Here is a 57671-nt window from a genome sequence, read left to right as displayed (position 1 = left end):
ATAAGCGTGTTCAGATTTTGAGAAATTTAACGTTTATAAGTTGAGATTGCTAACAAAAGAAGAAATAATCAAAGGCTTTTGTCAATTGGTGGTTTTCTAGAATGGCAGTGATTCGTTTTTGAGAGGTTTTGTTGGCCACAGTAACGATTACTTGAGGTTGACGAATCGTGCTTAGGGATGAAGTGGCATGGAGTTTTATGTTATAGATATGCTTGCCTATTTTCTTGGGATTATTACAGATCCAAATAAATGGTACTTTATTTTTCTTCAACAATTTAGCACAAAATTTACCTTTAAAGCCTGCACCCCATAGCACCAACGGGCGATTTGGATTAAAATCGAGCTCTAAAAAATAGTGCACCTTCAGTTTAAGAAAATGATTGTCGGAATAATGTTTATCAGTTCTTGAAGTCCTGCTGCTGTAGTCACGCCAGTAATGGAGCACCTGATTGGAGGGAATGCACTTTAGACCGTGTTTGTAGAATCTAAATGCTAAATCGTAATCTTCGGGATATATGTTTTTATCAAAAGCACCACAAGCAATCAAATCATCTCGTTCTACCATCCAACAAGGGGATGGAATGACGCATTCCTTGTAGATTTCACTATAATTGGTGCCTGATGTAGTAAGTCGATTCAACCATTCCTCATAGTTTTGATATCCTTCTCCAAGTTCACCTTCAGAAAAATACTTGACCAGCCCTAATGCAATATAACCTTTACCATGGGCTTTCAAATCGTTGAGCATCAGGTCCAGTTTTTTTGGCGCCATAAGATCATCGCTATCCATCCGGGTTATATAGTGTCCTGTACTGTTTTGTAAGGCTGTTCTTAATGCATCAATAATACCCTGTCCGTTAGATTTAAGTAATTTTATTCGAGCGTCATCATTAGCAAACGAAGCTATGAGGTCATAGCCTTGATCAGTAGAATGGTCATCTACAATAATCAACTCCCAATTGGTATAGGTCTGACCACGTATAGATTCGAGATAGGGCGATAAAAAGTCCTCGCTATTTTTAAAAGGGGTTAGAATGCTGACTAAGGGCTGCTGCATACCACTAAATTATGATTTCTATCTAAATTTAAGATTAACTAATTAACAACATTGTGTTGACATGGTGCTTTTTATAGAAAAGCTTACATTGGTTTAAGTTCTTAAGTATAAAGAATTAGGACAGAATATATAAGGAGAGTCAAAAATCTTGTATAGTATTTAAAACAGAATTTTTTTTAAGATTAGGAAATAAAAAAACCTGATAAAATCAATTATCAGGTTTTTATATGATTAGTACTTTGCGGCTTCCCCTTGTTTAGGGGTGGATTCCAAAATAAATTGTCTTATATCTTCTGTAGCCGTCTTTAAATCTTCTTTTCTTAAATACATCATATGGCCACTTCTGTAACCTTTAAAAGAGACACGGTCTTTCATCCTACCACTCGGATCCATTTGTCCAACAGTATATTTTGCAGCAAAATATGTGGTGGCACCGTCATAATACCCAGACTGCACCAATACCTTTAAATATGGATTCTGGGCCATGGCCTGTCTTAATCCGTCTCGGGTTCTATCATATTGTCGATCCCACGGGTGGACGTTTCCAAACATATTATATTTGACGTCAGTTTTAAACTTAAGTTCTTCACGAATGTAATAATTGATGGCAGGGGTGAAGGAATGGAGCCATGAGGTTAGTTCAGAGTTATAATCAGGAGAATTTCCCGCGTTCATTTTATCGATTCCTAAATACCTTGAATCCAATCTGCCAATGGTATAGCCCTTGTCACGGATGAGTTCTTTCCAGAAGAAACTTGTCGGAACATCCAGATTGTGATCAATAATTGAAGATTTGCTCAATCCAGAATAAAGGCTCATCTTTTCGGCCACTTGGTTTCTTTCTGCTTCTGAAATAAAGCCGCCTTTGGCGATGGCAGGCATAACTTTATCAATGGTATAAGCCTCTACTTCAGGTAATATGTCCAAGAGGTCTTTTTGTTGGAGTGCAGGTGAAAGTGCGTTTTGATACCATGCCGCCGCCGTAAAATATGGCAAATTCAAAGCAGAGTATATGGGCTGATCTGTAGAGTATATTTTATAATCGGCTGGCGATACTAATATTACGCCATTAAGATACATCCATTGGCTATTTTGCAACTCTTTTGATAACCCCATAACCCGAGGGCCACCATAGCTTTCTCCGATTAAATATTTTGGAGACTCCCATCGATTTTTTCGCGAAACAAAGGTATTCATCCATTCTGCTAGATATTTAATATCGGCATTAATCCCAAAAAATGTTTTTCTATCCGGCATCTTTCCGTCTTTATCTGCAACCATCCTAGAATATCCAGTGTTTACAGGATCAATAAAAACAATATCTGCCACATCTAAAATAGAATGCGGATTGGCTTTTACACCATAAGGCTGAACAGGATAGCCTTCATCGTCTATGTTTAAAATTACAGGTCCAGTATAGGCAATATGCATCCACGCAGATGCAGAACCTGGGCCACCATTAAAAGAAAAGATGATTGGTCGTTTTTCTTTTTCACTGTTACTTTTTTTATAATAGGTGTAGAACAATGTGGCAATTGGTTCTCCTTTGGCATCCCAGACCGGCTGTGTACCGGCTGTTGCTTGGTACGATAGGTTTTGACCATTAATAACTACGGAGTGATTGGTAACAACCATAGTGTCTAAAGGAACCTTTATTCCTTGCGAATAAAGAATGCTCACCGAAAATGTGGCAATTAGTAAGAAATAGTTTTTCATATAGTTAGGATTTTAAAACTTTAAAGATAAAAGGATTTATCGGAAGCTATTTTGAAAATATGTTAAAATAGGTTAAAAAGGACAACTGCTCCTCTTATATAATGAGGTTGCACCGCTCATGTTTATGCTGCTTGTTAAGCAATTGATAAAACAGCTTAATCCTACTTGGCAATAGTAAAAGTAAAAACACTCCCCGCACCAATTTCTGAAGAGAGACTAATTTCACCACCTAATTTATTAACTAGATTTTCAATGGTGCTTAATCCGATGCCTGTACTTGGTTTGATGTTTTTATGAGGGATGATAGTAAACAATTGAAAAATTACATCCTGCTTGTCCTTTTCAATACCAATTCCGTTGTCTGAAACCGAGAATTTGTGGTATTTAGGTTCTTCTACGTAAGAAACATGAATCAAACGTTTTTCAGCATCGTTATACTTGAGCGCATTGTCCACTAAATTGATAAGGATTTGCGTTAAGGCCGGTTTATTGATGTTCTTTATGGTGTCCTCTCCAGAATACGTCAGCTTATCATTTTTTGACAATAATAATTGACTAATATTTTTAGATAATTCTGAGAGTTTGATGTCCTCTTTTTTAGCGATGAGTAGCTCGTCGGCTTTATAATGCAGTAAAATGCCATCAATATAATCTTTGAGGATCAAGGCGGAATCTTCAATATATTCAAGATATTCTAATGACGAATTTGAATGCCTGTCAATTAGTTCATCCTTTAAAAGATCAGTCAAAGAAATAATATTGGCCAATGGCGATTTCAAATCGTGTGACACATGGCTTGCAAATTTCTTCAATTGGATGTTGTGCAGTGTCAGTTCTTTTTTAGCAACTTGCAATTTTAAATTTTGCCGTCGTAATTCTAAAGTATTAACAACCTGTTTGCCTAAAGTGATGAGTGCATTTTGTTGTGAAGTGGTTAAAGTCCTGGGTTTGTGATCAAAAACACACAAAGTTCCTAAGGCATAACCTTCAGGATTGATCAAGGAAACGCCAGCATAAAAAATTGCCATGGCATCTTCTATAAGAGGGTTGCCTATAAAACGCTCATCTAATCTAGCGTCTTCAATAATAAAAATAGGGCCATTATCTAAAATGGCATGCCCGCAAAAAGAAATATCTCTCGGTGATTCATTAAACGGAACTCCATAATGTGATTTAAAAAAATTACGGTCCTTATCGAGCATAGTAATTAATGAAACGGGAGCGTCACAAATGGTTGCTACAAGGCTTGTTATATTGTCATATTCTTCTTCAGGTAACGTGTCAAGTAATTGATATTCTGATAAAACTTCTAAGCGCTGAAGCTCGTTTTCTGGTAGTTTGGGATTTTTCATGTGATAATTTTTTGATAGTATTGGTATATAGGAGTAGGTAAGTAGCTAAATTTTTGTAAACCCTTCAAATACACCTAGGCCAAAAAGGGCAAAGTCGTATTTAACAGGGTCGTCTTTATCCATTGTTCTTAATGCAGTGTCCAATTCATTTAAAGCTTTTGCATCATTTTGTTTTCTTTTCAACAGACCTAAAGATCGTGCTACGTTGCCAGAATGTACGTCTAGCGGACACGAGAGCTGGGCGGGAGTGAGACTCTTCCAAATCCCAAAGTCAACACCGTTATTGTCGTCTCTAACCATCCATCTTAAATACATATTGATGCGCTTGGCTGCTGAATTTTTTAAAGGATCACTGACATGTTTCGTGCTTCTTGGTAAATGTTCGGCTTCAAAGAAATGCTTTTTAAATTGATGAATTGCATATTGCATTGAAATTTTTTCTGAATATTTATAAAAAACAGCTTCTAGTCCATCGTGATTTTCATAAATATGGTTTAAGCTTTTAACAAACTGAATAAAGTCATCTTCATTAAAGGTTCGGTGGACGAAAGGTCTTAATTTTTGTAGATCGGATGGTTGATGGTTTTTTATAAAATCGAAGGGCGATTGGTCCAATAAGGCCATCATTTTATTTGCGTTGTTAATGATGCTTTTCCGGTTTCCCCAAGATATTGTGGCAGTTAAAAATCCTGCAATTTCAATGTCTTCCTTTTTTGAAAACTGATGGGGAATCTGGATAGGATCACTTTCTATAAATCGCGGATGGTTATATTTAATGACTTTGGCGTCTAAAAATTCTTTCAGTTCTTCTTTTTTCAATGCTGTGGACTATATTATGACTTAATAAACGGATTAAGCTGCAATTTCCTTGCCACATTCCATTAGTAGCCAAAATTCGATTTTATCTCCGAGCATTTTTCAATTTAACGCTATCCGATTAATTTTAAACGCAAATCCGATTTCATTTTTGGGAATCATTTTAATTAATTAAATTAGGCTATCTGATTAAAAAACAAAAACAAATGAAATCGATTATAAAATTTGGTCTAAAATCTGCAATTGCACTTTTTGTCATTGGCATCGGAACCAAACTTGGCAAGGATGCCATCACTGATTTAAAACAATTTCAAGATAACCGTAAAAACTTAAATAATGGAAGATAATAATGACATCGTAGATTCAACATTAAATGTTGTAAGTAACTCAATAACTAATTTTGACAATGTTTTGGGACACATACCACTTTATAAAAGTGGCCATAATATTGGCGGTGCCATCAGTAAGTTAATTGATAGTGTTGTTGATGTTATACCTGATATAAAGTAAATTAATTATACGATTTTACCATCGACCATCACTAATTTTCTATCTGCCATATCTGCCAACTCTTCGTTGTGGGTTACTATAACGAAGGTTTGGCCAAACTCGTCGCGTAATTTAAAAAAGAGATTATGCAGATTTTCTGCGCTTTCACTATCTAAATTGCCCGAAGGCTCATCGGCAAAAATTAGTTCTGGGTTATTGATCAATGCTCGAGCTACTGCCACGCGTTGCTGTTCGCCACCGGACAATTCGCCAGGTTTATGATGATATCTATGGCTTAACCCTAGGAAATCCAATAATTCTTTGGCGCGATTTTCGGCTTCATCTTTAGAAGTTTTCTTTATAAATGCAGGTAAGCACACATTTTCTATTGCCGTAAACTCGGGTAGCAGTTGATGAAATTGGAAGATAAACCCAATATGTTCATTTCTAAACTTGGCGAGGTGTTTATCGGTTAAGCTGATAATATCTACACTATTAATTTGCAGGCTACTTTGAGCTTTGGCAGATGCCCTGTCCAAAGTGCCTAAAATATGTAGCAAAGTAGTTTTCCCCGCACCAGATGCACCTACAATTGATACAATTTCACCTTTTTGAATGTTGAGATCTACACCTTTAAGAACGTGTAGGTCATCGTAATATTTATGTATATTGGTTGCTTTTATCATAGACAAATAATTGCAAGCAAGTTAGTATATTGTTTGCTTTTGTACAATTATGGTAGGTATTATTCTGAAACGGAATTCGGGGAGCAGACTCTAAGTCAATAGTTCAAATAATAGCGAAAATTAATTAGAAGTTCCATAAAGACCATATCTAAATAAGGCGTTTTAAAGATTCTGAATTTCACTTAAAACCTGTACTTTTAACATTAGATAAATAACAAACGATGGCATATCAACATTTTGAAGAATATAACCTCAAAGTCACTGAGGACATTAAAGAACGATATAAGCAAATTATTGAAGATCTTGGCGAGGATGTCAATAGAGAAGGGTTATTGAAAACGCCTGAACGTGCGTCTAAAGCCATGCAGTTTTTGACCCAAGGCTATAGTCAAGATGCTGCTGAGATTTTAAAAAGCGCTATGTTTAAAGAGTCATACAATGAAATGGTTATTGTTAAGGACATTGAAGTGTATTCGCTTTGTGAACATCATATTTTACCTTTTTTCGGAAAGGCGCACATTGCGTACATCCCAAATGGTCAAATTGTTGGATTGAGCAAATTGCCAAGAATTGTAGATGTTTTTGCAAGACGTTTGCAAGTACAGGAACGTTTGACTGAACAAATTTTAGAATGTATCAACACAACACTAAAGCCTCAAGGTGTTGCCGTTGTTATTGAAGCTTCTCACATGTGTATGATGATGCGCGGGGTACAAAAACAAAATTCGGTGACAACCACTTCGGGATTTAGAGGGCAATTTGAGAAAATTGAAACGCGCAACGAGTTTTTGAAACTGATTGGTAATAAATTCTCATAGGAGTTTTTTGGTATATTTCTTGTTATAAATAATTTGAATTAATATTTATACAATGACATTAAACAATTTAAGCAAAAACAAAAAACTCGTTTTGGGTATCGTTTTGGATCTCATCGGAATGATAACCTTTATCGATATTATTTGGGCACCAATTTCAGCACTGCTCATGACAAAAATGTATGCTGGAAAAAAGGGTAAAGTAGCTGGTGTATTCTCATTTATTGAAGAAATTTTACCAGGTTTTGACATCATTCCTTCTTTCACTATTATGTGGTTTTTTACTTATGTATTCAGCAAAAAGCCAGAAGTTATAGAGGTAAAATAATAAAACCCCCTTTCAGTCTTTGAAAGGGAGTTTTTTTTTACGCTAGAGAACATTTATGTCCCAAGCTTTTTTTGTTTTATAATGTGTAAGTCAATCCCACATTAATATTTCGTCCAATATTATAAATGCCATCTGATTTTAAGCGCGATAAATGATTGATATAGGTTTTATCAGTCAGATTGCTGCCTGATATCCTGATGTCAAGATTGTTTTCAAGGATTTTGACAGTGCCACCAAAACCGGCACCCAAGAGGTTATATCCATCTGAGGCTGTTTCAAAACCACTGACATTATTTTGTTTGAAATAGGTATTCATTCTAACAAATGCATATAGTTTTTGAACAGACTTTGTGTCGAATTCCACTCTAAGCGTATTAGATAAGGAGTTGGCAGGAATTAGTGGCAAATAGTTATTATTCTTCTGTTTTCCCGTAACTGTTTCAAAGCTACTCTCAAGGTGCAGCCAATCTAATGGATGTGGGTGAAGGTGCAAGCCGATTTCACCACCGTACAAATTGGCATCTTCCTGTAAATAATTGTAAACAGGAGTGTTATCAATATAATCTCCGTTAGGGGAAATGAAAATATAATTGTTCACCTTGTTATAGAAAGCATTGGCAAAAACCTCAATATGCTCACTTTTATATTCTAAAGCTAAATCTGCTTGAAAATTTTGTTCATTTTTAAGGTTTTCATTTCCAATTTCATAGCGGTTGGTGCCTTCATGCGTACCATCAGAAGTGAGTTCGGCCAAATTAGGAGCGCGATAACCCGAGGCGAAATTAATTCTTGAAGTAATTTTTTCAAAAATTTTTGTTTTGTATCCAAGAGCACCATTAAAGCTCGAAAATTCTTTATTTAAACCAGAAGCCACATCGATTGAACGGTGATCAAAACGCGCACCAATTTGAATATCAGAACTATTAAAGTGGATATGTGACGTGGCAAGTACACCAATATCGTTGGTAGTGGCATCTGGGATTAATTGCTCATGGCCATAATTTGTATTGCCCTGGCTCATACCCTGAACGCCTACTATGGTCTCAAATTTACCTAATGTTGGCAAGTTGTATTTCACATCATAATTAAAGGTCTTCAATTTCATTTGAAGTGCCGCTTCAAAATCTTCATGTTCTTCATGATTAGACTCGGCATGCCCATGATCATGATGATGATGGTCTTCAAATTCCTTTCTATCATTATAAAGTAAGCCTAAGCTGATATCTAAACTCGAGTTTTTGAAAAACACAGTCGATTTAGAACTTAGCACATGATTGGTCACTTCTTGAAAAGGCAATAATGGTGTTTTGTTTGTGGTTTGCTCTCCAAGTTCTCCTGGGATGCCTAGTTTTGAATTATTGATATTATAACGAAGCTCAGTCTTAAAACCCGATTTTTGATACCCAAAACCAGCCTTAAAATCCTGTTCTCTAAATCGGCTGTTGGTCACTCTATAATCCGCAGTATTGTAATCAGCATGTTCAGCAAGACTTCCTCTGAATAAAAACTTAAAATTATTACCAGAAGCCTTGTAGCCTGCGTCTGTATTAAAGCCTTTGGTGCTACTGAAATAGTTATAACTGGCATCTGCTTTATTAGTATTGATTTGAGCGAATCTTTCGGGATTTAAATAAAGCACACCACCCAGCGCATCACTTCCGTAGAGTAGGGAAGCGGGACCTTTTATAACCTCCACGCTTTCAATTCCAGCATCACTTAACCCCAAGCCATGTTCATCTCCAAATTGTTGATTTTCTAATCTCACGCCTTGAGTGTACACTAAAACCCGATTGGAACTCAGCCCTCTGATGACAGGCTTTCCAATACTGACGCCTGTTGTAATACTCTCTACGCCGGCAATGGTTGTGATGCCGTCGGCTAAAGTGACCGCACCTTTTGTTTTTAAAGTAGCAATAGTTTTGCGTTCTACCTTCATCACATTTTCACTTTGTAATTTATGAAACGGTGTGGATATGATAATTTCTTCCATTTCAATTGCGGATGGAATCATGGTGAAATTAAAAACCTCTGTTGAAGGAAAGGTTATGTTTTGTGAGAGTGTTTCATAACCCATAAATGAAACGACGATGGGAAACGTGCCATTTGGAATATTAGACAGTGTAAAATTACCATCAAAATCAGTTGTGGCTCCCTTCTCGAGCTGTGGGATATAAATATTTGCAAAAATAATAGGCTCAGCAGTGTTTTTGTCAACCACACTACCTTTTAATGTATTTTGTGCGTAAATAGATGGTATTGCCAATAAAAGCAATACATTTAAGATATATTTCATAGAAGTGTTTTGATTAATTTAATAAACATATAATCTGAAGTAATTTCAGAATAATTAGATTAAATTAATCACTGGAGGACCTCGACGGGAAAAATGAAGCTTTTGGTAATCGCTGAGAAAGTCATATTCTTTAGTGTTGAAAATATGGATTTCAGGATAGACAATTAAAGTAGCAAGATTTTGAGGAATAGTAAAGGGAATATTGAGTTTGAACTTATAAAACTCACAATCAATATCTAAGGTGTGGAAATGCGCATCCACTTCACCATAACACACTTCATGCTTATGGTTTTCAAAAACATGCATGACTTTTACGGCAGAAGGCAACAAAAAAGTCAACACTAAAAGAAGTGTCAAAGCTTTAAATATGATATGTTGTCTTAAAAAGTTCATTGATTTAAAAATTTCTTGAACCCAATTCTACTCAACATTTTCTTTTCAAACTCCCAGAAAAATTTGAACTGACCAAACAGCCATCCAAAAAAAACGAGCATAAACTGGTAAAAGATAAGTCCTACCGTAATGTATAGAATCCAGTAAACTGTGGTGTTTAAATTATCTTTTGTAATGCCAATTAGCGCCATAATTGGTTTTCCTATAAACATCGAAGAAGAACCGGTAACTGAAAAAACGATAAACACCCGGATCATTTCCCATCGATAGTCTAAAATCCATTTTTTTTCAAGCTTTTTAAATAAGAACAAGGTCAATTTTAAGAGCAAGGAGAAAATGACAACCGATGCTATCAGTACCAAAAATAAATTAATGTTTCCTACAATTACATCAGCTAATCTATAAGAACAATACCCTAAAATGAGAATGCCCAAAACTGGAAAAAGAAGCTGCCAGTTTTGTTGTATTTGCCAATTTTTCTTGAAATTTTCCATTGTACCATTTTGCGCTGCAAAGATACTTCAAATTCCTTTAAATCCGAGGCGTAAACGGCCCTAATCTTTGATTGTATGTTAACTGGAAGTATATGAAGTAGTTGTACAGCTTGTAATTGACTTCATAACCATAATCTATATGGGGCTGGTAGTCAATTTGAAGTTCATATAAATTGCTGTTATAGCGTAATGGCTGTAAAACACGCTGATTCCATTCCAAAACATAGTGTCTGTTCCGAGCTTCCAAATACTCTTGAGAATAAAACCCTTCAGGTTTTGCGGTAGAGGCTAACCATGAGTTGAATCCCGGTTCAATAATTAGAATTTCATATTCCAAAGAGTCATTGGCAATCCTGACCGTGTCCTGTTCTTTATTGTTCACAGCTGAAGTCAGTCTGTTGGATGGTTTAGAGCTATGGCACGATACCATAAATAAACCCAAAAATAAAAGTGTGATAAGTGTTTTCATAACTTTTTTTTCATTAAAAGTTACAAAAATCATGCCCATCAATTCAATAATTACATGCTTTTAACAAAAAATCGCGCTATAGAAGCACGATTTTTAAATGATATATGTTAATCTAAAGCTTAGTTTTTTCCACCAAACAGACCTCCAATCATTCCGCCAAGTCCATCTTTCTTTTTGCTGCCTCCCAGTACCATTCCTGCAACGTCATCTATGATGCTTCCGTCCTTATCGGCATCAAGGATAGATTCAAGAAAACTTTGCTCGTTTTGAGGAGAGTTGCCTTTAAGCAGCCCACCCAACAAACCTTCAAGTCCACCTGGGCTATCAACATTTTGTTGTTTGGCTTGGTTGCCGAGCATGCCCATTAAAATTGGAGCGGCTACTTTTAATATTTGCGCAACAGACCCGGTATCTACTCCTGATTTGGCACTTATTGCTTTTTCGACATTGCTTTGTTTATCGCCGAGCACATGTCCAATGATTTTACTTCCATCTGACATAACGCTATCATCAACACCACCGCCAAATAGTCCACTAAGATTGTTTAAAATACTTCCATCATGTTTGTTGTTTATTGCGCTTAATAATCCTTGAGCACCTTCAGGTGATGCGGCGTTACGTTTCATTGCAGCCATTAAAACAGGCATGGCCAGGGTCAACACATCATTTGTTTTATTTTGAGGTTGATTGGTTTGACCAGCAACACCACTCACGATTGATTTACCAAGATCACTGTTTAAAAGATCTAAAATTCCAGACATAATTAATTGATTTTATATTTAAGATGTCAAAATACAAAAAATGCTTGCAATACACTGTATGACAAGCATTTTTATTAATTCATGTTAATAACTTATACTTTTTCAGTCTTTAATATACTTATAATTTGTGATGCCAGCTCCGTACCAATTCTATCCTGAGCTTCGTTTGTAGCGGCACCAATATGAGGAGTTAATGAGATTTTCCCATTCATAAGCACTTTAATTGCTGGTGTTGGTTCACTTTCAAAAGTATCCAATCCTGCAAAGGCCACTTTTCCGCTATCGATGGCTTTAACAAGCGCAACTTCATCAATAACGCCTCCACGTGCAGCATTTACTATGCCAATCCCATCTTTCATTTGGGAGAATTGCTTTTCTCCAATCACGTATTCATCTTGTGCTGGAACGTGTAATGTAATAAAATCTGAATGTTTAAGAATGTCTTTCATTGGCTGGGTCTCAATTTCAACATTGATAAACTGGCCGTTGTAAAACTCGACTTTGATATTTGCTTTTCCGACAAACTTATCACTTGCAATGACCTTCATGCCTACACCAAGAGCAATTTTGGCAACTTCACGTCCAATACGTCCAAAACCAATAATTCCTAGAGTTTTTCCTCTTAATTCTGTGCCCTGGGCATAATTCTTTTTAAGCGCATTGAATTTCGAATCGCCATCTAAAGGCATATTTCTGTTGGCATCATGTAAAAATCTGACACCACCAAATAGATGGGCAAACACCAATTCAGCTACTGATTGCGAAGAGGCAGCCGGCGTGTTGATAACATGTAAATTCTTACTGCGTGCATAATCAACATCAATATTGTCCATTCCTACGCCACCACGTCCAATGATCTTAAGATTTGGACATGCATCAATAATATCCTTTCTAACCTTAGTAGCACTCCTGACCAATAGCACATCAATATCTTTGTCATTAATATAATTTATCAATTGCTCTTGAGCCACTGTAGTCGTGATTACTTCAAATCCTTCTGCATTTAATGCGTCAATTCCACTTTGAGAAACTCCGTCGTTTGCTAATACTTTCATGAAAATTTATTTTTACGCCCACCAAAATGGGTTTACTTTTATTATTACTGTTATATATTTTACTTAATAATTAACTATTTCATTGTTAATTATTACTCATACTGATATGAATCAGACTGTTAACTGTAGTTGTTACTAAGCTTTTGTTTCCAATTCGCTCATCACTTCCACAAGTGCTTTTACACTGTCTAACGGCATGGCGTTGTACATGGAAGCTCTATAGCCGCCAACACTTCTATGTCCGTTTAAACCGCTAATACCCGCTTCTTTTAACATGGTTTCAAAAGTCTCTTTCAAGTCATCGTTAACCAAATTAAAAGTAGCATTCATATATGAACGATCTTCCTTAACCGCATAACCTTTAAATAAAGGATTGAGATCTATTTCCGAATAAATAACACGAGCTTTCATTTCATTGACTTCCTCAATGGCTTTTATCCCTCCTAAATTTTTAAGCCATTCCAAAGTTAACATAGAGGTGTATACTGCAAACACAGGAGGTGTGTTAAACATGCTGCTTTTAGAGATCTGAACTTGATAATCCATGATGGATGGGATTTTCCGAGATACCTTACCTAAAATATCCTCTTTGACTACTACTAAAGTCGTTCCGGCTGGACCCATATTTTTTTGTGCACCAGCATAAATGAGATCAAATTTAGTAAAATCCAATTGACGTGAGAATATATCACTGCTCATATCACATACCATTGGTATTGGCGAGTTTGGAAACTGCTTTATCTGAGTTCCAAAAATAGTGTTGTTTGAGGTACAATGGAAATAATCGTAGTTCTCAGGAATTTCGTATCCTTTAGGAATGTAATTGTATCCAGCATCTTTGGAAGAAGCCACTTCATAGATATCGTCATATATCTTAGCTTCCTTAATTGCCTTTTCACTCCAAGTGCCTGTGTTTAAATACCCTGCACGCTTTTCTAATAGATTTAGAGCAACCATGATAAATTGTGTGCTTGCTCCACCTTGAAGAAATAAGGCTTTGTAACCTTTTCCTTCAAGCCCTAACAACTCCAAAGCTAAAGCTCTGGCATTCTCCATTATATCTACAAAATGTTTGCTCCTATGCGAAATTTCCAATAAAGATAGGCCTATCCCATTATATTCAATTGCGGCCTCGGAAGCTTTTTTCAGAACCTCTTGAGGTAAAATTGAAGGTCCAGCGCTAAAATTGTGTATTTTCATTGTTTTTGGTTTTTGAAAGATACAAAGGTGCTAAATTCAAAAGGAATTGAGGGTAAGAAATTGATAATTTATCAACTATATTTTTAGCAAAAATGCAATTGTGTCAACATTGTCAGCATAGTCCCACAATTGCGGATGTTGCGTCTGTCCGAAGGCTACTGAATCTTCTGTAACCCCTTTGGAAACCACGCATTGTATACTGCTTTTGTTTTCATTTATCAACTGTTTCAGCGCATCTATATCGTTATAGTATTCATAAAATAACGTTGCAATTGGAGAACCATAGCTAGTATCTTCTTTGAGCATTAAAAAGCCGTTTTCGAGCAAATTAAATTTGCTCATTAAATAAACTGCCTTATTGTAATCATAGTTATTGGCATATTTATTTTGATGGATGATTGGGTGCCATTCATAAACTCCATTAAAAAAGGCATCAAACTTGTAACCTTTGGGTACAAACAATTTTGATATATTTCTACAGCCGAGGCCATAATACCTGAATATGTCTTCGGAAAGTGCCTTGAGCTCTTCATCGGATTCTTCACCAGTCAAAATGGCTACAGAGTTTCTGTTATTTCGAATAATGGATGCTTTTTCTTTGAAATAATGTTCAAAATAGCGGGAAGTGTTATTACTTCCAGTAGCGATTACGGCATCAAAATCGGGTAATTTCTCTTCGGTAAATGCAATTTTTCCTTTAAACCCAGGTTCTACATGCTCTAGGTATTTAGCTAAATAGGGTAGTAAGTGCTTGTCGTTGGAGGATTGTTTTACAAAAACATCATGACCACTAATCAGTACCGATAAGAAATCATGAAAACCAACCAGCGGAATGTTTCCCGCCATAATAATGGCTACTTTTTTAGGCGAAATATTGTTAAAGTTATACTTCTCTAACCATTGCACCATATTGCTATGACTTAACGACTTAGACCAGCCATTTAATGCAAAGGCGATATTCTCTTTAGTAAACCACCCATTATGCTCATGAGCCAATTTAATTTGGTGTTTAAAGCCATCAAAAAACAAGTCACTTGCGCTAATATTCTCATTTAGCTCAAAGCCTTCTGTTGTGAATTGTTCAATAAATTCCCCTAGTTTTACGAAAGCATTAATTCTTTGCTGTAAATCCATTCTGTATTTGGTTATGAATAGTTTTGGCGTTATTTTTGCAACGCAAAGTTAGAAAAATGAAATGAACGAGATTTGTTTAAGTCACACTTTTTCTAAAAGGTTTTAAAGATCACCAAAGTCACTTTAAAACTGATATAATCTCATCACTTTTTCTTTAGTTAAAATTTTAATGTAAAAAACGCTATGGCAATTATAATAACAGACGAATGTATTAATTGCGGTGCTTGCGAGCCAGAGTGCCCAAATACTGCAATTTATGAAGGTGCTGACGATTGGAGATATAAAGATGGAACCAGTTTAAATGGTCAAGTAGTGCTTCCAAATGGGGAGGAAGTAGATGCTGAAGAGTCCCAAGAACCTATTAGTGATGAAATTTATTATATCGTTCCTAATAAATGTACGGAGTGTAAAGGTTTTCATGAAGAGCCACAATGTGCTGCGGTATGTCCCGTAGATTGTTGTGTTCCTGATGATGATCACATGGAAACAGAAGCGCAGCTTTTAGAAAAACAACGTTTCATGCATCCGGAAGGATAGTAAAATTGAAAATAATATGTGTAAAAAATCTCAGGTATAGCTTGGGATTTTTTTATGCAAATAATCCAGATAATTAACTAAATTTGCAGTCGCAAAAAAAATGCGATTTTATTTAATGAGATTCCCGTTGTGGCGGGAATAAAAATAACTGTTTCAATGAAAGCCGGAATTGTAGGATTACCAAACGTAGGGAAATCGACCCTTTTTAACTGTTTATCTAACGCTAAAGCGCAAAGTGCCAACTTTCCGTTTTGTACTATTGAGCCAAATATCGGCATTGTCAATATTCCAGATCCGCGTTTGGAGCGATTGGAAGCCTTGGTAAAGCCAGTGCGCGTACAACCTGCTACTGTAGAGATAGTAGATATAGCAGGCTTGGTTAAAGGCGCCAGTAAGGGTGAAGGTTTGGGGAATCAATTCCTGGCTAATATTAGAGAAACAGATGCCATTTTACATGTCTTACGATGTTTTGATAACGAGAATATTGTGCATGTGGATGGTAGTGTCAACCCAATTAGGGATAAGGAGACCATAGATATGGAACTTCAATTGAAGGATTTGGACACTGTCGAAAAAAAATTAGAGAAGGTAAAACGTGCCGCAAGAACGGGCAATAAGGAAGCGCAAAAGGAAGAAGCTGTTTTGGTGAAAATAAAATCAGCTTTAGAAGCTGGTGTGTCCGTAAGAGCTTTGGAGTTTGACAAAGATGATTATGACGAATATGTCAATCCGGCACAATTTATTACTGATAAACCGGTCCTATATGTGTGTAACGTCGATGAAGGATCGGCAGTTTCAGGCAATGCCTACGTAGAAAAAGTACGGGAGGCAGTTAAAGATGAAAACGCCGAGATTTTAGTTCTGGCTGTAGGAACGGAAGCAGATATAACAGAATTGGACAGTTATGAGGAGCGTCAGATGTTTTTGCAAGATATTGGGCTTGACGAGCCCGGATCTTCAAAATTGATCAGGGCAGCGTACAAACTTCTAAAACAACAAACTTATTTTACGGCTGGTGTTAAAGAGGTTCGCGCTTGGACAATTGATGTGGGTGCAACGGCACCACAAGCTGCAGGAGTCATTCATACAGATTTCGAAAAAGGATTTATCAGGGCAGAGGTCATTGCATTTGAGGATTTTTCAAACTTAGGTAGTGAAGCAAAGGCCAAGGAAGCTGGTAAAATGCGGGTAGAAGGAAAGAATTATGTTGTTAAGGATGGCGATGTCATGCATTTTTTGTTTAATGTATAGCAATAGAGTCTGAGCATCAATTTTTAAAGGCCTATAACCACAAGTGCAATAGGTGCTTATAATAATTATTATTCTTTTAAGGTTTTCGGTTTAGAGAGCCAGTATTTGCTCCTGTCTTTATGATTCATCTGTTTTCTGTTCATTATTTAATAAAACAGGATGCTACAAGTCGCAACCCATCGCTTCTACATCAATAATAATTTCTTTTATAACTAATTTTATCCGTATCTTTAAATCGAATAAATATTGAAGTTATATGAAAATTATATTGTGGCTCGCTGTAGCAATCATCTTCTTTGTGGTGCTTTACTACATTTTTAAGTTTGTGTTTATAACCTCTTTAATTATTGCATTGGCAATTCTTATTGTTCCAATTTTATATTTTACGTTTAAAAGCAAAAGCTAAAGCATGCTGGTGAATTGGAATTTTCATGCTTTCTAGCTCAATCTTCCAGTTTAATTATTAAAAACTTTGTTAATTACTTTAGCATCATGTATTCTTAAGTTTTATAACGAAATGTTATATTAGCAACCTATCTAAATTTTACAACCTTTTATGTCTCAACAAACTGCCTATACCGAAGATAATATACGTTCGCTCGATTGGAAAGAGCATATCCGTATGCGTCCTGGTATGTATATTGGTAAACTTGGTGATGGTTCTTCACCTGATGACGGCATCTATATTCTTTTAAAAGAGGTTTTGGATAATTCCATTGACGAGTATGTTATGGGAGCGGGCAAGACCATTGAAATCTCCATTCAAGGAAATAAGGTTATTGTCCGCGATTATGGCCGTGGGATCCCATTGGGGAAAGTTGTAGATGTGGTTTCCAAAATGAATACAGGGGGTAAGTACGACTCTAAAGCCTTTAAAAAATCGGTAGGTCTTAATGGTGTAGGAACAAAGGCTGTGAATGCACTATCCAACTTTTTTCGTGTAGAATCCACACGCGATAATAAATCGGCTTCCGCAGAATTTTCACAAGGAAACCTGACCCATCAGGAATTATTAGATGACACCTCAAGAAGGAAAGGTACAAAAGTCTCATTTATTCCGGACGAAGCAATCTTTAAAAATTATAAGTATCGTAATGAGTACGTTGAAAAGATGCTCAAAAACTATGTGTATTTAAACACAGGATTGACCATTATTTTTAACGGCCAAAAATATCATAGTGAAAACGGCCTTAAAGATTTGTTGGAAGAAAACATCAACGAGTCTGACATGGCTTACCCAATCATCCACCTTAAGGGTGATGATATTGAAATTGCTTTAACCCATTCCAAAACACAATATAGTGAAGAGTATCATTCTTTTGTGAATGGCCAAAATACAACCCAAGGCGGAACACACTTAGCGGCATATCGTGAGGCATTGGTTAGGACCGTAAGAGAGTTTTACGGTAAAAATTTTGACCCCTCAGATGTTCGGAAATCCGTAGTTACCGCAATTGCCATAAAGGTGATGGAACCGGTTTTTGAAAGTCAAACCAAAACCAAATTGGGTTCCACAGATATGGGGGGCGACCTTCCAACGGTAAGAACCTTTATCAACGATTTTGTAAAAACACAATTAGATAATTTTCTGCATAAAAATCCTGAGACCGCTGATCAAATCCAGCGTAAAATTCTTCAGGCCGAACGTGAACGTAAAGAACTGTCCGGCATCAGAAAACTTGCAAAGGACAGGGCTAAGAAAGCTAATTTACACAATAAAAAATTGCGTGATTGTCGCGTACATTTTGGAGATACAAAAAACGATCGGTATTTAGAATCTACTCTATTTATTACAGAGGGCGACTCGGCATCAGGAAGTATCACCAAATCACGAGATGTCAATACACAAGCCGTCTTTAGTTTAAGGGGTAAGCCTTTGAATTCTTATGGAATGAGCAAGAAGATTGTTTATGAAAATGAAGAATTCAATTTATTGCAAGCAGCATTGAACATTGAGGAATCCATTGAAGATTTACGTTATAACAATATTGTTATTGCTACAGATGCTGATGTAGACGGAATGCATATTCGTTTGTTACTGATTACTTTCTTTTTACAATTCTTTCCAGAATTAATCAAAGAAGGTCATTTATACATTTTGCAAACCCCCTTATTTAGGGTTAGGAATAAAAAGGAAACCATTTATTGTTATTCGGACCAAGAGCGTCGTGATGCCATTGAAAAATTAAAGCCAAAACCAGAAATAACCCGATTTAAAGGTCTTGGAGAAATCTCACCTGATGAATTTGTCAATTTTATTGGAGACAGTATTCGATTGGATCCGGTTATGCTTGACAAGGATATGTCCATTGATGAGCTTCTTGAGTTTTATATGGGCAAAAATACACCAAACAGACAGGAATTTATTATTGATAACCTTAAGGTAGAATTAGATATAGTGGAGGAGATTCATGAGAACTAATAATTCTAAGGTTAAAAACATCATTATATCAGTTTATTTTATACTGATTGTATTTGCTATTTTTTTGGCTACGGTGTTCAGTGCATTTAGCCACTTAACCTCTAATCCCTTTTTAACTTTTCTTCTTATCCTGGCAGGATTTCTGATCCTTTTTTTTTCAGTGCATGCCGTATCCAAGTATTTTGAGTATGATAGCGATGGCATTAAAGTAGTGGTGATCAATAAGGGCCTTTTATTATCAGATTATTTTAATTATAGAGAACATTTATTAGAGTTTGATAAATCGCGTTTGGTGGCTTTTAAATTTAAAAATTACTTTATATATAAAAGTTTAACCCTTTATATCAAAAACTCAAAAGGCCATACCAGGAAGGAAACATTTAATGTCACTTTGGTCACCAAGAGGAAAAGACGCTACATTAGACAATCTCTGAGCAAAATGATTAAAGAAAATATAAAACCTACTAATTAAACACGTTATATTGGAAGAAGATCACATACACAATGAAGATGAAAATATTCAGGAAAACGGAAATAATGAAACCATTACCAGAGTTACCGGAATGTTTAAGGATTGGTTTTTGGACTACGCTTCCTATGTTATTCTTGAGCGTGCGGTACCGGCCATAGAAGACGGGTTTAAGCCTGTTCAACGCCGGATCATGCAGTCTATGAAAGATTTGGATGATGGACGTTATAATAAGGTAGCCAATATTGTTGGTCATACCATGCAGTACCATCCTCATGGTGATGCCAGTATTGCAGATGCCATGGTTCAGATTGGTCAAAAAGATTTATTGATTGATACCCAAGGTAACTGGGGAAATATTCTTACTGGAGATAGTGCGGCAGCACCACGTTATATTGAGGCGCGTTTATCAAAATTTGCTTTGGATGTTGTTTTTAATCCGAAAGTAACAGAATGGCAAGCTTCATACGATGGCAGACGAAAAGAACCAATCAACCTTCCTGTCATGTTTCCTTTGTTGTTAGCACAAGGCGGCGAAGGGATTGCCGTTGGACTTTCTACAAAAATATTGCCTCATAATTTTATTGAATTGATTGATGCGTCAATCAAGCATCTTAACGGTAAGAAATTCACGATTTATCCCGATTTTCCTACTGCCGGTATTATCGATGTCACCGACTATAAAGATGGTTTACGTGGCGGTAAAATTCGGGTTAGAGCGAAAATCTCACAATTGGACCGAAGCACCTTGGTCATCAATGAAATACCTTTTAGTACCAATACATCGTCGTTGATTGACTCGATTTTAAAGGCGAATGAAAAAGGTAAGATTAAAATCCGTAAGATTGAAGATAATACCGCAGCCACGGTTGAGATCTTGGTGCATTTACCATCTGGTATTTCACCCGACAAAACAATTGATGCGCTATATGCATTTACCAATTGCGAGGTCTCAATATCTCCATTGGGATGTGTGATTGAAGACAATAAACCACTTTTTGTTGGGGTTTCCGAAATGTTACGTCATTCTACTGACAACACTGTTCAGCTTTTAAAGCGTAATCTGGAAATTAAACTCGATGAGCTTGAAGAACAATGGCATTTTGCGTCCTTGGAGCGAATTTTTATTGAAAATAGAATCTATCGGGATATAGAGGAGGAGGAAACTTGGGAAGGGGTTATATCGGCAATTGACAAAGGACTTCAGCCACATATCAAGCATTTAAAACGAGCGATTACCACAGAGGATATTGAGCGATTAACGGAAATTCGAATCAAGCGTATTTCTAAATTTGATATTGACAAAGCACAGCAGAAAATAGACGCTCTTGAAGAACAAATTGCTCAAGTAAAACATGATTTGGAGCATTTGGTGGACTATGCCATAGCCTATTTTGCACGTCTTAAAAAGGAGTATGGCAAAGGTCGGGAGCGATTGACGGAGATCCGTTTGTTTGATGATGTTGATGCTACAAAGGTTGTTATCAGGAACACTAAACTATATGTCAATAGGGCGGAAGGGTTTATTGGCACCTCACTCAAAAGAGACGAGTATGTGTGCGATTGTAGTGATATTGACGATATTATTGTGTTTACAAAAGACGGTAAAATGATGGTTACCAAAGTCGATGCCAAAACCTTCGTAGGTAAGGATATCATTAGTGTGGCCGTTTTTAAGCGGAAAGATAAGCGTACCATTTACAATATGATTTACCGTGATGGCGCCAAAGGGCCATCGTATGTAAAACGATTTTCTGTTTTAGCGGTTACTCGAGATCGTGAGTATGATTTAACCAACGGCAGTAAAGGCTCTATGGTTTGGTATTTTTCATCCAATCCAAATGGTGAGGCCGAGGTTGTTACGGTCTATCTCAGACAAGCAGGCAGTGTCAAGAAACTGAAATGGGATCTCGATTTTGCTGATGTTCTTATAAAAGGACGAAATTCTAAAGGAAATCGGGTGACTAAATATGCCATCCGAAAGATTGAACTTAAAGAAAAAGGAATATCTACCTTAAAACCGCGGAAGATATGGTTTGATGATACCGTACAACGCTTAAATGTAGATGGTAGAGGAGAGCTGATAGGTGAGTTCAGAGGTGAAGACCGTTTATTGGTAATTCATCAATCGGGTGTCTTAAAAACTATTTTGCCAGAATTGACCACACGGTTTGACAACGATATGATTGTTCTGGAGAAATGGATTCCTAAAAAACCAATTTCTGCCATTTACTTCGATGGTGAGAAGGAACGGTATTATGTGAAACGTTTTTTAATTGAGCAAGAAGGTAGAGAAGAGCAATTTATCTCAGACCACCCAAAATCGCAATTGGAAATCGTATCAACCGATTGGAAACCTATGGTTGATGTAGAGTTTACCAAGGAACGTGGCAAAGACAGAAAAGAAAATCTTGAAGTTAATCTTGAAGAATTCATAAGTATTAAAGGCATTACCGCTTTAGGCAATCAATTGACCAGAGATAAGGTCAACCAAATCAATTTGCTGGAACCTCTACCTTATGAAGCACCCGAAGAAGTACCTGCAACAGAGATTGAAGTTGTTGACGAAGATAATCTTTCAGAAGATAAAGCTTCAAAAAAAACGAAATCGAATTCAGATGGCGACTCTAATGAAGAGGGTCATTCAGATGAAAATGGGCAAGGGAAGTTGTTTTAGTTTTTATGTGGCGATTTTTTCTTCAAAAATATTTGAATAAAAAGTACTGATATTCATTAATATAAAAATGCAGAAACTTAGGTACTAACTTTCAATAGCTTTTTCTGGGTGAATTGATATTTAATGATGAGATCATAAGAATAAAATGGGAACATTTTTGTTGAACCTAAGGCGTTATATCAAAAACAAGACTTTGTAAAGCACTTCACTACGCCTTTTAAATACTTATTATTTTTGAGTGGTAAAAATCCTGCCTTATTCCCATAATGATAGCAAGAGAATCTAATGGTGCTAAGGGTATAGAGGTTTGGTTTCGTACGTATGGACAAGTAATCTTCAATTAAAAACCAATGTACTTATAATGGATATGTAATTAGGAGACAGTCTATTATTTGACTTTTTTAGCCTTCCCTTGTTCTACACGTTTTTGTTGGGTGCCATGCTGAATGGCTAAGCTATACTCGAAAGTATAGGAGTCTTCAGAAGTGCTTAAAATCTTCATATGGATGGCTTTCTCTTCGCTCATATTCTTCGGATTGATATGTTTCATGATAAATTCGCAATCGTTAATCCATCTAATAGATGCCGTATCGATTTTATTTTCATAATAATCGATGTTAAGGTTTTCAGTTCTCACAAACCGACCCGTTTTTTCAACACCATCCGTTGTATATTTAAATTCGAATGTACCAGTTCTAAAATCTTTGCATTCACGTTCCTTATTGTAGCAGCTGCTCAAGAGGAGTAAGAAAATGAAAACTAATGGAAATTTCATGTTTTTTAATTTGAGGACAAAATTACTCAAAAGAAAGCTATTCCGAAATTAAATAGTGAAAGGTTCTATCAATAAAGAACTTCTCTTTTGAGCTAATTAAGCCCCCTTCTAGTAATTGCTTAAATTTCTTTGAAAGTACCGTGGCTCCCTTTCCGTTTAGGTGCTCTAAGTCAGCATAATAAGTGTTTGGAAGATTGTTATTGTTGAAGTCTATAAAATCAATATCAGAAAATTGAGAGTTTCTAACAGAAAGGAATTGCTCTTCATTTTTTAACATTTTATATTTCTTATGTTGCGGCGTTCTAACAAGAAATACATCTTTCCCTTCACTCCTACAGTAATCAATAATTTTTCTTAAATAATGTAAATTAACATTTGAAGTAGAATAAGTCTTATTATGTTGAATATTAGTATCCATAGTATCTAAAATTCTATCAACCGCACTTACATTTAGAGATGTAAACCCGCCTATTTCATCAGAGTAATCATAATCTGATTTTAAAAATCGGAATAAGTTCTTTCTTGAAGCTACAGAAATTGTTGATCTGAAAGTGCTAGCGTTATTGTCATTTAGAATTTCAACATCTTGATATTCTAAAAAGGGTAAATAGACAGGTAGATAAAATGACATCTTGTCATACCCCCAAGTCCATTCATCCATTACCTTGTCAATTTGATTATTTGTAAATTCGACAAAAACAGTTTCAATTTCTGGATTTTGACTTAATGTTTTCTTTATCTTTTGAAAAGTGTAGAAGTAAGATTCTCCTGAGGACGCTAAATTTTTAAAATTAGGAATAATTTCGTCATCGTAAGCGCATTCAGTGTGAGAATGTCCAAACATAACAATATTGGCACTATCGCTTATTTCAAATCGGGCTTTTTGTTTAATTATAGAAAAAGGTACGACTATTATAATAGCTAATATAGCTATTGAAATGAACGCAAATACGCTAAACTTTCTTATAAAACTAACCATATTTAAAATTGAAAATATATAAATTCTTGTTCTTTGCCTAAATAAAGATAGATTAAACACACGAGAACTAAATAGATACTGAGTCTAACTTTCCTATTACATCTTAAGGCCAGTTTTTCGATTCCATATTGGTCTCTTCTTCCAAGCCATTCAATTATAAGCATAAATATAACGAGCACTATAATTTCGAGAGCATAGCGTTTATTTTCGAATTCTGGAATACTAAAAAGACTGTTTGAAAAAATTGTTTTTAGATAAGAAATTGCATGTTCGACATTTTTGGCTCTAAAAAACACCCATGCTATTACAGATAATAAAAATGTAAAAGCCATATTGATAAACTCCTTAAACGATGGTAGCACGCTGTTTTCAGCTACTGTTCCTAAGTGTGTTCTATTTCTTTTGGTAATTAGTAGAGGTAAAAAATAAATCGCGTTTAACGCGCCCCATACAATAAATGTCCAATTAGCACCGTGCCAAAAACCACTTACAATAAAGATGATAAATGTGTTTCTAATTTTCATCCATTTTCCGCCCCTACTGCCTCCTAACGGAATATACAGGTAATCACGGAACCAAGTAGAGAGTGAAATGTGCCATCGCCTCCAAAATTCAGCTATATCTCGTGAAAAATAAGGAAATGCAAAGTTTTGCTTTAAATCAAAACCAAATAATCTTGAAGTGCCAATTGCAATATCAGAATAACCAGAGAAATCGCAATATATTTGAAATGTAAAGAATACTGCGCCCAGAAATAGAGAACTCCCAGAGAACTCTGATGAGTTATTAAAGAATTGATTAGCAAACATTGCACAATTATCAGCAATAACAATTTTTTTAAAAAAACCCCATAAAATTTGCCGCATTCCATTTACCGCTTGGTTATAATCAAATTGCCGTTTTTGAAAGAATTGTGGTAATAAACTAGTTGCTCTTTCTATTGGGCCTGCGACAAGTTGGGGGAAAAAGCTTACAAAAGCTGAGAAGGCAATGATGTCTTTCGTCGGTTCCAACTTTCCTTTATAAATATCAATAGTATAGCTTAAGGTCTGAAAGGTATAAAAGCTTATTCCAACAGGTAAAATAATATGTAAGGAACTTATATTAAGTTCACTTCCAAAAAAGGTGTATGCAGATTGTAAATTTTCTAGAAAAAAATTAAAATATTTGAAAAAGCCCAAAAACCCTAAATTGGTAAAGATGCTTATCCATAAGAACATCTTTCTTTTTATTGGATTTTCTTCTCGACCTAAGGTGATACCAATAGAGTAATCAACTATAGTGCTGAAAATTATTAACGACAGAAACCTCCAATCCCACCATCCATAAAAAACATAGCTTGCAAATAAAATAAATAGATTTTGCGCCTTTAGGTTTTTCTGTGTGATAAACCAGTAGATACAAAATACAATAGGTAGAAATATTGCAAAATCTATTGAGTTAAAAAGCATCGAGTCGTCATTGATATATTAGACAAATAAATAATAAAATAAATTGGAAATATAAGATAATGTGGAATAAAACCTTCAGCCTTTTGCATCTTTTAGCCATGTGGATTGAATTTAACGATTTAATGTAGATAAATATTGAAAAATTGGTTTCAAATTTTTATCGAGATTTGCATGGAGCAAGGGGGCAAAATCAGAACAATAAAAAGTTAAGACGTTTCATCTAACTGATCCTATTTATAGAATTATATAATGAAATCATATTTAGAATCGCAAAAATAAAGAATTCTAATTTCCAAAAATAGATGTGAATCTAATTCACCTTAAAAATCCACCTGCTTTGCAGGTGGTAATGTTCTGACGTCTGTGCCTTATATTTGCCCTATGAGTAAATAAATATAAGAAACTTAGCCATCTTATTTATGAATGTGACTATCATATTGTTTGGGTTCCAAAATATCGTCTTCGGATTTTGAAGGGAGCAATATAAAATTTGGTCGAACACGTTATAAAATGCTCTATGATTGGAAAGGTTGTGATGTTCGGGCATTGAACGTTGAAGAAGACCACTTTCATTTATTGGTTTCAGTTCCGCCGAAAGTTTCTATTACAAAATTGATGGGTACTCTAAAGGACAAGATTGCAATAAAACTGTTCAAGAGTTACCCTAAATTGAAAACGAAGCCCTATTGGGTCAATCATTTTTGGGCGCGGGGATATTTTGTTACCATCATCAACTTGGTCGAGGAAATGATTAAGAAACATGTAAAATATTAAGAGAAAGAAGAGAAGTGAGTTGAGGATCAGCAACATCGGTTTGATTTCTTAATTTTCCCTTGCCGCCCCCTATGAGGGCTAACCAAAGGCACCTTCTAAGAAGGTGTGCATTTTTATTTATCCAGTTAATTTTTTATAAATTCCTTGAAAGTCCCGTCCGTATAAAAAACAACAATTTTCTCAATGTTTTTCTCATCTTTTTTTGCGTTCAGACTTGAAGTCGGTTGCGGTGTTTTTTCTGGGATATGATTTTGTTCTTTAGCAATAACTTTAGATTGGGCGGGGAACTCGCCCTTACCATTTAACAGCCAATAGAGTTCGACTTCGGGGTAGGACGATAATACTTTTAGTACGAAATCCAAACTGGGTTTGTTCCTACCGGATAGAATATGCGAAATACTTGAGCGCTGAACACCTATGACATCGGAGAAAGAAGATGCCGATTCTGCATAATAATCGATAACTTTTTGTAACCGCTTTGCGAATTCCTCATTGTTGATCATTGTAAACTCTTGTTTAGATGTTAGTGCGTTACAAATGTAACCAAAAACAACCTTCAAAGCTAATTATTTAAGAAAATCATTAGTTTTTATTGAAATCTAAACTTTATATTACATAATTTAATATATTGGTTATCAGAATTTAATGTTGTACTTTTCTAAATTCTAATTTAGAAGATGATAATTCGCCTGAATGGTGTTTTAAACGAGGTCTAATGGTTGATTGTTGTAAACAAATACCGCGAATAATATCGTTTACAAATGTAAAAATTCATTTGTTTACATTTGTATCATAATTATTTTCACATGGATATAGAACATTTATTAAAGGAATATGAGCATCACCGAGAAGCACTTCTTTTTGGTCGCTATATCAATTCAGATCATATCAGAGGTTTGTTAGAAAAGCACAGTACTCATATTGACCTATCAATAATTGGGTGCTCAGTTTTGAATGAAGACATTCATTTTATAAAAGTCGGATCTGGACCAAAGAAGATTTTAATGTGGTCTCAAATGCATGGTAATGAAAGTACAACCACCAAAGCTATTTTTGACCTATTAAACGTTCTCACTCAAAGCAAAAATGACTTTGTGAGAAGATTGTTGGATAGTTGTACGCTTGGGATTATACCTATGTTGAATCCGGATGGTTCACGACTGTACACACGATTAAATGCTAATCAAGTCGATTTAAATAGAGATGCACAAGATTTAACTCAACCAGAAAGCAGGGTGCTAAGAAATTGTTTTGAGGATTTTCAACCAGATTTTTGTTTTAATCTTCATGGACAGCGCACCATATTCAGTGCTGGAGAAAGGAATAAGCCTGCTGCTGTTTCCTTCTTAGCCCCAGCTCAAAATAACGGCCGCTCAGTGACTAAAACACGTAAGATAGCCATGGATGTCATAGTTAAAATGAATAATAATCTTCAATCCCAAATCCCAGGTCAGGTGGGTATTTATGATGATGCTTTTAATATTAATTGTGTTGGGGATACATTCCAAGCTTCAAATGTGCCTACGATTTTGTTTGAAGCTGGCCATTATCACGAAGATTACAACAGGGAAAAGGTCAGGGAATTGATTTTTCAATCCTTATGGGTTGGAGTGGTTGAGATTGTGTTTGGAAATCCACAAGGTCTTAAAGAAAAAACTTATTTCGAAATTCCTCGTAACGAAAAGTTATTTTTTGATATTATCATTCGAAATGCGAAGTTGAAAACAGGAGAAGGACATCAAGTTTCGGATATTGCCATACAATATGATGAGAAACTTGAAGAAGATCGCATTGTATTTATTCCAAAAATTGATAAAATTTCAGATTTAAGTGATTTTTTCGGTCACAGAGAAATTGACGCAAATGAACAATTAGTTTTTGTTGAAGATCATACGGAATTAAGTGAAGGCATCTCAATCGATTTCGTATGGATAAATAATAAAAAACAGTCACTATCTGTGTAAAAAAGTCTCTTTTGGTGTATTATCTTCAACATATTTCTACTATTTTTGTAAAAAATTTAATAATTTATAACAAATGGGTAAATTCAAATTAGATGAAATTGATCATCAAATTTTAGATATGTTAATTGATAATACGCGAATTCCATTTACGGATATTGCCAAAAAATTAGTGATTTCGGCTGGAACAGTTCACGTTCGCGTAAAAAAAATGGAGGAAGCAGGTATTATTAAAGGGTCATCCTTGACCTTGGATTATAAAAAATTAGGGTATTCTTTTATTGCCTATGTCGGCGTTTTCTTAAATAACACTTCTCAAACGAAATTTGTTTTAGAGCGCATTAGTGAAATACCATTCGTAACTGTGGCTCACATTACCACAGGCAAATTTAATATTTTCTGTAAGGTAAGAGCTAAAAACACATCGCACGCAAAAGATATCATCTTCCTGTTAGACGATATTGAAGGTATTTACAGAACTGAGACCATGATTTCGTTAGAGGAGAGCATTAATGACAAGAAGCGTCTTATGCACTCTATTTTTAACGAACTTTAATCATATTTACATCTCGTATTAATCATCTTTTGTTGAGCGCTCAACAAAGGGTATTTTAATTGCGTCATTTAGGTATTTGAAGGCTGAAGAATAACTAAGTACAGCTTAATAATAATTTATACCAGCTTTTTATAGATAATGTAGATGATGCTGTTAAATTCAAGAGTTTGAGGAGAAATATTATCGAAACTTCAATCTTTAGAAGCACTAATGATTAAAATCCAAATACTGTGACGCTATAAAATGGACTGTTCAGTGAATTCTACTGCATTTCATTATAATAGTATATTTGTTTGCCTTTCGCGCGTTGTGTATTTCAGGGTATGACAAGGCTAATCTTCTTTGTTTTGATCCTGATGCTTTTGTGACGAAAGGACGTGGTATCAATAGGATTGTCTTAAGTCTATTCTAAAGATATCAGAGTGCGAGAATTGCCATACTTTCCTTATTTAAGAGCTTTCACCACATGCGTCTGGTACAAATAGGTATGATAAATTATTCCTTCTGTCATTTGAGATCTTGAGAAGCATCAACTTTAAAGTAGTAATAATCACAATTTAGGATCTATAAAATTCAAATGCCTTTATTAGCAATTCATTTTCTACTAAACAGTCAATTTTAGGTGTTCCAATCTTTTCCAGTAAAACAAAATTGATGTTACCATGTTCGTTTTTTTTATCATATTTTAAAAGATCGATAATGTCATCATGATCTGTTGGTTCAATTGCCACTTTTTTAAATATTTTGAAGAAGGTTTCTTTAATTGTCTCCAAATCATCTTTTGGAAATCGGAGTAATTCAGATGAAATATAAGCTTCCATAATCATTCCTATAGCTATCGCTTCCCCATGTAAGAGCTCCTCCCTGTCTGCATTGCTTAAAAAATAAGATTCAATGGCATGGCCTAAAGTGTGTCCGAAATTAAGAGTTTTCCGAATACCATGTTCATTCGGGTCTTCAGTAACAATGGTGTTCTTTATTTCAACCGATTGATGAATTAAAGTATCTAAATCGTCTAAGGTTAAATTGTTTAGGTCTAAAAATTTATTCCAATAGGACGCATCGAAAATGAGTCCATGTTTGAGCATTTCAGCTAAGCCGCTCTTAAGATGATTTTGAGGAAGAGTATTCAAATAGCTGGTGTCCACAATTACCATATCACCCGAGGCGATCACACCAATTTGATTTTTAAGGGCGCCGAGATCAACACCTGTTTTTCCACCTACAGACGCGTCAACCATGGCGAGGAGCGAGGTGGGGACGTTAATGTATTTTAAGCCGCGCTTGAAGGTGCAGGCTACAAACCCTCCTAAATCAGTAACCACACCTCCGCCAACATTGATGATAAGACTTTTTCTGTCAGCACCCAGTTCAGACAAGACATTCCATACGCCTACACAGGTGTCAATATTTTTATGCGCTTCACCGGGGTCAATTTCTATAATTTCACAATCTAAATTTGTTTCTAATTTCGACATAAAAAGTGGTAAGCAATGCTGATGTGTATTGGTGTCTACAATAATAAATAGTTTGGAGAAATGATTGTCTCTAAGGTAGTTGTTAAGTTGATTATATCCCGTTTGATTAAAATGAACGGCGTATGCATCGGTTGTAATTGAGGTCATTTGTGTATAAGCTTTATTTTGGGATGAAAATAAGCAGTTTTTAATTAAAAAATCAAGAATGAATAATTAAATTTGCCTTTATTTTTCTTATAATGAAAATATCTAAAATTTTTGAAAATACCGAAGTTGCTTTTAGTCTTAAAAGTGATTCAGAGCTTGACCGCGCCTATTTTTTGTTCAAGATGATTTCTCACGAACCATTGGTTAGAATAGGTACTGCAGTGACAAATTTCGCCTTGAAAGCTCATTTACCTGTGGAAGGCTTGATTAGGGCCACAGTTTTTGATCATTTCTGCGGCGGTGTCAGCGAAGAGGATTGTTTACCGGTTATAGATAGGATGTATGTAAAAGGTGTAAGTTCGGTTCTGGATTACTCTGTTGAAGGTCAAGAGGCTGAGTCTTATTTTGATGCCGCTATGGAGAAAACCTTGAAAATTATCAATTTTGCCGACGAGAAAAAGTCTATGCCAATTGCTGTTTTTAAGCCGACTGGGTTTGGGCGGTTCCATTTGTATCAAAAGAAAGGTGAAAAGAAGCCATTTACACCAAAAGAGCAAGAGGAGTGGGATAGAGTGGTAGCCAGATTTGATAAAGTGTGTAAATTAGCTAAGGAAAAAGATGTTGAAATTTTGATTGATAGCGAGCAAAGCTGGATGCAAGATGCTGCTGACGATTTATGTGAAGCTATGATGCGTAAATATAATACTGAGGTTCCAGTTGTTTATAACACATTCCAATTATACCGATGGGACCGATTGGAATATCTTAAAGCACTTCATAAACGAGCGCAGAAAGAGGGGTTTACAGTGGGCGCTAAGATTGTTCGAGGAGCCTATATGGAAATAGAACGGGAAAGAGCTGATGACAAAGGTTATGAATCTCCTATTTGCGCCACCAAGGAAGCTACGGATCTAAATTTTGATGAGACCTTGGACTATATATTAAGAAATCTAAACACAATCTCTTTATTTATTGGTACCCATAATGAGCAAAGTTCTTATTTGGCGATGCAGTTGATGTCAGAATTGGGAATTGATAAAAGTGACAATCGGGTATGGTTTGGACAGCTTTATGGTATGAGTGACCATATTAGTTTCAATTTGGCTGAGCACGGCTATAATGTAGCTAAATATGTGCCTTTTGGTCCTGTAAAGGATGTTATGCCTTATCTAATCAGAAGGGCAGAAGAGAATACTTCGGTTGCGGGGCAGACAACAAGAGAGTTGTCTTTGTTGAAAACTGAGAGAAAACGAAGGAAATTATAATAAAAAACTCCGATATTCACAATATCGGAGTTTTTTTATGGAATGGTCAATTAAGAAAATTGATACCATTTTTTTTTCTTACCTGGATCTTTACCATATCCATATCCATAACCATAGCCTTTTTTATCAAAGTTGGTACCATTCAATAACAAATGCATCTTAGGTAATCTACTATCTTTTAGTAATGGTTTCGCTACTGCAGCCAAATGTCGCTTATCTATGTTATCTGCACTTACTACGTAAATAAATATATCTGCAAACTTGGCAATTAAAAGCGTATCACTAACTAATCCAACTGCAGAACCATCAACAACAATATAATCGTATTTATCTTTGAAATGATTAAACAATTCTCCAACCCTGTTGCTCATCAAAAGCTCTGACGGGTTGGGAGGGATGGTCCCGGAAGCAATCACATCTAAATTAGGATTGTTTTTAAGTTTGGTTACAATATCATCAGGAGATAACTTTTTATCTGCTAAATAATCTGAGAGACCGACTTTTGTTGTAGGCTTTTCTTTTAAATATTGCATGATTTTAGGTACTCGAATGTCCATTTCTATTAACAATACGGATTTCTCCGAAAATGAAATGGATGAAGCCAGGTTGGTGCTGGTGTGTGATTTCCCTTCTTGCGCTCTAGTGGAAGTAATAAAAATCTTTTTCGCACTTAGATCATGGTCGCTTAAAACGAAATCAATATTCGATCTTAAAATCCTGAAAGATTCTGCTTTAGGAGAATAGTCAATTTTATTAATGAGTTTTGTTTTTTTACTGGTTAACGGAATATCTCCAATATAAGGCGCCATAAGCGTTCCCAATAAATCGTCTTTATCATAAATTTTGGTATCCAACATGTCCATGACAAAGATAAAGCCAATTGGAATCATCATTCCAAACATGAGTGCTCCCAAATAGGTCATCATCTTATTTGGTGCAACAGGATTATAGGTTGAGTAAGCAGTTTCAATCACTTTGGCATTTGGTGTAAACATCCCTAAACTTATTGCAGATTCTTCTCGCTTTTCCAATAAGAACATATATAATGACTCTTTTATGCTCTGTTGGCGTTCAATATCTCGAAGCTGTCTTTGCTTGGTTGGAGCAGAATATAATTGACCCCTGATTCTCGCATCCTCTCTGTTCAGGCTATTAAGCGTTATTTCGCTCGTTCTCCGCATATTTTCCAAAGAGCTTTCTAAATTACTCTTCAAGGCATCAATCTGATTGTTCAGATTGATTACTACAGGATTTTTTTCTGTTGAATTTTTCAATATTTTGTCCCGTTGAGCAACCAATTCATTATGACTTTTAGTTACTTGGCTAACATTGGAATCATCAATTCCAATATTAGCCGGTAATAAATCCGAGCGTTTATTCTTTTCTTTTATTTCTTCTTGTAAATAATCTATCAATTGAATTTTATTGGTCGTACTGCTAATTTGAAATTCATTCTGTTTTTCACTTTGCAAATATATATCAGCTTGGGAGCCAAGCGCAGTTAAGTTATTACGTTTTTGAAGTTGTTCCGCAGTAAAATCTACTTCTTCTAATTCTTTGAAAACCAACTCTAAACGGTTGTTTATAAAATCGGAAGTGACCTTTATGACTTCTTCTTTATCTAAAATAACGTCATTATTATATTCCTTTATTATTTGATTTAAAATATCGATAGCTCTGTCAGGGATGTTGTCTTTAAGTGAGAGTTTAACAATAGTTGATTCCTTTTCAATAGCTGTCGAAATCTTTGATTGATATTTGTTGACAAGTGAATTCACAGGATTTATTGATACCTTTAAATTGCTTCCTATTCTTGGTGCATACTTATCCGTATTTGGTACTATAACCATATCGCCAAAACCTGTTTTAATCCGATCTCCAAAAGAAAACAATTTACCTCCAGCGTCATCACGATCTATTAAAGATTTTCCGTCATCTTGAAACATTAAAAACTGCGATGGCGATTTAATCTTAATAAATAGCGTCGTATCAACTTGATGCATGATTGAATCACTAGCGAAAAAATTTAGGGCTATAGGTGGGTTCTTATAGAGTTCCTGCTCCTTAATTTTTCCTTGTTCATAATATCTAATATTTAAATTTAGTTTTTTTATTACGTTGGCGATTAAGGCCCTTGAGGTCAGAACTTCAATTTCATCATTTATTTTGGTATTGCCATCGGAAAACAGAGAGCCTTTGTTTAATTCTGAAATACTTGGCAACTTTTGGGACTGCTTGTCATCCTTAATTTTAATGCTTGCCGCAGCTTGATACTCATAGGTAGCATAACGAAGGTAGGTATAGGCTAACGCAAGCGAAATAATCACAAAAAAAGATATTAATTTCCATCTAGAAAGGTAAAGGTCTATCGTTTTTTTTAGTTCGTTAGTAGACATTGATGTTTTGGGTTCCATGATAATTAATTGTTGATCTTTTATTACTTTATCAAAAATACGGCTACGATTGTAGTTAGGGTGCCTATCGCGGAAATTAATATAGCATTATTTTGATTGTAGTTGGCAGAGCGTATTCTTGCATTATTAGGCTCAACCACAAGCACATCATTTTGCTGTAGATAATAAAGTGGAGAACTTACCGAGTTAACTGAGGTCAAATCAATTTTAGCAAATTTTTTCTTACCATCAATTTCACGAATTAATAAGACATTTTTACGTTGACCAAAAATGGTTAAATCGTTAGCTAAACCAATCGCCTCAGGGAGAGAGATCCGTTCATTCTCTATGGTATAAGTACCAGGACTGTTAACCTCACCAATAATTGTTACAGTAAAATTAACGAGCCGTATATTAATGATCGGATCTGTAGCGTATTCACTGATTTTTTCTTTTAACATTTCGGTAAGTTCTATTCTGGTCATCCCCGCAATGTGGAGCGTACCCAAAACCGGAAACTCAATATTTCCATTATAATCAATTAAATAATTCTGCATGCGTTCACGACCCGTTGCATTGACAAGATCAATACTTTCAGTCACCGTTGCTAGATTGAATGGTTTCGCCGCTACAGGGTCCGCCGCAGAGACAGTAATCGTTAATATATCGTCAGCCTTATAAAAAAGTTGTTCCGGTGATGAGTCAATGTACCCGCCACTTAAAGGTTCATCTTGAAAGTAGATCAGATCTTTACGAGAGGCACAGGATGTGACCAAAGTTATCGCTAATATTGAAAGTATAACAATATTTTTTTTCATAGAATTGGTTTTAAATGATTGAAATAATGATAGCGTTATTTTTTAATATCCAAAACTTCATAAGTAGAGTTATTGGATATATATTCAGGGATTATAAGTTTTATCGAAGATACTATTTCTAATGGCTGTGTCAATGAGGTTACTACAGTGAGTTTGTTGATTTGCCTTTCTACATTATCGATGTCTATATATCGAGATTTTGCAATCATTATTTTTTCATGATAGGTTTTGGTAGTGTTCTCACCATCGGCCAAAAGCTCTTCATAAATTTTCTCACCTGGTCTTAAACCTGTGATTTTAATATCTACATCCTCAGGGTACCGTAATCCAGATAGAATGATCATATTCTTTGCAAGGTTGAAAATTTTAATCGGTTCTCCCATATCGAAAACAAATATCTCTCCACCATTTCCCATGGCAGCAGCCTCTAAAACAAGTTGACATGCTTCGGGAATGGTCATGAAATAGCGTGTAATATCCTTATGGGTTACGGTTAAGGGGCCACCTTTTTCAATTTGTTTTTTGAATAACGGAATTACCGATCCATTGGAACCTAAAACATTACCAAACCTTGTGGTTATAAATTTGGTATGACCTTTTCCCTTAAGACATGTTGCGTAAAGTTCTGCAATTCGTTTAGTTGCGCCCATGACATTCGTTGGGTTAACTGCTTTGTCCGTAGAGATTAAGACGAACTTATCAACACCATGTTTGACAGCCATGTCGGCCACATTTTTAGTCCCTCCTATATTAACGCTCACTGCTTCATATGGGTTGTTTTCCATTAAGGGCACATGTTTGTATGCGGCGGCGTGAAATACAACTTTTGGTTTATGTTCATTGAGTATTTGATCAATTCTAGCTCTATTTCGGACATCGGCAACTATAGCTTCTATGTTTTCTAAGCCTTGTTGCCTGAATTCTTGCTGTAGGTCATAAAGCGCTGATTCGGCATTATCTACCAGAATTAATCTTTTGTAATCATATTGGCTGACTTTTCTGCAAATTTCACTGCCTATTGATCCAGCCGCTCCGGTTATAAGAATAACTCTATGGTCATATTCTTCAGTTGGATTAATTATGGATATAGGATCTCTACCTAACAAGTCTTCAATATTAACGTTTTTGATTTGTCCAATGCTTAAATCGCCATCAATCCAGCTCTGTACTGGAGGAACGATTTTTACATGAAGACCTAGGTCAAATAGATAGCCTGTGATTTGGAGTAACCTTGTAGGATCAATATTTTGAATGGAGATGATGACCTCCTCAACATTGCATCTTTCGACAAAATCTGAGGTTATTCTTTCAAGATTATAAACAGGTAAAAGGTTAATTTTTTTACCAACCTTGCTCTCGTTGTCATCAATGAATCCCATTACTATATAGCTGTTTTGCGGATCATTGCTTATGGCTTGGTAGGTGATCATTCCTGAATTACCGGCACCATATATCAGGATTTTTTTAGTGGCAATAAAATCATTGCTTATGGCATTATAAAGCGATTTTATAAATAATTTAAAGCCAATTAGTAGTAGGATGTTTAATAATAGATGGATATAAATGATGGAGCCTGGTATATCAAAAACTTCACTATATCCAAACTTTCGGCTAAAAAAGGTAGAAATGATCAAAAGTGTAGCCAAAATATTGACCCCAATGATTATATTGATTATATCTTTGTATCCTGTAAATCTAACCACACCTTTATGTGATCGTACAGCTAAAAAGCTAATCATTGCAGCTATAAGCACGTATGGAATTTGGGTAATCATCAAAGGAAGATCAAATTCAATTTTAAAATTGAATCTTATGAAATAGGCAAAGAACAAGCTGATGGCCACGATCAATAGATCCAACGCCAAAATGAGCCATTTTGAGGCATACTTATGAGATATTTTATGTAATAATTTATAAATCATTAATTAAAATATAATTTAATTGTTGTAACTATCCTATCACGTTCGGCATTTGATAAATTAGATCCACTCGGTAAACACAAGCCTTTATCAAACAACTCGTCTGAAACACCATTGAGATATTGTGGTGCATCTTTAAATACTGGCTGTTGATGCATTGGTTTCCACAAGGGTCTTGATTCTATGTTCTCTTTTTCTAAAGCTAACCTTAAACCTTCTCTTATAGATTTAGATTTCAATAAAATACAAGACAACCATCGGTTTGAAAAATAACCTTCTGGCTCGTGTAAAAATACAATATTATTGATGTTTTTTAGAGCATTTACATAAAACTCATGATTAGAGCGACGCTTTGCTACGTGACTATCTAAAATGGTCATCTGTCCACGACCAATACCGGCCACAACATTAGACATTCTGTAATTGTATCCAATATGAGAATGTAAATAGTGTGGTGCGTTATCACGCGCTTGTGTAGCCAAAAACACAGCTTTTTCTTTCTGTTTTAATGTCCTGGTTACCAATGCGCCACCTCCTGAAGTAGTTATAATTTTATTACCATTAAAAGATAATATTGAAAAGTCACCAAAAGTTCCACATTTTTGACCCTTATATATGCTACCTAAAGATTCGGCGCTATCTTCAATTATTGGAATATCATATTTTGATGCTACTTCATTAATTTCTTCCACTTTATAAGGCATCCCATACAAATGCACTGCAATGATAGCTTTAGGTTTAGACCCTTTTAAGATTCTATCTTTGATTGCTATTTCGAGTTGCACTGGACACATATTCCAAGTTTCTTTTTCACTGTCCACAAAAACAGGTGTTGCACCTTGGTACACGATCGGATTGGCAGAAGCAGAAAAGGTTTTGCTTTGACAGATAACTTCATCTCCATTTTTAACGCCTAATAAGATTAGACTTAAATGTAGTGCAGAGGTGCCAGATGCCAATGCGGCAACATGGCGCCCCTCTTCAAGGTAAGATTGTAAATCAATTTCAAAGCCATTCACATTGGGCCCCAAAGGAGCTACCCAATTGGAATCAAATGCTTGTTGTATGTAAGGTAATTCATTGCCACTCATATGTGGTGATGATAGCCATATTTTCGGTTTCATAAGTCAAAATTGTGAAGTAACTTAATATTACTATTCAATTTCATGTCAATAGAGTGATCTGGGACACGATCTTAATTGTAGGTTAAATATGCGTTATTCTGTACAAATTCACCCAATTAAAACGATAAAAAGTAAATATCTACGACGTTGATGTTAATCTCAAATTTGAAAAAGGTTTTTTAACGATAAATTTTGCATTTTTAAATATCTGTCCGTGCGATCAAATTGCTTTTTCGAAGTTCATGTTGACTTAAATACAGGTTTTATGTCGGTTCTTTAGTACAGTTTATGTTTTCTATATTATATTTAACGGCTTAATATTTGTTTAAAGCAGATAGAGATTTATAAATCATAAGAATGAATATTTTAATAACTTCAGCAGGGCGTAGAGTTTCTCTTGTTCGGTCATTTCAAAAAGAATTGAAATTACTATTTACGAATGGTAAAGTGTATGCTACCGATTCCAGTCCAATATTATCTGCGGCATGCCATGTTGCTGATGGCTTTTTTCAAGCGCCGAGATTGGATGATCCTAATTATATTAATGTGCTGTTAGCGTTGTGTAAAGATAAAGATATTAGGCTGGTTATTCCAACAATAGATACTGAGTTACTCGAACTTGCAAAAAATAAAATCAGATTTGAAGCTCATGGTATTAAAATCATAATTTCATCAGTTGATCTTGTTTCTAAGTGTAGGGATAAGAGGTTGATTCATAAGTTTTTTATAGAGCATAATGTAAATGTAGCCAAAGAGTATCCTAAAGATAAGTATAGTTTACCGCTTTTTATAAAACCAAGTGATGGTAGTAGGAGTGTAGACACCTTTATCATTAGGTCAACAGCCGAGTTGAATAAATATCATTTTAATAATGAAAAACTAATGTTTTTGGAATATTTGGATCACGAAGAATATGATGAATATACTTGTGATCTATACTATAGCAAAAATCATAAATTAAAATGTGCCGTGCCACGAAAAAGAATTGAAGTCAGAGACGGTGAGGTTTATAAGGCATTGACTGTGAATAATTCAATGACTCCTTATCTAAAGGAAAACTTGAATCATATCGAAGGTGCTGTCGGGTGCCTTACAGCGCAGTTTTTCTTGCACAAGACTGATGACGCTAAAATCTATGGTATTGAAATTAATCCTCGGTTTGGCGGGGGATATCCATTATCTTATTTGTCTGGCGCCAATTTCTCAAAATGGATTATTGAAGAATATTTATTAGAGAAGGAAATTGAAGAAAAGTTTGATGTTTGGGAAAAAGATTTATTAATGATTCGTTATGATGATGAAATCTTAGTTCATGGATATAAAGGTTGATTCAAACACCGTTGTTGTTTTTGATTTAGACGACACATTATATAATGAATTGGATTTTTTAAAGTCTGCATATCAATCAATAGCCGTATACTTGGAGCCGACGAATTGGAAGCCGCTATATTCAAAGATGTTTTCATTATACCGATGTGAGATAAACGTCTTTGAGTTTATTGCCACTGCTTATAATTTGGAACTAAAGACTTTGGTTGAAATGTATCGGAATCACCATCCGAAAATTCAATTGTTCGATGGTGTTCTAGATGTTTTTGATGCCATAAAATCAAAAAACGGAAAAATTGGAATCATCACTGACGGGAGATCAAAAACACAAAGAGCAAAAATTGAAAGCTTAGGGATCTTGGATTATCTGGATGGCATCGTGATTTCTGACGAAATTGCATCTGAAAAGCCTAGTTTGGACAACTTTAAAGCCATTGAAAGGTTGGTGTCAGGTAAAGACTACTATTATATTGCGGATAATTTAAAAAAGGATTTTATTGCTCCCAATACTTTAGGCTGGAGAAGTGTGGCTTTAATAGATAATGGTAAAAACATTCATTTTGATTCCCATAAATTCTCCGATGCTCAAAACTTACCACAAGATTATATTTTAAACTTAAAGGATTTAAAAATTGTTTAAAGACATTTCAACGATAAACTATTCCTTAGTTCCTAAAAACTCCGGCATATCCATTGTTTCGGAGTTATTTATATCTTTTCTGTTTATGACTTTATCTATTGTTCTTAAGAAGATTTTCAGATCCAAGGAAAACGATTGATGCTCTACATAATAAACGTCGTATTCAAATTTCTGTTCCCAGCTTATGGTGTTTCTACCGTTTACTTGTGCCCATCCTGTAATACCCGGCAAAACGTCATGTCTTTTATTCTGTCTGGCATTATAATATTGTAAATATTGGGGTAGGAGTGGTCGCGGTCCTATCAGGCTCATGTCTCCCTTGAGAATATTTATTAGCTGTGGTAGCTCGTCCAGTGAAAGCTTTCTACAAAGGTTCCCGATTTTTGTTACACGTTCCATTGCGGGCAATAATTCTCCGTTTTTATCTGTTTTATCATTCATGGTTTTAAACTTAATAATTGTGAATAAAGTGCCATGTTTTCCAGTGCGTCTTTGATAGAAAAAAGGCTTACCATTATTAAGTATAAAAAGTGAAAACATTAAAATTATAAATATTGGAGAAATTATAATAAGTCCAAAAAAGGCGGCTAAAAAGTCAAAAATACGTTTTATAAATATGCTGTATATGTGCATAAGATTAGATTTATTTAAAGAATACTTTTTATTAATTGTAATAAATCATTATTGATTATATCCACATCAAATCGCTCTTCAGCATATTTTCTGCTATTGATTCCCATTTCTTTGATTTTATCAGGATTATTAATAAAATACTCCATAGCTTTTATCAAAGATTCTAAGTCTTGAGGCTCAATTAAAAATCCGTTGAACCCTTCTTTTACAGATTCTCTACAACCTACCGAATCCGTCGTAATTATTGGATTTCCGCAAGCACAGGCTTCCAAAGTGGTTCTTGGCAAACCTTCCCGATAGTAACTCGGCAACACAAAAACATCTCTTTTGTGCAAATGTTCTTCAATATTATATTGAAGACCATGAAAAACAATAATTCCTTTTTGATGTAAAAGGTTGATTTCATCCTCACTGATTGCAGAAGGAGAGGTTTCAGTTGCTCCAATCAAATGAAACTCTGATTGAGGATACCTTGCTTTCAATATTTCTGCCGCTTCCATATAAAGAGCAATTCCTTTTTCTTTAATTAATCTTGCAATTAAAAGAAAAGATACATGATCAGTGGTTTTTTTTTCTTTAAATCTAAATTGTTCAAGATTGACTCCTGAACCACTAACAAAGGCAACTTTTTGTGAGACATCAATAATTTTTCTATCCAATAAAAGTTGATGATCATCTGTGTTCTGAAATACGATGGCTCTATTTTTTCTAATAGATAATTTGTATAAGGACTCACTAAAGCGTTGCAATAGCTTTGTCTTAGCGGTCAACCCAGAAAAAGTATAGCCTAATCCTGTGATTAATGAGATAACAGGGATTTTGCACATATTGGCTGCAATGGAGCTGTAAACTACCGGCTTTAATGTGTAAGGGAATACTAAATCTATTCTGTTTTTTTTTATGATTGATTTCAGTTCGTATATGGTTTGAAGATCTTTGATAGGATTAAGACCTGTGCGTTGCAACTTAAATTCAATAGGAGTAGCGCCAATCTCCTTAATTTTCTTAAAATACTTTTCTGAAAAAATAGGAGCAGCCGCAAAAACCTCATAGTTGTTGGCAATGAGGTGTTTTATAAAATCCCCCCTGAACTCGTATAGAGAGCCATCATACGACGCCACTAACAATATCCGCTTTTTCTGCATTCTCTCTTAATTTTGATTAAGATAATTGAACTTATACCATTTTTGGAAACAGTATAATGTCCAAACCCTAAACGAACTGTCTTTTTTACTGTCTAAATGATCATTCACCAATTTAGTAATCACTTCTACATTAAATATTCCTTGTGATTTTAAAAATTCAGGTTCGATATAGCTCTCGAGCTCCGTTCTGAAACTTTGTCTTAACCAATCTCCTGTCGGGCTGCCAAATCCACTTTTGCTTTTATCTAAAAATTTCTCTGGAAACTGATCTTTGAAGGCGTCTTTTAGTATATACTTTTTATTCCAACCTTTCATTAGGTAATTTTCGGGAAGCGTATTGGCAAATTCCCATAGTTCTCTATTCAAAAAAGGCGCTCTGCACTCTAATGAAGACATCATACTAGTTCTATCTACTTTGGCCAACATTCCGCCCTCAAGACTCAATATTTTATCAACTAGTCTAAAATCTGTTAATGTCTCAACTTTTTGATAGTTTAAAATATCTTTATATTCAGCAAAGATGTTATTTTCGAAATACTCAGGTGCAATTATTTCAGCTAATTGATTGCTCGTATTAGCCAGCGAGATAATATCCCAATAAAACTCACCATTATAATCTATGGCATTCAGCAACTTGTTAATTTGATATTTTCGCCCGCGATGATCATCTTTATCGATAAGATATTTATTACCTAATCTTGAGATAGTTTTATGTAGGCCCTTGGGTATAAAACTCGTGTATTTATCATTCATTTTACCAATATAGTACTTGTTATACCCTCCAAATACTTCATCGCCACCATCACCGGTCAGTGCAACCTTGACGTGTTGACTCGTTTTTTGGGAGAGAAGATGAGTGGGTAAGGCCGCCGAATCAGAAAATGGCTCGTCGAAATTCAATAATATGTCGTGAATATTATGTTTAAGATCGTTCTCATCTATGATAAATTCATGGTGATTACTATTTATCATTTTAGCTACAACTCGAGATTTATCCGACTCGTCATAAGAAGCTTTTTTAAACCCGATTGAAAAAGTATCAATTTTTTTGTCGGTAGTTTGTGCCAAACAAAGTGTGATAATCGATGAATCAACACCTCCTGATAAAAACGTTCCCAAGCCAACATCGGCAATAGATCTACTTTCCACACTGTTATAAACCAAGTCTTTCGTTTTTGATTTGGCATCGTCAAAAGAAATATTGGAAGCTTTAGGTTTGGGTTCCTCATTGATTTTGTGAATTGCTGTCTTGTGTGAAGACAGATCATATTCCAAATAATGATTGGCTTCAAGCTTAAAAATATTGTCGTAAATGGTATGTGGAGCAGGAATGTAAGTTAATCTAAAATAAAGATTCAAGCCTTTTTTTGAAATAGTGGGAGTAAAATTTATGGTTTTAATAATAGATTTTAGTTCTGAAGCCCAAATAAACTCTTTATCGGTATGCGTGTAATACAAAGGTTTTTCACCAAAAAAATCTCTGGCAATAAATAATTTATTGAGGTTTTTGTCATAGATGCTAAATGCAAACATGCCATCTAACCATTGAAAGGACTCAACGCCATATTTTTCATAGGCTTTCAAGATAACTTCGGTATCACTATTAGTGGTGAATGAAACACCTTCTGCTTCCAGTTTAGATTTAATTAATTTAAAATTATAGATTTCGCCATTAAACACGATGACAATTTGCTTATCGTCTGAAAATATAGGTTGTTCTCCCGAATTTAAGTCAATGATAGATAATCTTCGCATTCCCATCCCAACGGAAAAATCAGGATTCTCCTCTGAAAACAAACCATCATCATCCGGACCTCGGTGGATGATGAGATTATTCATGGAATTAATGACTTCGGAAAGCTTATCTCTTTTCTGATTGGACTTGGTTATAATGCCGTTGATTCCACACATATTTAAAATTTAATTTTTAAGCTCCCTTTCTAAGCTATTGACTTTATTGTGTTGATGTATTTTTCCAAAATACGGTTTTTTCCAAAATCCTTAACACGTTTAAGGCTATTAATCCTACAATTTTGAGCGTAGCTTTTATTATTTATAAAATAGTTCATTCCTTTAACCATTAAGTTAACATTTTTAATTGGTACTAGAATGCCATAGTCGGTTATCATTAAGTCATTTTTATCGGTATTTAACTCCATAATCTCACTTGGACCAGATTGGCAGTTCGTACTTAATATAGGCAATCCACAAGCCATAGCTTCCAATAAAACGTTCGGAAACCCTTCATGATTGGATCCAAATACAAAGAGATCTGCTGCTTTAAGAAATTGATAGGGGTTGGGATTAAAACCCATGAGTTTCACCGCTTCATTAACTTTTAACTCTTGGATGAGTATTTCTAATTCTTGCTGTAGTTCTCCAACACCGAAAATATACAAACGCACTTTCGGATTCTGTAATTTATGAACCGCTCTAATTAACATTTCATGATTTTTCCCTCGATCTAAGCGACCTAGGGTGATAAGGTTAAAATTTTCAGTATCGAACAATGACGTACTGGCTTCAATGGATTTTATTTTATCTAAATCGATTGGGTTATAAACAACTTTAATTATGCTGGAAGGTACTTTAAAATTATCTATTAAGTCATTCGCATTCCCATTCGAGTTAGCAATAATTAAATCAGATTCTTTATATAATGTTTTAATTAACGTTTTGTTGAATATAGATTGGAAGCCTTTATAACTATATTGTAAGCTTGGAAAAGCCAATTCATTTGAGATAACTTTAAAGTTATAGTGTGTAAATTGACTAGCGATTAAGTTTATAAAATTAGGTCTTACTAAAAGACTTACACTATGGGTAATATTTAATTTTTTTACTAATTTAGAATATTTATAGGCCAAATAAGGAATTTTAATAGCTTTAAGCAAACCATTTTCAGTTACTTCAGATTTTTCTAGATAATGTACTTGTAGTCCTTCGGGTATATCATATTTAATGGTGGTGTTCATTAGTATTAAATGCGTCTCAATATTGTGCTTATGACAATATGACAATATATATGATGTTTGTCTTTCAGCCCCTCCACCTGATAATGAGTAAATGAATATTCCTAATTTCATTCCGATTTATTGTTTAAGAATATTAAGAAATAAGTCTTCGTATTGTTGAAGAATTAAGTTTTTATTGAATTTCGTATATACAGATTCTCTAACTTCTATTGGATCCCACTTATGTTGAGCCGTTAGTTTTTCAAGAAAATGTTCTTCGTTTTCAACCAAAAAACCGTTAATACCATCCTCAATGATTTCTTTAGTACCGCCTGGAGCTTTAAAAGCTATGACAGGGGTGCCGACGGCACATGATTCAATTAAACAGTTAGGAAAACCTTCAAAATAGGATCCTTGTAGGAAAAAATCACTTTTAGAAAGATATATTGCGACGTCTTTTGTGAAATTGATATGAGTGATTTTATCTTTTAAACCATATTGGTCGATTAAGGAGAAAAGATTATCTTTTTCAACTCCGTCGCCAATAATTGTATAATGAAAAGGAAAGTTGAGTTTTGTCAGTATCTTTAAAATTCTATCGATACCTTTTTCTCTGCTTAATCTACCAACGGTTATATACTGAATAGGGGTGTTTATGGCTATTTGGTTTTTAAGATTGAATCCATCTGTTATGGGATTATTTATTACTATCATTTTGTCTTCAGATACTTTATAGCTGTTTTTAATATCATCTAACATGTCTTGTGATTGACATATAATCTTATCAAAAGAATTAAAACGTCTATTGCTTAAAAAGCCTAAAAGATCAAACTTCTTTGTTTTAAAAAATGATTCATCCAAGCTAAGAACAGTAACTTCTCTTGATATAAATTTAGTTTTAGGAAACATGAAGGACATATATGCAGTAACCGTATTAAGATGACCAACTGCGCTAACCAAAATATTTGGTTTATTTTTTCTAATATATTGATATAGTGCAGGAATTCCATTTAACACTCTTGGTTTTTCTAAAAAGACGGTGGTTATATTTTCAATTTTATAAGAAGCATCTTTGGAATAGCCCATTATTAACAATGTTGCATTGAATTTTTTTGCGTCAATGTTTTGAGCTAAATATGAAAACACTCGTTCTGCACCACCTGGTAATAGGTTGGGAAGCACAAAGATGATTTTAATTTTATTAGAGTTCAAATTTTTTAATTATTAAGCGATACATTATGACTATTAACAGGATAACCGTTACTCAGGCTAAAGTATATACTTTTTAGTGCCCAATGAGCATTTTGAAAAGTACGGTTTCCTATAGGGGTTCCCCGCTTTGTTTAAACCTTGGATTTTACCATAAACTTTACATTTGAACAAAAGTAAATATTTAACGGGACAACTTAATATCAAACTTGAACTAAACTTACTTGACTTCAAAAATGTTATTTGACGAAAGGACAAGAGTGTTATTCGTAAAGAATCTTAAAATAGTAGATTCACTCATAATAACATTTTTTGAGGACATCTTTAGATGTTCTTGTGCGAAATCCACTCTACGGGAAAAAAAATGAAGATTCATATGATGGAATGCATTGGAGGACTTGCTCTGCTTGATAGAGTTTTTAAGCACCGCAACGTATCATCACATATTTATGAAATAACTTGCTAACAAACGGCTTCTTCGATTTATTTGAAAGATAATAAGTTGATTGCGAGCAATATCAACAATGCAGATTGCACGCTTTCTAATTTGCGAAAAAGTAATGTCCAATAAACAAGTTTTTGAGAGATTGACTACCAGACAACATATACAATGTCATTTTTAATGATGAGAATATGACGCACAATTGACAGAGCTGACAAAGAATCTCAACTAAGAAGGATCGTCTTTGACATTAGAGACAAAACATAAAATATTGGAGTATTTTCCAATATAAGCAAATTAAAATAATAACTATCTATAGATACATGCCGGTCTGTTCAAAATTACTTAAGAACCCAGATTAGTTCTGATGCGATGATATTTAGTTGTTAAATAAATTTATCTATGCATTGAAATTTTGATTTGAAAATTCGTCTGTAAGCAATTCTTTGATTGGAGTTTTGTCCATCGCTGATATACTTAGTATCTGTATAATCTCATAAATGGACAAATGCCAATGAACCCCAAGACTTTCTTAATTACTTTAGGTTTTTCGATTAACAATGACCTCTAATAAAGAAAATATTGAATATTAAGATGTATCACGTGAATAAAACATATATAATAAACTCAGATTTTATTTTTCGATAGCAGCTTTGATTAGTTTTCTGCAACGAAAAAAGTCAATTTAATAATTTTCAGATAATTTAGATTACACCAAAGGTATTAGAGAATGTTAAATTGTTTCCTGTGATGTATCCATATAACTATTATCTGATTTATTGTTATCAATAAGGTAACCAATAAATACAAAAATAACAATTAGGTATGGTTTGTTTATCACACTCTGTAGACTTATCATAAAAATATAAAGCACTATTAATAATGACATCGCAAAAAATCGAAGCTGTGGAATTAATGCAAATGTTTTAAGTAAGTAATAAGATAACATAAAGATAAAAAATAGGAAAGTTAATATCCCAGCATCCACCCAAATACCAATATATGTATTATGGCCTCTCATAGCAACCGAAAAATCAATTCCATTTCCAAGAATTGGATTTTTGTATAAATAATGAATTACATTATCTAACAAATCCCCCCTCCCGGAATTGTCTACTTTATCTAATTTAAAAGTTAATAGATTTGTTATATTTTCAATTTTATATGTTTGTGCTTTTGATAAACCTAAACTCTGAACTTCGGATTGAAGCACAAAAACCCCTATGTAAAATAAAGGTATCATCACGACGAACAATACGATCTTTATACCCGTAAAGAACTTATAATTTATTAAAGCAAAGATTATAGTAAACGTAAATAAACCAGTAGTAGAAAATGTAAGGAAGAGGCTATAAAATATAGTTATCAACAATAAAATTTTGATAAGACGAAAAATTATTTTAGAAGGCTTATATATTTGATTAACCAACAAGAATGCAATAATATTGGTCAGTGCTGCTGCATTAGCATCACCAGTAATCCCACCTGCCCGATCAAGATCCCACCCACGTAGAACTTCACCAGTATAGATGTTGAAATTGAGTTTAACAAAAATTATTGTAATAAACGATGTAATGACAAAACAAATGGTAAGAATAATAAAAAAAAGATTAAAGTGTACTTTATTACTTAAAAGGAAATTATATCCAGTAAAAAATATTACTGGAACTAATGTTGCAATAATGGAAGTTTGAAAGCCAGATACCCCGGAAGCCAATAGCCCTATACCATAATATAAAATATAAAAAACAAACCATAATCGATTAGTACTGGATAAAATACGAATGTTTTTACGGAATAGCACTACGCCGGTAATAATTAAAACCAAATTTAGATAAGCGATAATTTGAGCTAGACTCGTTGAGACGAAATTTGCTGTGATTTCCTGTACATTCAAGCAACTAATTGCGAAAGGTAAATAAAAACAAATTGAAACTATTAACTTGTTCATTTGGCAGTCATTATTTTCTCAAACAATGCTTCATAGCGTTTTGTAATAGCCAATACATCATATTTGTCAAGAGATTTTACTCCTTCATTAGATAACCTAAGTCTTAAGTTTTCACTCATTAGAAGTTTCCTTAAACCTCCTTGCATCTTTGCTATATTTTGATCATCTATTAATAGTCCGTTCTTATTGTTTTCAATGATATCTGAAGGACCTGTTTTGCAATTGTAAGCGATGCATGCCATACCTTGCGACATGGCTTCTAATAGTACCATTGGCAATCCTTCGAATCTTGATGGTAAGATAAAAATAGACGATTGGTGCATGACTTCAGAAATATTGTTAATAAATCCAGTAAAGATAATTTTCTCCAAAATGTTTTTTTCTTTAGCTAATTCTGTAAGATATTTTAAGCCAATTTCCCCTGAGCCTGCAATTTTTAGTTGCCAATCGGGATACTCTTCAAGTATTGGTGCCATTATGCTTATTAAGTTGTCAAATCCTTTGTGATGGTGACGATCTAAATTTCCTACTGCTAAAATTATTTTATCTCTAGGATGGGAATTATCGGTAATGGGTTTGAAACTACACGGATTAGGCATCACGCACACATCAACGCCAAGTTTTTTATAACCAGAGACGTCGTTATAAGTCAGTACAGTGACTTTATCAGCCATTTTGTATAAATACTTTCTGGTTATTTTAGTGATAAAACCATTATCCTGAATAGACCCGAAATAAGAAATATGCTCTTGTGCTATTATTTTGATTGAGAAAACCTTAGCGACAATTATTGCAATAAAATTTGTCGTTGTTAAGAAAGAAATTAAAAAATCGGGTCTTCGCGACTTAATTCGATAGTATGTCGTTAAATTAATAATGCTATCCAAGGTGAAAGTTGGTATAAATCTACTTTGTTTTAATTGTATTCTTTTCACTGCAGAATTTAACGTATAGGACTCATTTGCTTTGTAGAGAACTATCACGGAAACTTCATTGTTTATGTTTCTTGCCAGGCTATTAGCCATTAACACAAGCACACGTTCAGCACCACCATGTGTCAATGATGAGATTACGAAATCTATTTTCTTTTTAGGCATAAATCATTTTTAAAATAGAGAATACATTAAATACGAAGTAATATTACATCAGCATTTCGATTCAATTCTTTTTTTATTTAGAGCGAAATAGGTGCGATAAAAACAATTTAGTTGTGACACATTTAAGAGTCTAATAATTGTTTTAAAAACTGAAGGATTTTTAAAGAAGGCAAAATTATCATTGTAGGCTTGTTTTGACTTTCTTTTCATCATATCATCTTTATCTAAATGTATATTACTTTTGTGATAGAGATTTTGAAAATGATAGAGGCAGTTTCCAATGATTCTATTTCTAATGACTGACTGTAACTCAATATCGTTTGGAAAGATAGCAAGAGTCTTTTTTTTGATATAATTATTTGCCTTTAATGATATAAATGTATTTTTATTATACTTTACTCGAGTCAAAGAACTGGTATTGTCTTGGTTATATATATATAAGGGAAAGTTTATAAATACACTTCTATCAATTTTTTCAACCACGTTAATACCAAAAAACATGTCTTCTACAAAAGGTATGTTTTCATCAAATCTAAGGTCCTTCATCAGTTCTCTAGAATATAAGTTTCTTACAATATAAAATCCATAATCGAGATAATTATATAATAGAGCTTTTTTGTCTAGAATTATTGGTTTATAATTTTCTAATGGTTCATTTTCCCATGTCTGGTTTGAGTTTATAGTGATGCAATTAGTTAAATCGCATTGATGCAATAGCAATTGGGTTATAAGTGTATCATACATTTTTTCATGAATCCAATCGTCACTATCAATAAATCCAATATAATCACCACTAGCGATTTCTAAACCTGAGTTTCTAGCACCAGAAAGCCCCTTGTTTTTTTGATGAATAACCTTTATTCTATTGTCTTTTTTGCCATATTCATCGCATATGAATCCACAATTATCTGGAGATCCGTCATTGACTAAAATAATTTCTAAATTCTCATAAGTTTGATTAATGATACTGTCAATACATTTTGAAAGGAATTGTTCTACATTATAAACAGGTACTATCACACTGATTTTTGGTTTCATCTTTTTCTTTTTTGAATAATCATTTTTTTGATTCTTTTAATAAAATCTCTAAAACCCTGATTAAGTAAATATAATAATATAACATAAATTAGAAATATAAGTATTGATACTTGACCAGAATAGATAGCCCAGTCGAAAAAATTGACTGGTTCTGTATTTAAATTGTTTTTTGTTATATATTTCAACAATAAAAAGGTTATTAAGAATGAGAAAAGCAATTTAAAGAAATCTTTCCAATAGTGCCAAACAAGAATTTTAAATCCCTGAGTATATAAATAATATGGTTTCCATAAAACAACTATTAAAAATGTGCTGATAAAGGTTCCTAAAAGTATTCCTGTAATTCCAAAATAGAAACCTAAGAGAATAGAGATACTTAGATTGAGTAAGGTTTCTGTTATTGGAGCCCAAGTATCCGCAAAAAGACCATAACCGTTAATAAAATCGTCTACAGGTTTCCTAGCTTGAGAAATGTAAATATTTGCACACATTAAAATTAAAACATCATCACTTAAAACAAATTCGCCTCCAAGCCAAATATCTATAAAAAAACCTGTCGAAAAGTAAAGTATAATAAATAGAAAGCCTCCAAAAAAACATCTAATTGCCATCATTTCCCAAAACACCTTATTTGTATTGTGAAAGTCGTTTTCTGCAATTAAATTGCCGATGCTCGCCTGAGATCCTGTAAAGCCATTATTAACAAAAGATTGAATATAACCAAATATGAGTTGATAGTTACTGAAAAAAGCTACGCTTTGAAGATTTACAAATGCATATATCAGTATTTGATCCGTACCCACAAGAACAAAAAAGCTTATTTTATGAACAACAATTTGCTTTATCTTAACAAGTATTTCTGGATACTTTATATATTTAGCATTTTTATCTAAAGTAATCTTTAACCAAGGATATGATTTTTTAACTCGCCATCTTAATACAATAGCTATCACAAATACGAAAAGGAGTTCAACTGTAATCCAAGCGTAATAATTAGCAAAATTATATATTAGAGTTATTTGTAATACGGATTTAAGAATCCCGGCAGTTTGTACATACTTTGATAATAAGTATTCTTTTTGGTCTGCTTGAAATAAGGTAACGTGATAGTTCAAAAAGTACCCTACAAGAGAGGATAAAACAAACGTGAAAAACGCAAAATAAATTAAAGGTAGTGTAAAAGGAACATCGGTAAAAAAAAAAGGGAAAAAGATTGAAACTAATAGGCTTAAAACAAGAATTGCTAAACCTATTTTTTTATATAAATGCCCGAAATATTGAATGAGTTGGTTAATTTCTTTTTTATCTCCATCAAAGATTGGTTTATATAAAGCATAGCCAATTGCGGTGCCCACTCCCAATTCTGCTATGTTTAAAAACCCTAAAATACTTTGTAGAACTGAAATAAGTCCTATAAAATCAGCTCCTAAGTAGTCTAAAAATATTTTACGAGAAAAGAACGCGACAAAAATTGTAATTGAGTAGAAAAACAACCCAACCTTCGCATTCTTCAAAGACTTAGAAACTCTTGACATTTTTTAACTTTGACATTCAAATTAGTAATTAAGTGAATTGATTGGATTTAAGAGCTTTGTGTCTGATTTTGTTTGAATCTATTAAAAATTTAAATAGTTGCTCAGGTAAAAATTTCGCGAATTTTATATAGGGGCTATGATTTTTACTATTAAAATAGTTTTTGTCAATAAGGTTTTTTACTTTTTTTCGATTCGTATGTTTTGGATCTACTTCCGGATAATAGTTCAGCATTTTATAATGATAAATGAGTTGGTCTAAAATAAAATTTTGAACTACCAATAAAAGCTCTTTCTGTTTAACACCTTGTTCGTTCTTTTTATTATTGGAGATAAATGACACAAGTTCATTTTTCAAATACAGGGCTGCTGATATAGAGTCATCCAGACGAGTCAAGTTATATGGGCTCCTCATTATGCTTGTAGGGTTGGCTCTATAATTATAGAAAGGAAATCCATAATATCCCATTTTGTTTGTTTTAGGAATATTGTCAATCATAAAATAGACATCCTCAGAGGTTTTATTTAATACAAATCTTGAGTCTTTTATAATCTCTTTTTTATATAATCTTCTCCATACAGGAAAACTCGAGTTCTTTATTATTCGGTGAAGTGCTTTAAATGAATTTTCGATTGCCACATCATAACTACCTGTTTTATAGTCAATTTCATGATTTGTTTGATTAGCTTCACATTCGATAATATCTAAATCATATTTCAATAGTAGATTAAGCATGACCTCATACATTTTTTCCCCAATCCAGTCGTCGCTATCAACAAACCCTATATAATCGCCAGATGCCACTTCTAATCCTGAGTTTCTAGCACCACTTAAACCCTTGTTTTTTTGGTGAATTACAATTATTCTATCGTCCTTTAACTTATATTGATCGCAAATTGGACCACACTTGTCCGGTGACCCATCATTTATCAGAATGATTTCGAGATTTTTGTAAGTTTGATTTATAACGCTATCTATGCATTCATTTAAGTATTTTTCAACATTATAAATTGGTATGATGATACTGATTAATGGTTCCATTTAAAAATATTAGGTTTGGTTTAATTTCTCAAAATAATTAAATACTTGAATAAAGTCTTTATAAGAAATTGAAAATTATACTTTTATTTTAAAAAACTCAATTCATAATAGAGAACAGATTGTTTTCCAGAATTCTAATTTTGCTTAACACTAATAAAAACACAACTCACATAATATGTCAGTTACGAGATTAATTAAAAGTAACCAACACAATCACGATGAACTCGTACAAATCAACACATTTTTATCCTATTAATATGTTTATATTTTTAAAATCGTTTTTGTGTTGAAAATATAGGTTAAAGTCCAAGAATCTCATGAATTTCTTCGATCAAGTTCTCTTATTCTGGATAATATTTCAGCTGCGATGCAGTTATGGCCACTAATTAAAAAAATTTTATTATTAAAAACAAGAAAACTGAGGGTCAGGAGTAATCTAACAGTTCTATCTTAATTTCTAATTTATTAAAGAGTACCCATAACGGGTAATTATGACTGAATTCTTGCAAGAATTTTAAATGGCCAATTCTTTGAAAGAAGGTAAATATGAGAATCAAAATTTCTACCTTTATGTAGGCTTCCCCGAAATGGATAATATTTTAAAAATTATTGGTGATAGGTAGATGCATGGTTTCTGGGATTCTTTCATTTTGCTCGTTTTTGATAGGTTATACCCACGTTCAAGCGATTTTCATTCTCTTTATATGATTTCACTGCCATATTTGTCGTGGATTCATTCTCTACCACGACATGGGGCATTTTTTTAGCAATTTAAAATTGTTTTATTTCATCTCTATGATGAGGACGCACTCGTATTCTGAATTATTTATAAAAACTTAATGCCAACAATATTTTCTAACTCTTGTTTTAGATTTCTAAACAAATTTTGGTACGTAAGCTGTCTCTACTTTTGTTCTCAGATTGTTCCTGTCACGAAATTTTCACTGTGTAAAACTCTATTTATAAAATGATTTGGAAAATCTGAATACTCCTAATTAAAATCCATGAAGTTAATTTGTGGTCTAAAATATTGAAAAACAGGAGTGTAGTTGTGGTTTTTGATTTAGTTTAGTTCAATTCATAAAGAGGTTAAATGTTAAAGTTTACCTATGGAAGTCTTTTTTATGTATTTCATCGTACTTATTGCAACATTAATCGAGACTTTAATCAAGATCTGTCTAAAAAATTTATACATCAATAACCACTGTAAGAATAGGACTATTTATTTGTACATTTTATCGAATAATAAATACTTTAAACGAAAGCTTAAAAATTGTTTTATAAATTGTCCCGATAATTTAACCCCCCAAATTATTAATACTCAATGATACCGAAAATTTACGCAAATCAAATAATTACCAAACCAAACTTTAAATTCAAATTTTTATTATATCTGCTCTTGATTAGTATAAGTAGCTCTTCTTATTCTCAACAACCTGCTTTCCCGTCAGCCTTTGGAGCAGGAGCATATACAACAGGCGGTCGTGGTGGAGCCGTACTGCATGTAACTAATCTTAATGATAGTGGTCCAGGAAGTTTCAGAGAAGCTTTTTTTACTGCAGGTGCAAGAACTATTGTTTTTGATGTTAGTGGGGTGATCAACCTTCAGACTGTAATTTATACCGAAGAAACAATGCATAGTAATCTTACTGTGAATGGTTTTTCAGCTCCTTATGGGGGCATAACAATTATAGGATCAGAAATAAAAATAGGTGGAACCGTGGGCAATCATATATGGCGAGGGATTAGGTTTAGAAATGGTTATAAATCTCAGCAAGGTCCGTATTTTTTAAATAGAAATTGTTTGCAGTATAATCAAGGTTCAAATATAATCGTAGACAGGTGTTCTTTTGCTTACGCCAATAGTCAGGCAGTTGGTGCAGACGCTGCTTCGGGATCAGGGTCTGGTGGAAACATAACTTTTCAGAATTTACTTATTGGAAATACCTCACAAGGAATGATAATAGGTAATTCAAATGGTCCAGGTTATGGTGGAGCATCTATTTTAAGAAATGTTATTTCAAATAGCGGGTGGAGACATCCAAAGATAGGAGGTGAAGTTAAATTAGATCTAATTAATAACTTCTCTCATAATTGGCAAGGTAGAACAATTCGGACGGATGCGTATGATTTTAGATTAAACCATATAGGGAATCATTATCAAGGTGGTGCTGTTACGAATGTTGGACAAAGGAGTGATAAAAAATTGTTTGCTACGTGGACAAATGGGACGATGAATCCACAAATATGGGATGAAGACAACTTTGTTTCTCCTGAAAATAGGCCAACAGATTATCCAAGTAACCCTATAAATGGTTGGTATCTTTTTGCGGACAGTACATTTCCAATAAAACCAGAATGGTTTGTACGTAATCGATTACCAATGCAAGGTAGAATCATTTCTGTATTATCAAGTTCGGCTTTAAAAAAGGAACTCTTCCAAAAGGTTGGAGCTTGTGAGTATATAGCTAATGATGGGACCGTTAAATATTATAGAGATCATATAGACGAAGTACTTGTGAGTGCTGCACAAACTAGAGCTATGACAGGCTACGTTCCTAATAATCAATATGAGTCACTCGCTAATGACTTAATAAACACAATGCCGAGTGAAAAAAGACCATCAAACTTCTACATCTCCAACCCCCACATCCCAGAAATATGGTTTAAAGCCAACGTCCCCGAAGGCCAAGACCACAACGATATCGCCCCTAGCGGGTATACCTGGTTAGAAGAATATTTGAACCAAGTTGACAAACCTAATGATGCAATAGCAGTACAAGATGTTGAATTAACACCAAATACAGCAGAACTAGCCATTGCCGAAACACTTCAATTATCTACTACGTTTACACCCACAAATGCAACCAATAAAAACGGTACATGGACTTCTAATGCTGAAGACATCGCAACGGTGGATGCCAAAGGACTTGTAACAGCCATTTCAGTGGGTGAAGTAAGCATAACTTTTACGAGTGCAGACGGTAAATTTAAAGCCATATCCATAGTAACGGTTTTTCCCGAAGCGCTCCAAGGGAGCGCAGGTAGTGACCAACTGATTTGTGAAGGCGCAACCGCCACCCTCACGGCAAGTGGGGGCACAAACTATGTTTGGAGTACCGGAGAAACAACCGAGAGTATTCAAGTAACACCAGAAACCACAACTACATTTACCGTTATAGTTTCTGATGCTTATGACCAATCTGATGAAGCTAGCGTTACCGTAACTGTTACTCCAAAACCGGAAGCAAACGCGGGAGAAGATCAAACCATTTGTAATGGTGAAACAACAACATTAACAGCTACAGGAGGAACATCGTACTTGTGGAGTACAGGTGAAACGACAGCTTCGATAGAAGTTAATCCAACTGCAGATACTGTTTATAGTGTTGAAGTGAGTACTAACAGCTGTTTTAGTACGGATGAAGTTAGCGTTTTTGTAAAAGAGGCACCGGAACTCATAATAACCGGCGATTTGATAATTTCTGAAGGTGAATCAACAACACTTACAGTGAGTGGAGGAGATGGTTACGAATGGAATACTGGTGAGACCACTCAATCTATAACGGTGAGCCCAGGAGTTACAACAACCTATTCAGTGAGTTCTATTAGTCCTTCTGGTTGTTCGAGTAATGTAGAAATCATCGTCACTGTAGCTCAGCAAGTTGTTGCGAACGCTGGCGAGGACATTGATATCTGTGCAGGAACAGCCACAATCCTAACCGCATCAGGAGGCTCTACATATCTATGGAGTACTGGAGCTACAACCGAAAGTATAGAGGTAAGTCCAAATGAAACCACCAATTTTTCGGTCACGGTATACGATATTACAGGAACCAACTCTGATACGGACGAAGTTACCGTAACGGTCAATCCGCTGCCAACTGTTGATGCAGGGAGCGGTAGCACTATCGATGCAGGAGAAAGCGTCACATTAACTGCAACAGGGGCTACTTCCTATAAATGGAGTAATGGTGAAACTGGTGAGACAATCAATGTAAGTCCCACAGCCACCACGACCTATACTGTCATCGGGACAAGCAATGGTTGTAAGGCTACAGATACCGTAATAGTTACCGTTACAAATACAGTTGAAGTTATTGCTGATGCGGGAGCAGATCAAAGCATCTGTGCTGGTTCAAGTGCAACCTTAACCGCTACGGGAGGCGCTACTTATTTGTGGAGTACGGGAGCAACAACCGAAAGTATATCAGTGAGCCCATCATCGACCACCACATATTCGGTTACTGCTTATGACGAATCAGGCCAATATTCAGATACGGATGAGGTCAAAGTAACAGTAAATGCACTGCCAATAGTGGAAGCTGGAGGTAATGTTACGATAAATTCAGGTGATAATGTCACTTTAACCGCCACTGGAGCTACGACTTATAAATGGAGTAACGGGGCCACTGGAGCGAGCATTACCGTGAGTCCTTCGACAAGCAGAACATATACTGTTACAGGAATATCCAACGGTTGTGAGGCCACGGATACTATTAGAGTTACAGTTACAAATACAGTTGAAGTTGTTGCTGATGCTGGAGCAGATCAAAGCATCTGTGCTGGTTCAAGTGCAACCTTAACCGCTACGGGAGGCGCTAC

At 34.5% G+C, this 57671-nt stretch carries 48 protein-coding genes; 16 read left to right on the top strand and 32 right to left on the bottom strand.

Annotation, left to right across the window (positions count from 1 at the left end):
- Positions 1-49: 49 nt before the first annotated feature.
- The 4 genes from H3Z82_RS12840 to H3Z82_RS12825 form a co-directional block, all read right to left on the bottom strand.
- Positions 50-1057: a glycosyltransferase family 2 protein gene (locus tag H3Z82_RS12840; protein WP_182205913.1), complete on the bottom strand. Its 1008-nt coding sequence runs from the start codon at positions 1055-1057 to the stop codon at positions 50-52.
- A gap of 231 nt (positions 1058-1288) precedes the next feature.
- Positions 1289-2773: a S10 family peptidase gene (locus H3Z82_RS12835; RefSeq protein WP_182205912.1), complete on the bottom strand. Its 1485-nt coding sequence runs from the start codon at positions 2771-2773 to the stop codon at positions 1289-1291.
- A gap of 161 nt (positions 2774-2934) precedes the next feature.
- Positions 2935-4125, bottom strand: coding sequence for a sensor histidine kinase (locus H3Z82_RS12830; RefSeq protein ID WP_182205911.1), 1191 nt, complete (start codon positions 4123-4125; stop codon positions 2935-2937).
- Positions 4126-4170: 45 nt separating this feature from the next.
- Positions 4171-4944, bottom strand: coding sequence for a TIGR02757 family protein (locus H3Z82_RS12825; RefSeq protein ID WP_182205910.1), 774 nt, complete (start codon positions 4942-4944; stop codon positions 4171-4173).
- Positions 4945-5147: 203 nt separating this feature from the next.
- On the opposite strand from H3Z82_RS12825, the gene H3Z82_RS12820 reads away from it, so the two are divergent.
- Entirely contained in the window at positions 5148-5288 is a 141-nt protein-coding gene (locus tag H3Z82_RS12820; RefSeq protein ID WP_182205909.1) for a hypothetical protein, read from the top strand.
- The gene (locus H3Z82_RS12815; RefSeq protein WP_182205908.1) at positions 5278-5451 is read left to right on the top strand and encodes a hypothetical protein; all 174 of its coding nucleotides are present in this window, start codon (positions 5278-5280) and stop codon (positions 5449-5451) included. Before H3Z82_RS12820 ends, H3Z82_RS12815 begins: the two co-directional genes overlap by 11 nt.
- Before the next feature lie 5 nt (positions 5452-5456).
- Here H3Z82_RS12815 and H3Z82_RS12810 read toward each other — a convergent pair whose 3' ends face one another.
- The gene (locus H3Z82_RS12810; RefSeq protein ID WP_182205907.1) at positions 5457-6116 is read right to left on the bottom strand and encodes an ABC transporter ATP-binding protein; all 660 of its coding nucleotides are present in this window, start codon (positions 6114-6116) and stop codon (positions 5457-5459) included.
- Positions 6117-6337: 221 nt separating this feature from the next.
- Here H3Z82_RS12810 and folE point away from each other — a divergent pair, with 221 nt between their 5' ends.
- The gene (gene folE, locus H3Z82_RS12805; protein WP_182205906.1) at positions 6338-6934 is read left to right on the top strand and encodes a GTP cyclohydrolase I FolE; all 597 of its coding nucleotides are present in this window, start codon (positions 6338-6340) and stop codon (positions 6932-6934) included.
- A 52-nt stretch (positions 6935-6986) separates the two neighbouring features.
- Entirely contained in the window at positions 6987-7259 is a 273-nt protein-coding gene (locus H3Z82_RS12800; RefSeq protein ID WP_182205905.1) for a hypothetical protein, read from the top strand.
- Between the two features lie 76 nt (positions 7260-7335).
- Here the strand turns inward: H3Z82_RS12800 and H3Z82_RS12795 are convergent, their stop codons facing one another.
- From H3Z82_RS12795 to H3Z82_RS12760, 8 genes are all read right to left on the bottom strand, one after another.
- A complete protein-coding gene (locus tag H3Z82_RS12795; RefSeq protein ID WP_182205904.1) occupies positions 7336-9552 on the bottom strand; it encodes a TonB-dependent receptor in 2217 nt (738 codons plus the stop codon).
- Positions 9553-9606: 54 nt separating this feature from the next.
- The gene (locus H3Z82_RS12790; protein WP_182205903.1) at positions 9607-9945 is read right to left on the bottom strand and encodes a hypothetical protein; all 339 of its coding nucleotides are present in this window, start codon (positions 9943-9945) and stop codon (positions 9607-9609) included.
- On the bottom strand, positions 9942-10439 hold the full coding sequence (locus tag H3Z82_RS12785; protein ID WP_182205902.1) for a DUF6787 family protein: 498 nt from the start codon (positions 10437-10439) through the stop codon (positions 9942-9944). The genes H3Z82_RS12790 and H3Z82_RS12785 overlap by 4 nt, the downstream gene beginning before the upstream one ends.
- Positions 10440-10476: 37 nt before the next feature.
- Positions 10477-10908 (bottom strand): DUF6146 family protein, encoded by a 432-nt coding sequence (locus H3Z82_RS12780; protein ID WP_182205901.1) that lies wholly within the window; start codon positions 10906-10908, stop codon positions 10477-10479.
- A 119-nt stretch (positions 10909-11027) separates the two neighbouring features.
- On the bottom strand, positions 11028-11669 hold the full coding sequence (locus H3Z82_RS12775; protein WP_182205900.1) for a DUF937 domain-containing protein: 642 nt from the start codon (positions 11667-11669) through the stop codon (positions 11028-11030).
- A gap of 92 nt (positions 11670-11761) precedes the next feature.
- Positions 11762-12724: a D-2-hydroxyacid dehydrogenase gene (locus tag H3Z82_RS12770; RefSeq protein ID WP_182205899.1), complete on the bottom strand. Its 963-nt coding sequence runs from the start codon at positions 12722-12724 to the stop codon at positions 11762-11764.
- Between the two features lie 135 nt (positions 12725-12859).
- Positions 12860-13924: a 3-phosphoserine/phosphohydroxythreonine transaminase gene (gene serC, locus H3Z82_RS12765; RefSeq protein ID WP_182205898.1), complete on the bottom strand. Its 1065-nt coding sequence runs from the start codon at positions 13922-13924 to the stop codon at positions 12860-12862.
- 75 nt (positions 13925-13999) lie between these two features.
- Positions 14000-15058, bottom strand: coding sequence for an acyl-CoA reductase (locus H3Z82_RS12760; RefSeq protein WP_182205897.1), 1059 nt, complete (start codon positions 15056-15058; stop codon positions 14000-14002).
- A gap of 183 nt (positions 15059-15241) precedes the next feature.
- Here H3Z82_RS12760 and H3Z82_RS12755 point away from each other — a divergent pair, with 183 nt between their 5' ends.
- The 5 genes from H3Z82_RS12755 (at position 15242) to H3Z82_RS12735 (ending at position 22414) form a co-directional block, all read left to right on the top strand.
- Complete coding sequence (locus H3Z82_RS12755; RefSeq protein WP_182205896.1) at positions 15242-15595, top strand: 4Fe-4S dicluster domain-containing protein; 354 nt, start codon at positions 15242-15244, stop codon at positions 15593-15595.
- A gap of 156 nt (positions 15596-15751) precedes the next feature.
- On the top strand, positions 15752-16846 hold the full coding sequence (gene ychF / locus H3Z82_RS12750) for a redox-regulated ATPase YchF (RefSeq protein ID WP_182205895.1): 1095 nt from the start codon (positions 15752-15754) through the stop codon (positions 16844-16846).
- A 556-nt stretch (positions 16847-17402) separates the two neighbouring features.
- Positions 17403-19268, top strand: a complete 1866-nt coding sequence (locus H3Z82_RS12745; RefSeq protein WP_182205894.1) for a DNA topoisomerase IV subunit B — start codon at positions 17403-17405, stop codon at positions 19266-19268.
- A complete protein-coding gene (locus H3Z82_RS12740; RefSeq protein WP_182205893.1) occupies positions 19258-19740 on the top strand; it encodes a hypothetical protein in 483 nt (160 codons plus the stop codon). The genes H3Z82_RS12745 and H3Z82_RS12740 overlap by 11 nt, the downstream gene beginning before the upstream one ends.
- A 10-nt stretch (positions 19741-19750) precedes the next feature.
- Complete coding sequence (locus tag H3Z82_RS12735) at positions 19751-22414, top strand: DNA gyrase/topoisomerase IV subunit A (RefSeq protein ID WP_182205892.1); 2664 nt, start codon at positions 19751-19753, stop codon at positions 22412-22414.
- A gap of 388 nt (positions 22415-22802) precedes the next feature.
- Here H3Z82_RS12735 and H3Z82_RS12730 read toward each other — a convergent pair whose 3' ends face one another.
- Genes H3Z82_RS12730 through H3Z82_RS12720 form a run of 3 tightly spaced genes read right to left on the bottom strand, consistent with a single transcriptional unit; the run spans position 22803 to position 25619 of the window.
- Positions 22803-23189: a hypothetical protein gene (locus H3Z82_RS12730; RefSeq protein WP_182205891.1), complete on the bottom strand. Its 387-nt coding sequence runs from the start codon at positions 23187-23189 to the stop codon at positions 22803-22805.
- A gap of 37 nt (positions 23190-23226) precedes the next feature.
- Positions 23227-24168, bottom strand: coding sequence for a hypothetical protein (locus tag H3Z82_RS12725; RefSeq protein ID WP_182205890.1), 942 nt, complete (start codon positions 24166-24168; stop codon positions 23227-23229).
- Positions 24169-24170: 2 nt separating this feature from the next.
- Positions 24171-25619: an MBOAT family O-acyltransferase gene (locus H3Z82_RS12720; protein ID WP_182205889.1), complete on the bottom strand. Its 1449-nt coding sequence runs from the start codon at positions 25617-25619 to the stop codon at positions 24171-24173.
- Positions 25620-26129: 510 nt separating this feature from the next.
- On the opposite strand from H3Z82_RS12720, the gene tnpA reads away from it, so the two are divergent.
- Positions 26130-26393 carry an IS200/IS605 family transposase gene (tnpA, locus tag H3Z82_RS12715; RefSeq protein ID WP_394368114.1) on the top strand — a complete coding sequence of 88 codons (264 nt, stop codon included), beginning with the start codon at positions 26130-26132 and terminating at the stop codon, positions 26391-26393.
- A gap of 125 nt (positions 26394-26518) precedes the next feature.
- Here the strand turns inward: tnpA and H3Z82_RS12710 are convergent, their stop codons facing one another.
- Positions 26519-26896, bottom strand: a complete 378-nt coding sequence (locus H3Z82_RS12710) for a helix-turn-helix domain-containing protein (protein ID WP_182205888.1) — start codon at positions 26894-26896, stop codon at positions 26519-26521.
- Positions 26897-27199: 303 nt separating this feature from the next.
- Here H3Z82_RS12710 and H3Z82_RS12705 point away from each other — a divergent pair, with 303 nt between their 5' ends.
- On the top strand, positions 27200-28357 hold the full coding sequence (locus H3Z82_RS12705; RefSeq protein WP_182205887.1) for a M14 family metallopeptidase: 1158 nt from the start codon (positions 27200-27202) through the stop codon (positions 28355-28357).
- A gap of 73 nt (positions 28358-28430) precedes the next feature.
- Positions 28431-28910, top strand: a complete 480-nt coding sequence (locus H3Z82_RS12700; RefSeq protein WP_182205886.1) for an Lrp/AsnC family transcriptional regulator — start codon at positions 28431-28433, stop codon at positions 28908-28910.
- 557 nt (positions 28911-29467) lie between these two features.
- Here the strand turns inward: H3Z82_RS12700 and aroB are convergent.
- Positions 29468-30535 carry a 3-dehydroquinate synthase gene (gene aroB / locus H3Z82_RS12695; RefSeq protein WP_182205885.1) on the bottom strand — a complete coding sequence of 356 codons (1068 nt, stop codon included), beginning with the start codon at positions 30533-30535 and terminating at the stop codon, positions 29468-29470.
- Between the two features lie 98 nt (positions 30536-30633).
- Between aroB and H3Z82_RS12690 the strand changes: the two genes are divergently transcribed.
- Entirely contained in the window at positions 30634-31800 is a 1167-nt protein-coding gene (locus H3Z82_RS12690; protein ID WP_182205992.1) for a proline dehydrogenase family protein, read from the top strand.
- 50 nt (positions 31801-31850) lie between these two features.
- Here H3Z82_RS12690 and H3Z82_RS12685 read toward each other — a convergent pair whose 3' ends face one another.
- The 4 genes from H3Z82_RS12685 to H3Z82_RS12670 are packed head-to-tail and all read right to left on the bottom strand — an operon-like array spanning position 31851 to position 38054.
- Positions 31851-34196 carry a GumC family protein gene (locus H3Z82_RS12685; RefSeq protein ID WP_235982453.1) on the bottom strand — a complete coding sequence of 782 codons (2346 nt, stop codon included), beginning with the start codon at positions 34194-34196 and terminating at the stop codon, positions 31851-31853.
- A 41-nt stretch (positions 34197-34237) separates the two neighbouring features.
- Positions 34238-35011: a polysaccharide biosynthesis/export family protein gene (locus tag H3Z82_RS12680; RefSeq protein WP_182205883.1), complete on the bottom strand. Its 774-nt coding sequence runs from the start codon at positions 35009-35011 to the stop codon at positions 34238-34240.
- 35 nt (positions 35012-35046) lie between these two features.
- The gene (locus tag H3Z82_RS12675) at positions 35047-36933 is read right to left on the bottom strand and encodes a polysaccharide biosynthesis protein (protein WP_182205882.1); all 1887 of its coding nucleotides are present in this window, start codon (positions 36931-36933) and stop codon (positions 35047-35049) included.
- On the bottom strand, positions 36933-38054 hold the full coding sequence (locus tag H3Z82_RS12670) for a DegT/DnrJ/EryC1/StrS family aminotransferase (RefSeq protein ID WP_182205881.1): 1122 nt from the start codon (positions 38052-38054) through the stop codon (positions 36933-36935). Before H3Z82_RS12670 ends, H3Z82_RS12675 begins: the two co-directional genes overlap by 1 nt.
- Before the next feature lie 357 nt (positions 38055-38411).
- On the opposite strand from H3Z82_RS12670, the gene H3Z82_RS12665 reads away from it, so the two are divergent.
- Positions 38412-39383, top strand: a complete 972-nt coding sequence (locus H3Z82_RS12665) for an ATP-grasp domain-containing protein (protein WP_182205880.1) — start codon at positions 38412-38414, stop codon at positions 39381-39383.
- Positions 39367-40023 carry an HAD family hydrolase gene (locus tag H3Z82_RS12660; protein WP_182205879.1) on the top strand — a complete coding sequence of 219 codons (657 nt, stop codon included), beginning with the start codon at positions 39367-39369 and terminating at the stop codon, positions 40021-40023. The genes H3Z82_RS12665 and H3Z82_RS12660 overlap by 17 nt, the downstream gene beginning before the upstream one ends.
- An 18-nt stretch (positions 40024-40041) precedes the next feature.
- Here H3Z82_RS12660 and H3Z82_RS12655 read toward each other — a convergent pair whose 3' ends face one another.
- The 10 genes from H3Z82_RS12655 to H3Z82_RS12610 form a co-directional block, all read right to left on the bottom strand.
- Positions 40042-40650, bottom strand: coding sequence for a sugar transferase (locus H3Z82_RS12655; protein ID WP_182205991.1), 609 nt, complete (start codon positions 40648-40650; stop codon positions 40042-40044).
- Between the two features lie 20 nt (positions 40651-40670).
- Positions 40671-41801 carry a glycosyltransferase family 4 protein gene (locus H3Z82_RS12650; protein ID WP_182205878.1) on the bottom strand — a complete coding sequence of 377 codons (1131 nt, stop codon included), beginning with the start codon at positions 41799-41801 and terminating at the stop codon, positions 40671-40673.
- Between the two features lie 6 nt (positions 41802-41807).
- Positions 41808-43712, bottom strand: coding sequence for an asparagine synthase (glutamine-hydrolyzing) (asnB, locus tag H3Z82_RS12645; protein ID WP_182205877.1), 1905 nt, complete (start codon positions 43710-43712; stop codon positions 41808-41810).
- 29 nt (positions 43713-43741) lie between these two features.
- Positions 43742-44887, bottom strand: coding sequence for a glycosyltransferase (locus H3Z82_RS12640; RefSeq protein ID WP_182205876.1), 1146 nt, complete (start codon positions 44885-44887; stop codon positions 43742-43744).
- 6 nt (positions 44888-44893) lie between these two features.
- Positions 44894-45967: a glycosyltransferase gene (locus H3Z82_RS12635; protein WP_182205875.1), complete on the bottom strand. Its 1074-nt coding sequence runs from the start codon at positions 45965-45967 to the stop codon at positions 44894-44896.
- A gap of 1172 nt (positions 45968-47139) precedes the next feature.
- Positions 47140-48357, bottom strand: coding sequence for an O-antigen ligase family protein (locus H3Z82_RS12630; protein ID WP_182205874.1), 1218 nt, complete (start codon positions 48355-48357; stop codon positions 47140-47142).
- Positions 48354-49454, bottom strand: a complete 1101-nt coding sequence (locus H3Z82_RS12625) for a glycosyltransferase family 4 protein (RefSeq protein ID WP_182205873.1) — start codon at positions 49452-49454, stop codon at positions 48354-48356. Before H3Z82_RS12625 ends, H3Z82_RS12630 begins: the two co-directional genes overlap by 4 nt.
- Positions 49455-49502: 48 nt before the next feature.
- Positions 49503-50492 carry a glycosyltransferase family 2 protein gene (locus H3Z82_RS12620; protein WP_182205872.1) on the bottom strand — a complete coding sequence of 330 codons (990 nt, stop codon included), beginning with the start codon at positions 50490-50492 and terminating at the stop codon, positions 49503-49505.
- Positions 50489-52027, bottom strand: coding sequence for a lipopolysaccharide biosynthesis protein (locus H3Z82_RS12615; protein ID WP_182205871.1), 1539 nt, complete (start codon positions 52025-52027; stop codon positions 50489-50491). The genes H3Z82_RS12620 and H3Z82_RS12615 overlap by 4 nt, the downstream gene beginning before the upstream one ends.
- 28 nt (positions 52028-52055) lie before the next feature.
- Entirely contained in the window at positions 52056-53066 is a 1011-nt protein-coding gene (locus H3Z82_RS12610; RefSeq protein ID WP_182205870.1) for a glycosyltransferase family 2 protein, read from the bottom strand.
- Positions 53067-54390: 1324 nt separating this feature from the next.
- On the opposite strand from H3Z82_RS12610, the gene H3Z82_RS12605 reads away from it, so the two are divergent.
- Positions 54391-57671, top strand: a 3281-nt coding sequence (locus H3Z82_RS12605; RefSeq protein ID WP_182205869.1) for an Ig-like domain-containing protein, incomplete at its 3' end; no start/stop codon positions are given.

The organism is Gelidibacter maritimus (assembly GCF_014062315.1).
GTDB lineage: Bacteria > Bacteroidota > Bacteroidia > Flavobacteriales > Flavobacteriaceae > Gelidibacter > Gelidibacter maritimus.
Note: the sequence above shows the minus strand (reverse complement) of the source record. Positions and strands in the feature narration are given on the sequence as shown.

What these genes read in the sequence shown, in the direction of transcription:
- H3Z82_RS12840 (WP_182205913.1), bottom strand. Translation starts at nt 1,057, where the DNA reads ATGCAGCAGCCCTTAGTCAGCATTCTAACCCCTTTTAAAAATAGCGAG.
- H3Z82_RS12835 (WP_182205912.1), bottom strand. Translation starts at nt 2,773, where the DNA reads ATGAAAAACTATTTCTTACTAATTGCCACATTTTCGGTGAGCATTCTT.
- H3Z82_RS12830 (WP_182205911.1), bottom strand. Translation starts at nt 4,125, where the DNA reads ATGAAAAATCCCAAACTACCAGAAAACGAGCTTCAGCGCTTAGAAGTT.
- H3Z82_RS12820 (WP_182205909.1), top strand. Translation starts at nt 5,148, where the DNA reads ATGAAATCGATTATAAAATTTGGTCTAAAATCTGCAATTGCACTTTTT.
- H3Z82_RS12815 (WP_182205908.1), top strand. Translation starts at nt 5,278, where the DNA reads ATGGAAGATAATAATGACATCGTAGATTCAACATTAAATGTTGTAAGT.
- H3Z82_RS12810 (WP_182205907.1), bottom strand. Translation starts at nt 6,116, where the DNA reads ATGATAAAAGCAACCAATATACATAAATATTACGATGACCTACACGTT.
- folE (WP_182205906.1), top strand. Translation starts at nt 6,338, where the DNA reads ATGGCATATCAACATTTTGAAGAATATAACCTCAAAGTCACTGAGGAC.
- H3Z82_RS12800 (WP_182205905.1), top strand. Translation starts at nt 6,987, where the DNA reads ATGACATTAAACAATTTAAGCAAAAACAAAAAACTCGTTTTGGGTATC.
- H3Z82_RS12795 (WP_182205904.1), bottom strand. Translation starts at nt 9,552, where the DNA reads ATGAAATATATCTTAAATGTATTGCTTTTATTGGCAATACCATCTATT.
- H3Z82_RS12790 (WP_182205903.1), bottom strand. Translation starts at nt 9,945, where the DNA reads ATGAACTTTTTAAGACAACATATCATATTTAAAGCTTTGACACTTCTT.
- H3Z82_RS12785 (WP_182205902.1), bottom strand. Translation starts at nt 10,439, where the DNA reads ATGGAAAATTTCAAGAAAAATTGGCAAATACAACAAAACTGGCAGCTT.
- H3Z82_RS12780 (WP_182205901.1), bottom strand. Translation starts at nt 10,908, where the DNA reads ATGAAAACACTTATCACACTTTTATTTTTGGGTTTATTTATGGTATCG.
- H3Z82_RS12775 (WP_182205900.1), bottom strand. Translation starts at nt 11,669, where the DNA reads ATGTCTGGAATTTTAGATCTTTTAAACAGTGATCTTGGTAAATCAATC.
- H3Z82_RS12770 (WP_182205899.1), bottom strand. Translation starts at nt 12,724, where the DNA reads ATGAAAGTATTAGCAAACGACGGAGTTTCTCAAAGTGGAATTGACGCA.
- serC (WP_182205898.1), bottom strand. Translation starts at nt 13,924, where the DNA reads ATGAAAATACACAATTTTAGCGCTGGACCTTCAATTTTACCTCAAGAG.
- H3Z82_RS12760 (WP_182205897.1), bottom strand. Translation starts at nt 15,058, where the DNA reads ATGGATTTACAGCAAAGAATTAATGCTTTCGTAAAACTAGGGGAATTT.
- H3Z82_RS12755 (WP_182205896.1), top strand. Translation starts at nt 15,242, where the DNA reads ATGGCAATTATAATAACAGACGAATGTATTAATTGCGGTGCTTGCGAG.
- ychF (WP_182205895.1), top strand. Translation starts at nt 15,752, where the DNA reads ATGAAAGCCGGAATTGTAGGATTACCAAACGTAGGGAAATCGACCCTT.
- H3Z82_RS12745 (WP_182205894.1), top strand. Translation starts at nt 17,403, where the DNA reads ATGTCTCAACAAACTGCCTATACCGAAGATAATATACGTTCGCTCGAT.
- H3Z82_RS12740 (WP_182205893.1), top strand. Translation starts at nt 19,258, where the DNA reads ATGAGAACTAATAATTCTAAGGTTAAAAACATCATTATATCAGTTTAT.
- H3Z82_RS12730 (WP_182205891.1), bottom strand. Translation starts at nt 23,189, where the DNA reads ATGAAATTTCCATTAGTTTTCATTTTCTTACTCCTCTTGAGCAGCTGC.
- H3Z82_RS12725 (WP_182205890.1), bottom strand. Translation starts at nt 24,168, where the DNA reads ATGGTTAGTTTTATAAGAAAGTTTAGCGTATTTGCGTTCATTTCAATA.
- H3Z82_RS12720 (WP_182205889.1), bottom strand. Translation starts at nt 25,619, where the DNA reads ATGCTTTTTAACTCAATAGATTTTGCAATATTTCTACCTATTGTATTT.
- tnpA (WP_394368114.1), top strand. Translation starts at nt 26,130, where the DNA reads ATGCTCTATGATTGGAAAGGTTGTGATGTTCGGGCATTGAACGTTGAA.
- H3Z82_RS12710 (WP_182205888.1), bottom strand. Translation starts at nt 26,896, where the DNA reads ATGATCAACAATGAGGAATTCGCAAAGCGGTTACAAAAAGTTATCGAT.
- H3Z82_RS12705 (WP_182205887.1), top strand. Translation starts at nt 27,200, where the DNA reads ATGGATATAGAACATTTATTAAAGGAATATGAGCATCACCGAGAAGCA.
- H3Z82_RS12700 (WP_182205886.1), top strand. Translation starts at nt 28,431, where the DNA reads ATGGGTAAATTCAAATTAGATGAAATTGATCATCAAATTTTAGATATG.
- aroB (WP_182205885.1), bottom strand. Translation starts at nt 30,535, where the DNA reads ATGACCTCAATTACAACCGATGCATACGCCGTTCATTTTAATCAAACG.
- H3Z82_RS12685 (WP_235982453.1), bottom strand. Translation starts at nt 34,196, where the DNA reads ATGTCTACTAACGAACTAAAAAAAACGATAGACCTTTACCTTTCTAGA.
- H3Z82_RS12680 (WP_182205883.1), bottom strand. Translation starts at nt 35,011, where the DNA reads ATGAAAAAAAATATTGTTATACTTTCAATATTAGCGATAACTTTGGTC.
- H3Z82_RS12675 (WP_182205882.1), bottom strand. Translation starts at nt 36,933, where the DNA reads ATGATTTATAAATTATTACATAAAATATCTCATAAGTATGCCTCAAAA.
- H3Z82_RS12670 (WP_182205881.1), bottom strand. Translation starts at nt 38,054, where the DNA reads ATGAAACCGAAAATATGGCTATCATCACCACATATGAGTGGCAATGAA.
- H3Z82_RS12665 (WP_182205880.1), top strand. Translation starts at nt 38,412, where the DNA reads ATGAATATTTTAATAACTTCAGCAGGGCGTAGAGTTTCTCTTGTTCGG.
- H3Z82_RS12660 (WP_182205879.1), top strand. Translation starts at nt 39,367, where the DNA reads ATGGATATAAAGGTTGATTCAAACACCGTTGTTGTTTTTGATTTAGAC.
- H3Z82_RS12650 (WP_182205878.1), bottom strand. Translation starts at nt 41,801, where the DNA reads ATGCAGAAAAAGCGGATATTGTTAGTGGCGTCGTATGATGGCTCTCTA.
- asnB (WP_182205877.1), bottom strand. Translation starts at nt 43,712, where the DNA reads ATGTGTGGAATCAACGGCATTATAACCAAGTCCAATCAGAAAAGAGAT.
- H3Z82_RS12640 (WP_182205876.1), bottom strand. Translation starts at nt 44,887, where the DNA reads ATGAAATTAGGAATATTCATTTACTCATTATCAGGTGGAGGGGCTGAA.
- H3Z82_RS12630 (WP_182205874.1), bottom strand. Translation starts at nt 48,357, where the DNA reads ATGAACAAGTTAATAGTTTCAATTTGTTTTTATTTACCTTTCGCAATT.
- H3Z82_RS12625 (WP_182205873.1), bottom strand. Translation starts at nt 49,454, where the DNA reads ATGCCTAAAAAGAAAATAGATTTCGTAATCTCATCATTGACACATGGT.
- H3Z82_RS12620 (WP_182205872.1), bottom strand. Translation starts at nt 50,492, where the DNA reads ATGAAACCAAAAATCAGTGTGATAGTACCTGTTTATAATGTAGAACAA.
- H3Z82_RS12615 (WP_182205871.1), bottom strand. Translation starts at nt 52,027, where the DNA reads ATGTCAAGAGTTTCTAAGTCTTTGAAGAATGCGAAGGTTGGGTTGTTT.
- H3Z82_RS12610 (WP_182205870.1), bottom strand. Translation starts at nt 53,066, where the DNA reads ATGGAACCATTAATCAGTATCATCATACCAATTTATAATGTTGAAAAA.